Raw genomic sequence first — 57,671 nt, 5'->3', positions numbered from 1 at the left:
GAGAGGGCGCGCAAGCTGAGGAACTTGTCCGCGAAATTGCCTCCGAGGGAGGCATCGAGCACTGCCGAGGGGATGACCGAGAACCCGAGTCGGCTCTTGAAGTTGAACAATCCCGGCTGCACGACGTGCCCGAAGAGCGAAGGATCATTGCCCAGCGACACGTACGACAGCCCGCTCTCGCGCGCGAAACGAAACGCCTCGACGTAGGCGGCGCGCATGACCCGGCTCGACCGGGCACTGGGAGATGCTGCGGAGAAGCGCATCTGCAGCAGGGATTCCGACGGGCGGATCCACCAGATCGAACCGACTACCATGACGCGGCCGGCGTAGACGCAGACACTCACGAACTCCGAGCGGTCCTCCAGCAGCCGGTCCCGCGACCTCCGCGCGTAGTTCTTGCCGCGAGCCATGCCTGAGATCTGTTCGTCGTACACGACCAGGAATTCGTCGAGAACGTCCTCCTCCAACCCGGGTACGACACTCAGGCGCAACTCCTCCGCCTGAATCGCCTGACGGCCGAGACGGATGTTGCGACGCTCGGTGCCAGAGACCCGGGCGGTGAACTCTTCATCCGAAGCACCCACGGGAGCCCACCAGTTGACCCAGCGAGGGCGGGTCAGAAAGCCGAGACGAGCACGGTCGGCGGCATCCGTCCTCTCGTGGTCGAGCAGTCGCACGACATCAATGGGTGGCTGCTTCACCCGCTCCCAGGCACGGTGCTCGGCTTCGTCCGGCCCGATCGAGGCGATGACGATGCCGTCCTGTTCGGTGATCTCCATCTGGAGTTCCTGACTGTGTCGTGAGCCTGCCGCAGGGTCAGCTCGAGTTGGTGTTGACTGCCCCGCTCAGCCGACCGGGAGGGAAGCCGATTTCCGCGTGCGCGCGCCACGACGGGTGCAAACCGCCCAGACAGCTATCGCCAGCGCCCAGATGGCCAGCGAGGGCAGCCAGAATCGGTACCCGTCGAAGTGGGCCGCCCAGGCGAAGAGGAAGCCGGACAGGGGTACCGCGCCCGAGATGAACATGCGGATGGTCGCGTTGGCACGACCGGCGACCTCGACCGGTATGGCCTCCTGCCGATAGGTGATCGAGGCGACGTTGCTGGCCGCGACCGCGAAGCACTCCAGCATGAAACCGACGATCTTCAGAGCCGTCCAGGGCGTCGCGACGAGGATGAGCGACGCGAGCCCGAACACCTGCCACACCAGGATCCTCCGCTCGGGGCCCCATGCGGACAGAATCATCGGTGCCAGCCGGCTGGCTACCGCACCCATGAGCAGGCCTATAGCCAGCAGCACCGAGATGAGGTTGACATTCACGTCCTGCTTGCCGAAGGCCGTGACCAGGGCGGGCTCCAGCTGGCCGATGGCGATGTTCGTCATTGACATGGTCACTACGAGCCAGATGATCTCGGGCTTGGCGACCCAGCGGAACCCGACGGCCAGATCGCGACGCAGGTCGATCTTCTCCTCGTTGCCCGGCACCTGCGGGAACAGCAGCGCCACGAGGCCGGCGCCCAGGTAGAGGACGGCGATGGAGAGACAGGCGAACGCCGGTCCCAGCGCGGAAAAGGCCGCACCGCCCAGCAACAGCCCGATGACCTTCGAGAACTCGATCGCGGAGTTCAGTTTCGCCACGGCGAGGGCGCGGGCCGGAGCGCTCACCAATGTGGGGATCAGGACGAACTGCCCGGTGATGGAACTCGCGACGCCACCGAAACCCGAGAACAACACCAGCACGGCGACGGCGTACGGGCTGGAGATGAACGCCGCGAGCAACATCAGGCACAGCACCTGCTGCAGCTGCGCCAGAACGAAGATCCGCCGCTTGTCGAAGCGGTCGATGAGCGCACCGAGGACAGGCGACGCGACGTAGGTGACACCGCGCATCGCGAACGAAATCAGTGACAGCGACACGGAGTTCGTCTTCGCCAGGACAGCCAGCGGGATCACGATGCCGAGCTGCCAGTCGGCCACCTTCGAGAGCACGGTCGACCCGAGGAGGATGCGGATCACCCGTTTGTCTGCCGGGGTTTGCGGGGTCATGCCGGGCTCCTGTTGTTCGCGTGCGGCAGCGGTCGATCACCGCGTTTGCGTTCGGCCGATGGCGCGGCCCGGTCAGCAGCCCGGGCTGCTCGGCGGCCCGAGGGCCTACCGGGAATCGGGCTGAGGGTGTTCTGGGGATTGCACCGCAGGTCAGCGCACCGCTCACCCACTTGCTGTTCGCCGGCAAACCCCTCAGGCCAGCGACCACGACATCAAGCTGGCGGGTTGGCCCAACGGGTACTGATCGCGCCCGACCACTGAGTTGAGGATCCGTGCGCTGCGCCACGAAGCCAGGCTGAGATTGGGATCGGCGATACCGTGCGACCCCTCGGCGAAGTTCTGCACGTATATCCGGAGGTCCTTTGGTCCGTCCCACTCCAGGGAGTAGTCCTCGCGCACTTCGAAGCTTGTGCCGTCGGTCGTGATGCGCTCACGCAGCGGCTCCAGGTAGGCGGGGAAATCGCTGTGGTAGCCGGTGCAGAATATGACGAGGTCCGCGGCGCACTGTTCCTCGCGGTCCTGGTCGCCGTCGTGCAGGCGGACGGTCAGTTCCTCGCCGTCACGAGCCATGTCGAGCACCCGGTGGTTGGCCACCAATCGGTGGCGCAGCCGCCCGGCGCCGACCGTCTCTTCCTGATAGAGGCGCCGGTAGATTTTCCACAGCAGGGACTCGGAGATGCCGTCGCTGGACAGGCGCTGTTGCTGCAGCAGCTGAGCCCGCCGTTCCGGGCTCAGAGACCGGAAGTGGTCGACGTACGCAGGCGCGAACCACTCGTTCGTGAACGGCGAGTCATCGATGGGCAGGAAGCCCGCCCGGCTGGAAACCCAGGTCAGTGACTCCGGCAGGCTCGCACCCTCGCGAAGAAGGTAGTTGATCACCTCGGCCCCGCTCTGGCCGGCGCCGACCACCATGACCCGTCGGCCGGCCGTCTCGGGCCCGATCTGCAGAAGATCACTGGCGTGAAGTACCTGAGGACCCCTCAGGACGGCCGCGAAATCCGGCAGGTACGGCGTGCGACCGGACCCCAGGGCCAGAGTGGTCGCGCGCGCGACCTCCCCGCTCTCGCAGGCGACCTCGAAGCAGTCGCCGTTCAGCGAGACCGACTTCACCTGCTGCCCCCAGCTGATGGAAGGCAACTGCCCGGCGACCCACTGGTAGTACTGCTCGAACTCCTGTCGCGAGCTGCTCATGCCGTTCGCGACCATGGCCTGGAAGATCCGGCCTTTGGCCACCAGGAAGTTGAGGTAGGAGAAGGGGCTGGTCGGGTCGACCAGAGTGACCAGGTCCTTGAGGAAGGAGACCTGAATCTCCGCCTCCGGGACCATGAGGCCCGGGTGCCACTGGAAGTGCGGCTTGGCCTCGAAGAACCTCGAGTTGAGACCCCCGACCGGGTGCGCGAGCGCCGCCAGACTCAGATTGAAGGGGCCCACTCCAATCCCGATCACGTCGAACTTCTCCATAGAGGGCTCTGCTTTCCGTGAGTTCACGCTCGTCCACCGCCTCGCGCGGTCCCTGCTGACCGTCGATCCGCACCGCGTCGGAGGGTCATCGGTTGCCGAGCCGTCGCGCCAGCTCCGGGTGGGAGCACAGCGCCTCGAGACCGCGGGCCGTATTGGCCTCCACCCCGGCGTCGTCGACCTGGTGGACGAGCCAGCCCCATGCCTTCGCGTACTCGCGGAAGAGTTCGGCGGTCTCGTCCTGCATCCGGCTGAAGGACTCTTCGCTCCGCTCGCCGGCCGGCCCGTAGTCCTCCAGCGCGCCGACGGCACCGTTCTGCGCGGTGCGCCAACGGTAGGCGTAGGCGGAGGGACCATCGACGAGAATGCCGATATCCGGGCGCAGCAGTGGCGAGCCGAAGACGGCGTCGAGCATGCCGCGGACGATGCCGACCAGAGAGCCCACGGCCGCTGCCGCCGGGTCGCCCTCGTCGCCATTCTGGGCGGCCAGCCGCTCAGCGACCGCAAGTTCCTTGAGGACGTGCTTCACCGGGTAGGACTCCTGGACCACGATCGCGCCCCGGGCCAGGGCCTGGTGGGTCACCTCGGAGGCGAGGATGATGTTGCCCGCTATTTCCACGAAGGCGGCGGCAAGAGCGCCGGACGCCTTGTTCCGCATCACGGGGGCGGCGGCCAGGTGAGGCTCCCACTCCTCGGCTGCCCATGTGTCGTACCCGCGTGGGATGTCCAGCGGCTCCCCCTCGCGCAGGCCGGCACCGTAGAGGGTACGGAAGGACTCCAGCCACAGTTGCTGGAGCGGGACGGCCGGCCACGGCGCGCTGCTCTTCTCCAGCGCGGAGCGCCAGGTGACCGTGACCACCTCCGCACCAGCGGCTCGCGCGCGCTCCTCGAACGCCCGGCAGAGGGTGCTCTTGCCGATCCCGTCGATGCCCAGGAAGGCAACGGTCATACCTTGCTGCATGCTTCTCTCACTCCAGATATCTCGGGCATGTGGTCCACGGGCCGGTGGGACACCACGGTGGTCGCGTCGCGTGCTCCTCAGCCCAGTTCGTCCAGGCGCCGGCTGAGCTCCTCGACATAGCAGCGCAGCCCCTCGACCCGTGAGGCTTCAAGGCCCTTGCGTACGAGGCCGGCGGCTGCGGGCCGGCTGTCCGCGGTCGACAGTGCCTGGGCAAGGATCAGCTCATAGGTCATGGGCCGGGCCGGATCAACCGACCGGGCCCAAGTGATGCCACCGACCTCCGCAAGGTCGAACCGGGTGAGTGAGCGCAGGTCCGGGAAGTCCTCCAGCTCTTGCGGGTGGACGAACAGGCGCGCCTCCAGACAGTGCCGGGAGCGGTCGACAGGAAGAGAGTCCGGATCGATCGCCTCCCCGCCGGCAATGCGGAACTGGAGGTCGATGAGGTCGACACCGGTCTGCTGCTCGGACATCCGATAGGCCAGCGGGAGCCTGCCGTTGACCTCCAAAAAGTAGTAGCGCTCCGGCCCTGCGATGAACTCCACGGTCATGACATTGCGCAGGCCGAACTCCACCGCTACGCGCGCCGCATCCGAGCGCATCGCCGCGAGCGTCACGGCGTCGACGGCCTCGACCGGCGATGCCTCCAGCAGCTTGAGCCCGTCGACGGTCAGCAAGCTCTCGCGCTCCCCCAGCGGGAGGATCGTGCCATGGTGGTCCACACCGAGCGTGACGCCTATGACCCGGTTGCCGGGCACGTACTTCTCGATGTACCAGAAGGTGTCGGCGCCGCCGGCCGCCAGCGCGTCCGCTACGTCGGGCGCGGAGTGGACGATGCGCACACCCTGGCCGCCTTCGCCGAAGTCCGGTTTGAGGACAGCCGGCAGGCCGATCTCCGCCAGCCGCTCGTCAACCTCTGCGCGCCCGCGAGCGGTGGCATGCGGCAGCACAGCGACTCCGATGTTCCTGGCAGCCTGAACCGCGGCGGCCTTGCTGCCGGCAAGGCGCAGCGCGGTCGAGGACGGGCCGACGAAGGAGACGCCCCCGGCCTCGAGGCCGGCAACGAAGTCAGCGTTCTCCGCGAGCGCGCCGTACCCCGGGTATACGCAGTCGACGCCGCTGTGCCCAACGGCCTCCAGGACCTTCTCGGCCGAGTCGTAGGTCTGTTCCTGTCCTCGACCGGTCACCAGGACCGCATGGTCGGCCCGGGCGAGGTGCGTGTTCTGGGTGTCAGCTGTGGCGGCCAGCGCGGTCGTCTCGTAGCCGCGCCGGCGGGAGACCTGGGCCGCGTGGACGGCCACGGTCGCGCGGTTGGCGATGAGGATGTGACGCATGCGCGCTCTGCCTTTCGGGTCGGGTGATGGGGGTCTGCGCGGCGGGGCCGCTCGGGCCGTCGGTTGCCGGTTCAGCGGGACAGCCGCGCCAGCCAGTGCTCGAATGCCGCCGCGATGCGCCGCACGCCCGCCTCCTGATGGACGTCCGCGCTGTACTGCCAGCGCAGGTGAAGGGCACCGGCTTCGGTCTTCGCGTAGACCTTGATCCGGTACGGCTGCGTGCGGTCCGGCGTCATCTCGGTGCCGACCCCTCCCTCTCTCACCCGGAAGGGACTCGCGAGTTCCAGGTTGCTCATCCGCGAGCCGAGGTAGTTCAGGTAGATCTCCGGCCCCGGCAGCGCGGCGAGCCGAACGCGGACGTCCTCCCGTTCGTGCAGATGGAGCAGGGCGCCCCAGGTCTGCTCCATGTCGCGGATGTCCGCGATCTGGTCCCGCAGTGACGCCGCGATCTGCGCGTCCGTCCGGTGCTCCGGCACACTCAAGACGTAGGGAGCGATGCTGTTGAGCCAGCCCACCGCATCCAGGAAGCCCGCTCCGCCGGTCGGGTCGGTTCGGCCGTGACGGCATACCTCGACGGCACCCGTCCGGCTCCCGGTCTCCTCAGCCGCGGCCGTCGCCAGCGCGGAGATCAGCAGTTCCTCCACGCGCGCGTCCCCGATGCCCACCGGCAGGTCGGTCACCGTGACGACGGTGCGAATGTGGCTGAGGTGCATGCTGCCCGCCGGGTTGTCCACGGACAGCGGCCGGAGGGACTCCCAAGGCAGGGCCTGCCAGCGACGCAGAAACAGCTCCCCCAGCGGGCCGTTGGCGAAGCGACCCAGGGTGGTGGCGTGGTCGGCCCAGGAGCAGGTCGCCACGTCAGGCAGCGGGCGGCCTTCGACGATTCCCGCGTACGCCGAGCTCAGCTCTCGGGCGATGATCTTCAAGGACATGCCGTCGGCCACGAAGTGATGGAAGATCAGCAGGAGTTGACCCCCGCTGGGCCCCGAGTGGAACGCAGCCCGCCACACAGGGCCCTGGCGCAGACTCAGCGAGCGTTGCAGGAGGTCCGCCTCTTTCAGGAAGGCCTGCTCCGGGTCCTCCACGCCGGGATCGGGCAGCTCGTGCCAGGACAGCGGTACGTCCTCGGCCCGGAGGTACGGATCCGCTACGGCACGCGTCCCGGTCAGCCTGAGCCGGAGTGCGGGATGGCGCTCGGCCAGTCTCGCCAGCGCCTCGGCCAGCGCCTCACGGTCGACCGGTCCAGTGACATCGAGGAGCAGTGAGACGTTGTAGTGGTCCCGGTCCCGGTAGTTCCAGTCCAGGAAGCGGTGCTGTGCCGGGGACAGTTCCAGCGACGGAGCGGATGCGGTCGGGTCGACGGGCTCCGCGGCAGGTACGGCCGGTTCGGCGGAACGCGCCGAGGCCCGGTCGGCCAGATCATCGAGGGTGCGGGTGGCATAGACGTCGGCGGGTCGGATCCGCAGACCGAGATCGCCCGCCCGGATCGCCACCTCCATCGCGCTGAGGCTGTCGCCTCCGAGCTCGAAGAAGTTGTCCGCGCCGGAGACATGGTGCACGCCGAGGACATCGCGCCAGATCTTGGCCAGCCCGGCCCCGTCGGACGCGCCCGGTGCCGCGAGTTCCCGCAGTGCCCGTCGGTCGGTCTTGCCGTTGGGGCTCAGCGGAATGCCGTGGACGCGGACAAGGCGCTGCGGTACGGCGAAGGCCGGCAGAATCCGGGCCAGCCGGCGCCGCAGCTCGCCTGTGTCGGCGTCCGCGCCGTCGGCCGTTACGACATACCCGACGAGTCGCAGCGAGTGGTGCCCCTGCTCAGCCACGACGGCCGCGGCGCGCACGCCGGGGAGACCGAGCAGTTGCTCCTCCACCTCCCCCGGCTCGACGCGGTGCCCTCGGATCTTGACCTGGTGGTCGGCGCGGCCCTCGTAGACGATCCGTCCGTCCGGGCGGCGCCGGCCCAGGTCTCCGGAACGGTAGAGCCGCTCGCCGGGCCGGAAGGGGTCGGAGATGAACCGCTCCGCGGTCAGTTCCGGCCGTCCGAGGTAGCCGGTCGCCAGGCCGCAGCCACCGATGTGGATTTCACCGGTCTCGTCGACGGCGCAGCGCCGGCCGTCCTTGAGAATCTCGATGACGGTGTGGGCAGCGGGGCGGCCGAGCGTGACGGTGTCGGGGTGGACTCGCTCGGACAATGAGTAGATGGACGTCTCGGTCGGGCCATAGATGTTCCACAGCTCGCCGGCCGAGCCGAGCGCGGTGGCGAGCGCCGGGCTCAGGGCCTCGCCACCGGAAACGATCCGCAGGTGGCGCGGGGGCCGCCAGCCGTACGCGGTGAGAGCGGCGAACATGGACGGGGTGCCCATGACGAAGGTGGCTTCGCGCTCCACGAGGGCGTCATCGAGTAGCTTCGGGTCGCGCACCACGGAGCGGTCGACCAGGTGCGTGGTTCCCCCGCAGATCAGCGGCAGAAGGATCTCCAGCTGGGCGAAGTCGAACGAGAACGGGGCCAGCGCGAGTACTGAGTCCTGCTCGGTGAAGCCGAAGTCGTCACGGCTGTACCGCAGGATCTCGGCGATGCCCCGGTGGGTCAGCACCACGCCCTTGGGGGTTCCGGTGGATCCGGAGGTGTAGACGATCACCGCGGCGTCCCCGGGAACACCGGAGTACTCGTCCGCGAAGTGCGCCGGAGGGATGGGCGTACCGCCGTCGTACGCGTCGACGTGCACGACATGGTGGTCCCCGGGAGGGGGGACGGAGCCGCGCCGGGTCAGCAGGGCCGCCGGCCGGGCGTCCTCGACCATGAAGCGCAGCCTGTCCGCCGGGTAGTCCGGGTCGAGCGGCAGGTAGGCGCAGCCGATCGTCAGGACGGCGAGCATGCCGGCCACGAGATCACGCGAGCGATCCAGGTGGATCGCGATCCGGTCTCCGGGCCGAACCCCGCGGGAGCGCAGTACCGCCGCCAACTCCGTTGTTCTGGACAGGAGTTCGCGGTACGTCCAGGAACCAGTGTCATCCCTGACCGCGATCCGGTCGGGCGTACGGAACGCCTGCTCCCGCACGGGCGCATGGATGGAATCGGCGTGCTTCCGATCCGCGTCCGTCTCACACGCCGTCGCGTCAGTGACACCTGTCACGAAGGAGTTCCGGTACAGGGCGAATTCCGCCTCGACGCACTCGATGATCGTCTCGCTGCGTTTGAAACCGTGCCGTTCACCGTCAAAGACCCGGTGGAGGTACGGCGCGGCATCGGCTCGTACGCCGGACAGGAAGAGTTCCGCCTGCCCGGGCGGGCAGATCGGGTCGGCGCTGCCCTGCAGCAGGAGGAACGGCACCTTCACGCGCGCTGCCGCATGGGCGGGCGAACGTTCCAGGTATCTCTGGTCGGCCTTCGGCCACGGGCCGATGAGCGTGTCGAGATAGAACGCCTCGAACCCGCCCTTCTGCGACGCCCTCCAGGCCACCGGATCCAGAACGGGGTAGAGCAACGCGGCGCAGCAGTAGACGTCCTGCGAGGTCAGGGAAACGGCGGCGGTCCAGCCTCCCGCGCTCGCGCCACGGATGGCCAGCCGGCGCGGATCGGCACTGCCCTCCGCGGCCAGGGCCCGGGCGACGGCGGCACAGTCAGCGGCATCGGCGATGCCCCAGGAGTTCCGCAGCCGGTTGCGGTACTCGCGCCCGTATCCGGTCGAGCCGCTGTAGTTGACCCCGACGACTCCGATGCCCCGGCTGGTGAGGTAGGCGATCTGCAGGTCGTAGGCCATCGAGAAGCGGGCGGTGGGGCCGCTGTGCGCGAACACCACGAACGGCGGCCGCTCGCCGGGCATTCCGGTGTGGCCGGGGTTGCGCGGGGGGAAAACGACCGCGTGCACCTGCGAGTCGTCGGGCCCCTCGAAGGTCCGGCCCTCGGGCCGGGGCAGATAGGCGGGGTCGACCGATGCGCGCGGGAATGACAGTTCTGTGGACGTTTCCTCGGCCGTGTCGAAATGTATGGCTGCGAAGTCGCTCTCCGCGCCGGCGCCGATGGCGACCAGCCGGTCGCCCCGGCTCGCCAACAGCGGTGCCCACTCCGTGCGCGGGGAGGGCAGGCCGCGCAGCTCGCCGGACGCCGGGTGCAGGACCGACAACTGCATGGAGTGCGTACCGTGCACGACCGCCAGCCGCCCGCCGGACAGCGGCGCGCACCAGCTGAGACCCAGCTTGGTCAGCGCTCCGGCGAACTCCTCCTCCCGCGGGCAGACGTTGACGGCCTCTCCTCCCTCCAGGGAGGCTCGGTGCACGTTCCACCAGCCCGATCGGTCGGTGATCACGTACAGTCGGCCGTCGTCCGTCCAGACGACCTGCGCGACCGACTCCTCGGGCCCACCCGCCACCACACGGGGAACACCGAGGGCTCCGCCCGGCCGGACGTCCGCGACGAACGCCTGACTCGCGTCCCACGGCATGTTCGGGTTGTCCCAGCCGATCCAGGCGACGCTCCGGCCGTCCGGCGACAGGCGTGGCCCGGACAGGAAGTCGCTCCCGTCCGCCAGCGAGCGCAGCGCCGCGCTGTCCCGGGAAGCGCTTCCGTCGAGGGGCACTGCGACGAGGTCCCGCACGGGCACCCCGTCGGCCCCGGTGCTCTCCCGCACGCACCAGACCTCGGCGGGGGTACTCGTCTCTCCGGTGGGCGGCGCGAAGACGGGATCGGCGAAGCAGAACCTGAGGGCGGAGGTCGGAGCCGGCGTGATCGGCTGCGGCCGCGCGCCGGGCGACTGCGTCTCGAACGCGTATACGCGCTGGTCCTCGGCGTGGACGAAGACCACCAGGTGACCGTCCGCCGTGGGCGTCCCCGCCCAGGCCCTGCCGCCGTACTCCATGAGCCGGCTGCGCACATTCCAGGGCGCCGGCAGTGCGCTACGGGGACTGCCGCCGTCCTGGTCCCGGCGCATCAACGTCGTACGACCGCCCTCGTGCGGCAGGCGCTCCGACCACCAGATCTCCTCACCAACGAACCCGGGCCAGTTGGGGTGGCTGTCCGTGGCGGCGACGTCGGCAGCCGCGATGGGAGAAGCCCACGCCCCGTAGGGAGTCGCCTGCTTCATGACCAGCTCTCTCCTGCCTCAGTAGATTTCGTGGAGAGCCTGGAGAACCAGTGGTCCGACCAGGCCTACGGGGTTGTTGACAGCCCGAGCGGTGGAACCCTTCCCCGCCTCGATGTAGGCCGCCAGATCGCTTTCACGAACTCCGTATGCGGACAGCCGCGGGGACCAGCCCATGTCGGAGAGCAGACCGGCGAAGTGGGCGGGCATCCCAGCGACCGTCAGGCCCCACGCCACCGCCACGGACTCAAGTTGCGCACGGACGTGGGCGCGTCCGCGGACGTCCTCGCAATGGGCTTCCAGATGCTCGGCGTTGTAGGCGTACAGCCACTGGAGGTTGAGCAGGCAGGCCACACCGTGCGGTACCCCGTACTGGCGGGTCAGCTGGTACGCGAACGCGTGCGCGGCAGTCGTCCGGGTCATGTTGATGGCCGCCCCCGCGTCAAGCGCCGCCCGCGCCAACCGTTCGCGGACCTGCGGCGAGGTGTCCTTCAGGCCGTTGCCGAGCGGGCCGACGAGCCCGTCCAGCGCGCGCAGCGCGTCCGCCCGCGAGCCATCCGTCGATCGGCGGGCCCAGAGCGACTCGACCGAGTGGCAGAGTGCGTCCATCGCGCAGCTGGTCGCCACGGCAGGCGGACAGCCGGCGGTGAGATCCGGGTCGACGACGGAGCGGGTGGCAGCGGCCAGCGGATGGTCGAGAGAGTACTTGCGGTCGCCGTCGAAGACCGTCGCGAACTGTGTCACCTCGCTGCCGGTGCCGCTCGTCGTGGGTACCAGGACAAGGGTGTCGACTGCCGTGGACAGGCCGTCCGGCGTCCCGGTCAGGCAGCGCAGCGCGGCCGCTCGGTCGGTCGGCAGCGCACGGACGAGTTTGGCAGTGTCCATGGCGCTTCCCCCGCCGACGCCGACGACCACCGTCGGCCGCCAACTGTCCCTCAGCACACAGCCGGCCAGGGCGTCGTCGAGGTCGGGGTTCGGCCGGAAGCCGGAGAACAGCCGGTGACGGGGGCTGCCCAGCCAGTGTCCCAACCCGGCCCTCGTCAGACCGCTCTCGGTGGCGACGACCAGCACGCGCTCCGGCCCGTACCCGTCCACCAGGGCGTCCAGCCCGTTCACCGCGCCGGCACCGAATTGCACCTGGCGCCGGTCAACTGTCACGGAGGCGCTCCTCGGCACGCAGCCGCTCCGCGAAGCCCTCGCGGATGTCGCTGGTGCTCATGGCGGCTGTCGCTCGGGAGAAGGCGGATACGCCGCCGTTCTCCACGCGCGCGACGACGAGGTGCGGGCCGCGGCCCCGGAGCGCGGCCCCGAGGGCTTCCATGACCTCTTCGACGGTGGAGCACAGGCGCGCGGACGTGTAGCCGGCCGCCCGGGCCACTCCGGCGAAGTCCGTGGAGCGGGAGGTGGTGGCCTGTCCGCCGGTGGACTCGTAAGCCCCGTTGTCGAACACGAGATGGACGAAGTTCGCCGGTGCCGCGGCGCCGACCGAGGACATCGTTCCCAGGTGCATGATGGCCGCGCCGTCCCCGTCGAGGACGACTACGGGTACACGCGGGGACCGCAGGGCGACGCCGAGCCCGAAAGCGGCCGCGTGCCCCATCGAGCCTTGCATGTAGAAGTGGTTCTTGGAGCCGGTGACGCCGAACAGCTCACGCGACGTGTAGCCCGTGGTCGAGACGACGGCGGCTCCCTCCAGCAGCGGATCGATGGCACGTAGCACGTCCACCCGTCGGAGGCCCGCCGCCTGCGGGGCGGCGCCTGAAGCCCGGTACTGCTCGACAGCGCCTTTCTGGGTGAGAACGAACACGCTCCTACGCGCAGCCAGGAAGCCCTCGGCCTCGTCAAGGACCGAACCGAGATCCGTGGCGGTGGCGGGCACGGTCACATGCGGAACGCCGACGGCGTCGAGGATCCGGTGCGTGGACGTGCCCATCACCGCGTGCTGTGGTTCGTCCTGCTTGGGGTCGGGCCAGCCGCGCAGGCTCATGAACACCACTACGGGGATTCCGTAGGTCTCGGTGAGTGAGGTGAGCGGGTTCACGAGATTACCGAGGCCCGAGTTCTGGGCGATGACGGCCGAACGCCGCCCCTCCACGGCCGCGCCGGCCGCCGCCGCGAGCGCGGCTCCCTCGTTCGACGCCGCGAGATAGCGTCCCTCTCGGGTCAGGCGCTCAATCGGTCCGGAGAAGTACGAGCAGGGGACGCCGGCGACGAAGTCGATGCCGCGTTCCGCCAGCGTCGTGCAGAAGTTTTCATTGGATATCACGCTTCGAGTGCCAGCCAATCATCGAGTTTCTGCAGGCCGAAGACGTCGGAGACCGGTGCGATCTCGTCCTCGACGCCGAGCGAGGTGCCGTCGGCGAAGATGGTGCCGAAGGTGCTGCGCAGCGCCTGGACAGTGGCGCGTAGTCCCTGGTTTGCGTAGATCACCACTGATACGCCGTGCTTCTCGGCCTCGGCGGCCGACCACTGCGGGTACGTGGTGGGCACGATCACGACCGGTCGACGACCGTCCCAGCCATCGAGGAACGCGACGATCTCGCTCTGGTCACGCTGCTTGGAGTGGATGAGGATGGCGTCGGCGCCGCCATCGGCGTAGGCGTAACAGCGTTCCAGGGCCTCGGCGACGCCCAGCCGACTGATGAGTGCCTCGCACCGGGCGATGACGTAGAAGTCCTCACCGCGCTGAGCGGCTTTGGCCGTCCCGATCTTGCGGACGAAGTCGGCGGTGGGCAGCAGGTCCTGCGCGGCCGCGGCGAAACTGTTCACCTTCGGGTAGAGCTTGTCCTCGATGCAGACGGCGGTGATGCCGGCCGCCTCGTACTCGTGCACCATGTGCGCGACGTTCAGGTTGTTTCCGTAGCCGGTGTCCACGTCGGCGACGACCGGGATGTTGATCGCCTTCTGCATGCTGGCGGCGGCCGCGAGGTACTCGGTCATCGTCAGGACACTGGCGTCGGGCAAGCAGCGGGAGGCGGAGACTTCGAGGCTCGAGGCCCAGACCGCCTGAAAGCCGGCTTGCTGAGCCAGCGTGGAGCCGAGGGCATCGTGGGCACCGGCGACGCGCACCAGTTCGCCGGACGCCATCAGCTTGCGGAACGAGATTTGTCTGGCCGTCAACGTTGCTCCTTGTGGTCGTGGCAGAGCGAGCCGGCACGCTTCCGATGTGCCTGCGCGGCTCCTGATGTACCGGCAGCGCGGCTTGGCCGAGGTGCGGCCGCTTTCGGACGAGAACAGCCAGTTCTCAGGACGTGAGAGAGCCGGCGAGCTGAGGATGAACCGCCCCGATCCAGGTGCGCAGCATCAGGCGCTGGTGATCGCCCTGCAGGTCCTGGAACTCGACACGGCCGTGCAGAGTCCATCGGTTGTCGATGAAGATCATCTCGCCCTCCCGGAGCCGGCCCCGGGACCAGAGCTCCGGGGAGTCGAGAAGGCCGTCCAGCAGGTCGAACGCCCGGACCTGCGCATCTGTCAGCGGGGCGATTCCCGGCCGACGGTGCCCGATCTCGATGTACTCCCGCAGGTAGTGGACGTGGTCCTTGCCGTGCCTGGCCTCAAGGACGGGGCGGAGTGTCGTGCGTGGTGCGCCGGGAGTGTCATCCCTCGTGTCGAAGTGCACCGGACGCCGGAGGGTTTCGAGCACACCGGCGTGCTCACCCAGCCGTTCCAGCAGGCCGGGGAGTCGAACGAGCACGAGGTCACCGCCCACGGCGGCCTGGTGGATGCAGGTCAGGGTGAAGTAGTCCGGCACCGAGCCCGGGCGGTGAGGTGAATCAGTGTGCAGGTTGCCGCCGGTGCGGGAGTCCGAATATCGCCCGGTAGCCCCTTCGCCGAGCTTCATCCCGCGGTCGCGGACCTCCCGGAGCAGGGTGCCCGCGCTGTCCTGCGGCAACAGGTCTCCGAGCGCCGACGATGCCGCGAGTGCAAAGGCCTGGGACTGCGCCAGGTCCAGATGTTGCAGGCCGGTAAGAACGAAGCAGCCGGGCTCGCCGTCAAGATAGCGCCGCGCATATGGCTGCAGTTCCGCGCGCAACTGGTCGAGGGTGAAATCCTTTGTCAGCTCTTTGGAAACTTCGAATCGTACGCTGTCGAAGCTGTCCTGCGTAGTCATGCTGAATCCTTTGGCGGAAAATCGCCCTGGCACAGCCTCAGGCCGCCGTGAGGCGCGGGCAGGTGCGGACGCGAGGTCGCCCGTAGTCGGCTCGCCTGAGTACAGGCTTGGGTTTACGGGGCCTCTGAGTCGGGAGAGGACATTGCCGGCGGGTCTCAGTCACCGCGTGCGGCAACTGGTGCATAACCGGCACACGTCGGTCGTAGGACCTGACGGCGCAAAGCACCACGTTCCCAGCCAAGCTTCATAGCTCCCCCGTACTTCGAGCTCACAGAAACGTTCTTGGAATGATCATGAGCCTTGTCGAGTGAAGGGCACATGTCAAGGAAGTTAAGTCAAGGAAAAGCAAACAGTGACCCATGTCAAAATTCAGGTAATTTTCCCGAGGCCGGTACGTGCGAATTGATCCCGCATGGTATGTGCCACGAAAAAATGTGAGGACGTTGACGCGCCGCTCCAGTGCTGCTTAAATCCTCACTTGATCTTCGCGGCCAACGCTTCGGACCCGTTTAACCGGTTACGCTCCGCCGTTGCTCCGCTGCATCGCCGAAGACCGAGCGGTCTGTGGCATCAGGCCGTCGGCGCGAATCTCTCGAATACCTTCCATCGAGCAATTCTCCGCTGACGCATCAGCCTGATTTCCAATCGATTCTGGGGGTTCAAATTGGCAGCTCAGCCAACCGCGCGCAGCGACGGGGAGAACGGTGTCGTCCTGCGACACCTTGTTTTCGGAGATGTCGCCCACCAGTACTCCGTCGAGCCGCATCCGGGAATTCCGATGCTGGTGGTCGGGCTGGCTGGGGAGCCTGGCGAGGAGGCCCGGGCGATGGAGTTCGTGCGGGCGGCGCAGACCGCGGCCCACCGGGTGACGGTGATCGGTGGCGATGGCTCGGAGCGGTCTGCGGCGCAGCCCGTCGAGCCCCTGCCGAGCTGGGCATCCACCGGCTTCGCACCCGCGTTCGAGCACTATCTGCGCGCCTCCTTCGGGGCAGGGGCCGACGGGCTCGACGAGCTGCGGGATCTCACCCCACTCGGCCCCCTGATGCTCCTGCGGACGCATCAGGGTGCGCATCCGTACACCGAGGTCCTCATGTGTGCCCGAGTGAGGGCCGTCGGCACGCTCTTCGCCCGAGTCGGCCGATTCGACCACGCGAGCGAGAGCGGAATCGCAGAACTGGTCTCCCAGGCGCTTTCCTTCACCGACTCGCTGCGGGACCGCGTCCGAATCGAGGGGAATGCCTATGTCACCTACGAGCAGGGCATCGAGATCGAGCAGAAGATCAATCTGTTCAAAGCCCCCTCGATCTGGTCAGTGACCAGAGGGCTGTGGGCTGCCGTAGAGAACGGCGAATTTCCCGGATTCATCACGGATCCTGGCTACGAGCTCACCCGATGGCATTTCGTGCAGCACAATTTCGAGATCCTCGGCCCGGCCGGCGAAGTGGGTCACATGGCCTTCCAGGAGCTTCCGGACGAAAAATATCAGCTGAAACGGAAGCGCTTCCCCAAGGATTCATTGCGGCGCGAAGAGACATTCCGCAAGGGAATCGAGGTGCCCGCCAAGGACTTCGAAGGATTCCTGTCAGCGGAATACCCCGAGCTGAATTTCCGTCGCCTTCCGAGCTTCCTGCGGACCCGTTTCGACATCAATGTCCAGTCCGTCATCACCGGCCATTACTTCGGCATCGAGACGGATGAGGTCAATGTGGTGACGGATTCCCGGCCGGCGAGGCTGCGCCAAGTCGAGATGGAGTACCTGGAGACGCGCTGGCACGAGGGGATGGACGGCGCGTCGATCGATGCCGATCTGGACCGTCTGACCGGTCTGGTGGAGAAGCACCTGGCGAAGGCCGGTGTCGCCGCCGAGCGCAGCTTCTACTCCAAACTGTCGTTCCTGCGGGACTACATGGACGGGACAGGCGCCGAGCAGGCCTTCTCCTGAATTCGACGCCGGTAGCTGCGGGTGTCGCCGCCACCGCGGGATGGGCAGCGGCTCCCACGGACGTGCCCTAACGCAAGGATGTGCGGTATGAGAAGCAGTCGAAGGACCATTCGTTCCTTCCGGGACATCACCGAAGGTGAAATCGACCTGAGACGTCCCATCGTGACCCTGTTCAGCGGTGGACTGGACAGTTCCTATCTGCTGTACAGGCTCGTGCAGGCCGGTGCCACCCATGTGCATGCCATCAGCGTCGGCCTGGACGGAGACGAGGAGACCTCCCAGCTTCAGCGAATTGCGGACACGCTGGGGGTCCATCTCCAGATATCGGACGCCCGGGTGTCCTTCGTGGAGGAATTCGTCCGCCCAGCGATCGCCGCGGGGTCGGTGTATCTGGACACCCATCCGATCAGTTCGTCACTGAGCCGCCCACTGATCGCACGCATGGCGCTGACCGCGGCGCGGGAGATCGACGCCTCGGTCATCCTGCACACCGCGAATCGCTCGCAGAACACCCTGCGCCGACTCAACGGAGCCTTCAAACTCCTCGGATTCGAGGGGCACTACGGAAGCCCCTATGAACTCGATCCGGTTGCTCGCGAGGTGAAGATCAAGGAACTGGGTTTCGCCGGCCTCGACGAGATGGCTGAGCGCTCCGCCAGCGGCGACTCCAACCTCTGGTGCCGGGAGTTCGAGTCCGGCGTTCTGGACGACCCCGAGGAACACTCCGTACCCGAGTCCTACTACCGGTGGAGCGCCCTTCCTGACGCCCAGGTCGTCCCCGAGGACGTCGAGGTGACCTTTCGGGCCGGCGTCCCTGTCGCTCTGAACGGCCGTGAACTTCCGCTTCTGGAGATCATCCAGCAGCTGAACCCCGCCGTCGGCGCCCATGGCCTCGGCCGCTATACGGGCCTGGAGCACCTTCCCGGCGGAGTGAAGGTCCTGGAGGTCCGCGAGATGCCGGCGGCCTGGCTTCTCCTGGCTTCCCGTCGCCACCTGGAGACCGCGGTCCTCGACGCCGAGACGATCCGCGAGAAAATGCACATCGAGCAGGTATGGGTGCGCGAGGCACTGGAAGGGCGCTGGTTCGGCGAACTGCGGTCAGCCTGCGAGGCGTTCGTCCTGGAACTGGCGGCGCCGCTCAACGGAACGGTGCGGTGGCGGCTGTCCGGTGGCAGGACTTCCACCATCGCCATCGTCGCGGATGCCCCACTCTACGTACGCAATCGAGAGGACTGGGAAGAGTCCTCGATCAGGCAGGAACTCGCCCACTCAGACGGAGGGAACGGACAGTGGTAGAGAAGGGCCGCTCGCAGCAGTGCCTGGTCCTGATCGACGCGACCGTCAACACAGCAAAGGCGGCCCACGCCCTCGGCTGCCACACGGTCTTCGTCCGGCAGCCCGGCTCATGCGCCCAGGACCTGGTGGACGACCAATCAGGTTACTACTCCGTGGACTTCACCGGGGACGCGTACGAAAGCTTCGTCGACGAGGTACTCCGCCCGCTCAACCCCATCGCGGTGGTTTCACTCAGCGCGGCAGGCATCGCGCCGGCCGCGGTGGCCACTGAGCTGCTGAGTACGCCCGGAACGCCCACGTCGGTCCTGACCGCACTGGCAGAGGGCGTCCGACCCGCGGTCGACGCCAACGGGCGCACGGTGCTGGTGCACTGCTTCGCGACCGACGGTGTTCACGAGCTGGTCTCGGTGGCGCCCCGGGAGTCGTTGCCCGACTGCCAGGAACAGGTCGGACCTGAAGCCATCCTGCGTTCGACGGAACGCGAAGCAGCCTTCCGTGCCCTGCGGGAGTTGCTCGACGGGGCCGGGCTGAAGAACGGCTTCGTACGCGCCGAGGTCGAGCTCTCCGGCGGAACACCACGGGTCGTCAGCATCCAGCACCACGTGGACGACGACGAGGCCGCGCTCCTGCGTCAACTGACCGGTACCGACCTGACACGCCGCGCCCTCGAGTGGCCCCTGCAGTCGCACGCAGCCCGGCCCACCGCACCGAGCGAAGGACTGGGTGGGAACACTCGATGAAGCCGATCGCCCTGTTTATCAACAACCACCCGTACTCACACTTCGACCGTGGCGGTCGCTACATCCTCCCGGTCTCCGAGATCGACATCCATATGGTGACCCGCAACCAGGCTCACGGCGGGCTCAGCGGATTGAACCAGCACCCCCTCGCACACGTCGCGGTCTGTGACGCCGAAGAGGAGGCCCGATGGCGTGCGATCTGTGAGTGGACTCTGCGCAACCACCCGATCAGTCGGGTCATCGCAGTCCATGAACGGGCGGTACTGCTGGCGGCTGAGATGCGTTCGAAGTTCGGACTGCCTGGCATGCCGTTCGAGACCGCTGAGCGCTTCCGCGACAAACTGAGGATGAAGGAGGCCGTGCGTGCTGCCGGCGCCGCGGCCGTACCGGAATTCATCGCACTCGACACCCCGGAAGACCTGACCGGGCTCGACTGGCGCCTCGGCCGCAAGGTCATCAAAAGCCGGCGCGGTCTGGCTGCCAAGGATCTCTACATGGTCGACACCCTGGAGGATGCCCGTCGCGTCGTCGCCGGCCTCGACCTCTCCGGCGGGCACTACGGGCTGGAGGACTTCGTAACCGGCCAGATCTACCACTGCGACTCAGTCGTGCGGGACGGGAAGATCAGGTTCACCAGCATCGGCAAGTACCTCGCCGACCCCGCCAGTTATGCGCCGGGCAGCATCTTCGGCACGGTCCTGGTCAGCGAGGGTGAGCTGTCGAAGAGGATCAACGAGTTGAACGAGTCAGTTCTCTCGGCGCTGGGCCTCCAGGACGGGACCACGCACCTGGAGCTGTTCCACACGCCCGAGGACCGGCTCGTCTTCTGCGAGGTCGCCGGGCGACCACCGGGCGGCATCATCCCGCCGGTGATCGAGTGGCAGTACGGCTTCAACATCATCGAAACACAGATCAGAATCGACGCCGGCCTCGACATCTCGTTGGGTTCTGCTCCGGCTGCCCGGGACGGCGGCACCTGCGGGTTCATCGCCTTCTACCCCGGCGGCGGGACAGACCGCACCATCGATCCCCAGCGATTCGCTGCGCTGGGCATCGTGGAACACCTCAGCCACGGCGGCGCCGGTAACGGCCGCGGCGGTGTGCGCCACTCCACGGACTTCCTCGACTCCTACGTGGTCAGGGCCCCGGATGACGCCACCCTCCTGCGCCGGATCGCCGACATCGAGGCTGAGTACCGCGGTTGAGCACGCCGCTCCCCAACATGCCGCGAGACTCCTCCGCCACCGACCCGTACTAGTCTCATGATCAGAATGACTTCCGGCAAAGGAAGTTCACCAACACACCACACCATCCTCGGAGGTGGGCCATGGCAGAGCAGGCACGCTCGCGCATTTCGGCGTACGGAATCGCCACGATGGAGAACCAACTGCTGCTGACCCGGCTCTCGGAGGCTTCACCAGTGTTCCTCCCCGGTCTGTGGCATCTCCCGGGCGGCGGGATCGACCCCGGCGAGCAGCCGCAGGAGACGCTGGTGCGCGAACTGTACGAGGAGACAGGACTCGAAGTCCTCGACTCCCACCTGGTCGATGCGCGCAGTTACGCGGCCCATCGGCTCGGTGTGCACTGGCACCTCGTGGGGCTCTTCTATCGCATCGACCTCAAGCCCGGCACGGTGCGGGTCACCGAGAGCGACGGGTCCACGGCCGAGGTCCGCTGGATGCCGCTGGCCGACCTCACGGACTCGGTACTGTCCCCCGCGGCCATCGACAGCCTCGGCATGATCGGTCGACCGTAGACGGCAAGTCCAAGCATGCCTGCGACCTGAGTGCAGGACAGCCCGTCACGCTCAGGCTTCGCGGGTAGTCGTCTGCCGTGCGTGACGCTGCTTGCCCGGTGGCAGGGCCTGTCCGCGGAGGTAACGAGAGAGCGGGCTTGCTCCACGCCGACCCGCAGTGCGCCGGGCAGCAGTGAACGCAGAGGTGGCAGACCGCGTCGGCCCGGGACCGGAAGGCAGGGTCGGCGGCGCAGCCGGGCCGGACGGGGACTCCCTTCATCGTCGGCGCGATGAGTCGGGGTCAGACGGATGACACGGGGAGGACGTCCGGGGACAGCGCGCCCACGCGAGCGGACGCGGCAGTCATCCGGCGCCGGTGGTGGCGACGGCAGAGAACCTCGTAACCGACCTCGCCCGCCGCACGGTTCACGTCGCCGACCACGACCTGCGCCCCCTCGACGATCATCTCACCCTCTATGGTCCGCGCGTTGTGCGTGGCACGGGCTCCACACCAGCAGAGAGCCTCGACCTGCAGCTGCTCGATCCGGTCCGCCAACTCGATCAGTCGCTGCGAACCAGGGAACAACCGGGTACGGAAGTCCGTCGTGATGCCGAAAGCGAAGACGTCCATCTCCAAGTCGTCCACGACGCGGGCCAGCTGGTCGATCTGTTCCGGGGCGAGGAACTGCGCCTCGTCCACGATCACGTAGTCCACCCTGCCGCCCTGGGAGAGCTGATCGACGAGGTGCGCGTACAGGTCCATCCCCTCGGAGGCCTCGACCGCCTCCGTCACCAGCCCCAGCCGGGAGGACAGCTTCCCCTCCCCCGCCCGGTCGTCACGGGTGAAGATCACGCCCTGAAGCCCTCGCGCCGAACGGTTGTGTCCGATCTGCAGGGCCAGCGTGCTCTTTCCGCAGTCCATCGTTCCGGAGAAGAACACAAGCTCGGGCATGGCGGGGTGAGCACCTTTCGGGAGGGGCGGGGGGGGGTGGGCCGGGCTGGGGACGGGCTCTATGTGCGTACTTCGAGGAGGGGGACGAGCTGCTCGACGGGGGTCATCGAGCCGTGCATGCCGACCATCGCGGACTCGTGCGGCTCGTTGCGGGAGGCGGTGATCACCACGTCGTCGTGGGCCGCCGCGACGACGTCGCCGATCCTGCCGCGCACCCGCTCGTCGATCCGTGGGCCGAACCAGCCCGCCTCGACGGCCTCGTCACGGCTCGCCACCCAGAACTGTTCACCGAGCACCTCGCGCCAGACCGTCAGCACATCGGCTTCGGCGCCCGGGACGGCGTAGACATGGCGCGCACGGCCCTCGCCGCCGAGCAGGGCGACGCCCGCGCCCAACTCCCAGTCCTCGTCGAAGTCGATCCTGGACTGCTCGTCGAACGGGATGTCGATCATGCCGTGGTCCGCGGTGATGTACAGCGCCGAGCGCGGCGGGAGCTGCTCGGCCAGGCGCCGGGCCAGCCCGTCGACGTACATCAGCTGACCGCGCCAGGCGTCGGAGTCGATGCCGAAGCGGTGCCCCTTGCCGTCGACCTCGCTGTAGTACGTGTAGACGAGGGACCGGTCGCCGGCGGCCAGCCGCTCGGCGGCGACGTCCATCCGTTCCTCACCCGTGAGCCGGCCGAGGAACGAGCCGCCGCTGAGCGCGACCTTGGTCAGGGGGGTCTGCTCGAACGTGGGGGCCGAGACCTGGGCGGTACGCACTCCGGCGGCGTCGGCCAGCTGGAAGACGGTGGGGTACGGCTGCCAGACCTTCGGCGGTGTCCACGGCTTCCAGCGGAGCTGGTTCATCAGCTCGCCGGTCTCCGGGTTGCGGACCGTGTAGCCGGGCAGGCCGTGCTCACCCGGCGCGAGGCCGGTGCCGACCGAGGCCAGCGAGGTCGCGGTGGTGGCCGGGAAACCTGCCGTGATCGGACGGCCCGTGCCGCCGCGCGAGGTGGGCAGGAGGGAGTGCAGGAACGGCGCCTCGTCCGGGTGCGCCTTGATCTGCTCCCAGCCGAGGCCGTCGATCAGGAAGACGCAGTTCCGGTCCGCGGGAGTGAGCTCGGGCATCGCCGCCGTGAAGCCGGGGACGCCCTGGCCCGCGACCAGGGTGGGGAGCAGGTCGGCGAGCGAGCCGCTGCCGTACTCCGGGACGGGGGCGGTGTCGACGGGCAGCGGTACGGGGTCGTCCTGCCAGGCCGGCTGGGCCATCAGCGGTCGGCCGCCGTCGCGGCCGTGGCCTCGGAGAGCGCCTGGGCGAACGCCAGCGTCTGCCGCACGGTGTCGGGGCCGTCACCGGCCTCGCTGACCCGCAGGCTCAGATCGTCGGCGGTGGAGCTGCCGGTGTAGCCGTGGTCGGCCTCGCAGTTGGGGTCGCCGCAGGCGGCGGGCTCCAGATCAATCCGGGAGACGGCGCCCCAGCCGATCGTCAGGACGACCTCGCGGGGCAGCGTGCCCGGGACGTACTTCTCCGGGTTGGCCACGACCCGGCTGACCACGACCGAGGAGATCCGGTCGAGCTTGACCGACTCGGTGGAGGTGGTGGCGTACGGCGTCGGGGAGCTGGTGTCGGCGTTCTGCTCGTCGGTGTGACTGACGATGAAGCGGGTGTCCGTGAGCACCAGCACCGTGACGTGCCTGCGCACCTCGTTGGAGTCGAAGGTCGTCTCCTGGTGGACCAGGTACGAAGCGACCGGCTCACCGCCCACGGCGGCCTCCACCGCCTCGGCCACGAGGGCCGGGTAGTAGCCGCTGCGCTCGATCGCCGCGCGCAGCCCCTGGGTCGTCGTACCGGTCTTAGCCATGGGCACCATCCTACGGGGGGCTGATGACTGCCGGGGACGTGCTGCCGCCCCCCGGCGGGACGGTGCGGCGGGCGGTGCGGGTCAGTAGTTCGACAGCCTGCGCGGGCCGAGGTCCGTCCGGGCCGGGGGCGGCGAGAGCCGGACGCTCGCTCCGAGGACGGTCAGCCCGTGGGTGGCGACCACCACCGGTTCCAGGGCGAGGGAGACCACCTCGGGGTGGTCGTCGACCAGCCGGGAGACCCGCAGCAGCAACTCCTCCAGGGCGGGGGTGTCCACGGGCGCCGAGCCGCGCCAGCCGAAGAGGACCGGGGCCGCCCGGATGGACCGGATCAGTTCGGCGGCGTCGCGGTCGGTGGCGGGGACCAGCCGGTGCGCGGTGTCGCCGAGGAGTTCCGAGGGCGCGCCGGCGAGGCCGAAGGAGAGGACGGCGCCGGCCGCCGGGTCGATGGTGGCCCGCACGACGGTGTCGACTCCGCGCGGGGCCATCGACTGCACGACGGGCCGGAGCTCGGCGGGCTTGCCGAGCAGGTCGGTCAGTTCGCCGTACGCCCGGCGCAGCGCGGCCTCCGAGTCGAGGTCCAGGCGGACTCCGCCGAGGTCGGCCCGGTGGCGGAGGTGGGGTGCGGTCGTCTTCAGCGCCACCGGGTAGCCGAGCCGTGTCGCCGCTGCCACGGCCTCCTCGGGGCCGGGGGCCGGGAGGGTGGGCCGGACGGTGATGCCGTAGCAGGCCAGGAGTGCGCTCGCCTCGTCGTGTTCCAGAGGCCTGCCGCGCGGATCGGGGTCCTGGCCGAGCAGGGTGTCGATGAGGGCTGCCGCTCCCTGTTCGTCGATGGTGTCGTCGAGGAACTCGGGCACCTTTCCGGGTACGGCGGCCTGGCGTCGCCACTGGGCGTAGCGCACGGCTTCGGCGAGCGCGCGGACGGCGCGTTCGGCGGCGGGGTAGGCGGGGATCCGTCCGACGGCGCGGGGGGCGTCGGGGGCGGCGTCGTCGGCAGCCTTGCCGGGGGCCGGGGTTGCCGGGGTTGCTGCCGGAGTGGTGGGCGGTTGGCCTGCGGGGCGCCCCGGTACCCCGAGGGCGGGCGACGCCGTGGCCGGACGTTGTTGTGCCACCGTGCTGGTCGCGGCGGCCAGGGCTTCGGCGAGGCCGCCGATCTCCACATGGACCACGGCCACCGGCTTGGCCGGACCGGTCGCGGCCGCCGCGTGCAGGGCCGTGGCCAGGACCTCGCCGTCGCCCGACTCCGCCTCTCCGTTCTCGCCCACCCACGGGATCGCCGTCACGACGACCGCGTCGCAGCCTTCGTCGGCCAGCGCCTCGGCCAGGGCGTCCCGGAAGTCCTGCGGGGTGGCGGCGGTGGTGAGGTCGATGGGCGGGCGCGGGCGCAGCCCCTCCGCCAGGCAGGCGTCGTACGTGAGCAGCCCCAGGGACTCCGAGTTGCCGAGGATGGCGACCCGTCCGCCCGCCGGAAGCGGCTGGTCGGCGAGGAGCAGGCCCGCGTCGACCATCTCCGTCACCGTGTCGACGCGGATCACGCCCGCCTGCCGCATCAGCGCGGAGACCGTGGCATCCGGGATCCGGCTGATGGGCACCGCGTGGCCGGGCGGCGTGGAACCACTGTGCCGGGCGCCCTTCACCACGACGACCGGCTTCACGGCAGCGGTCCGCCGGGCGAGGCGGGTGAACTTGCGGGGGTTGCCGAGCGACTCCAGGTACAGCAGGGCGACGTCGGTGTCCGGGTCCTCGTACCAGTACTGGAGGAAGTCGTTGCCGGAGATGTCGGCGCGGTTGCCGGCCGAGATGAAGGTGGAGAGCCCGGCGCCGCGCCGGTAGAGCCCGGAGAGCAGGGCGATGCCGATCGCGCCGGACTGGGTGAACAGCCCGATGCGTCCGGAGGCGGGGCGCTCGGGTGCGAGGGAGGCGTTGAGGCGGACGGCCTCGGAGTTGTTGATGATGCCGAAGGCGTTCGGGCCGATGATGCGCATGCCGTACGAGCGGGCCTGGCGCACCAGTTCGCGCTGGCGTTCGCGGCCCTCGGCCCCCCACTCGGCGTATCCGGCGGACAGGACGACGAGCCCCTGGACGCCGTGTTCCCCGCAGTCCGCCACGGCCTCGGGAACCCGGTCGGCCGGTACGGCGACGACGGCGAGGTCGACCGGTTCGCCGATCTCGCCGAGGGAGCGGTGGGCGGGCACACCGTCGATCGTGGCCTGGTCGGCGGCGAACGCGCTGTTCACGGCGTAGGTGCGGCCGGTGAAGCCGGCGCCCAGGAGGTTGCGCAGGACCGTGCGGCCGACGCCACCGGGGGTGCGGCCGGCGCCGATGACGGCGACGGAGCCGGGAGCGAGCAGCCGCTGCACGGAGCGGGCCTCGGCCCGCTGTTCCCGGGCGCGTTGGACGGCGAGGGACTCGGCGGTCGGTTCGAGGTCGAGGGTGAGGTGGACGGAGCCGTCCTCGAAGCTGCGCTGCTGGGTGTATCCGGCGTCCCGGAACACCTTGATCATCTTGTTGTTGGCGGGCAGCACCTCGGCGGCGAAGCGACGGATGCCGCGTTCGCGGGCGACGGCCGCGATGTGTTCGAGGAGGGTCGAGGCGACGCCGCGGCCCTGATGGGCGTCCTGGACGAGGAAGGCCACCTCGGCCTCGTCCGCCGGGGTCGACGCGGGCCTGCCCCGCGCGTCGATCCGGTCGAAGCGGACGGTGGCGATGAACTCGCCGCCCACCGTGACGGCCAGGCCCACCCGGTCGACGTAGTCGTGATGGGTGAAGCGGTGGACGTCCTTGGCGGAGAGCCGGGGGTAGGGCGCGAAGAAGCGGTAGTACTTCGACTCGTCGGAGACCTGCTCGTAGAAGCTGACCAGCCGGTCGGCATCGTCCGTGGTGATGGGCCTGATGCGCGCGGTGCCGCCGTCGCGGAGCACCACGTCCGCCTCCCAGTGATCGGGGTAGGCGTGATGCGGACTCTGCTCCGGAGAGGGCTGCATGGGCAAAGCGTACGACTCCGGCAGCGGTCGCGTGGGGCCCGGGGCCGGGGCAGTCTGAGGGTGGCCGGGCGACGGTGCGGCGCGGGTGGTAAGCGGTCCGCGGGTCGGCCGGGAGCATCGCGCACTGCATGAGAGACTGGTCTAGACAACCATTGATTCGTGAAGGGCAGAACCATGGCTGAGCGCCGCGTCAACGTCGGTTGGGCCGAGGGCCTGCACGCCCGCCCCGCTTCCATCTTCGTCCGTGCCGCCACGGCTTCCGGCATCCCGGTGACCATCGCCAAGGCCGACGGCAACCCGGTGAACGCGGCCTCCATGCTCGCGGTGCTCGGTCTCGGCGCGCAGGGCGGCGAGGAGATCGTGCTCGCCTCCGAGGCCGACAACGCCGAAGCCGCTCTGGACCGTCTGTCCAAGCTCGTCGCCGAGGGGCTCGACGAGCTTCCGGAGACCGTCTGACCCGGACAGGTCACACACGCGGGAATTCCTGCGAAAGAGCCGCGGCACCCCCGACCGGGAGCCGCGGCTCTTTTGTTCAGATTTGTTCAGCAAAGAGGCGTGGACCGCCGAAGAGCCTCACCGGGCGAATTCGGGCAGCGGAAACAAAGGCCGCAGGGAATGCCTGTTCTTTGTATACGGCACAATTGTTAATGTCGGCCGCTCGGGGTGTTTACGGCATGTTGCGAAGTCCTCACCCGGTCGGGGCGGGCCGCTGCGGTGTCCGGCCGGCCGGGGCGGCGCGGACGGTACGCGGCAGTGGCCCGCTCCGCGTGCTGGGCGGTCAGGGCCCTCGCCCTCTCCGCGTCACCGCGCGCCACGGCGTCGACGATGGCTCCGTGCTCGGCCCAGGAGTCGGCCGGACGGGCCGGGTGCTCGATCGCGAACATCCAGGCGGTCTTGTGCCGTAGTTGGGTGAGCAGCGCGATCAGGCCGGGGCTGCCGGAGGACTGGGCCAGCGTCTCGTGGAACCAGACGCCCAGGGAGCGCAGGTCCTCGCCCTCTCCCCGGCGGGCACGCTCCTGGCCGAGCCTGACCAGGCCGCGGAGCACCTTCAGGTGCGCGTCCGTACGGCGATGGGCCGCGCGCGCCGCGCCCAGCGGCTCCAGCAGCATCCGGACCTCCAGGAGGTCGGCGGCCTCCTGCTCGGTGGGCTCGGCGACGCAGGCTCCGGCGTGTCTGCGGGTGACCACGAAGCCCTCGGACTCCAGGGTGCGCAATGCTTCCCGTACCGGCACGCGGGACACCCCGTAACGGCGTGCGAGCACCTCCTCGGTGAGTCGGCTGCCACGCTCGAAGACACCCGAGACGATGTCTTCACGGATTGCCGTGCATACCGAATGCGCCGGAATGCGCATGTCCGAACCTCCGCCTTAATCCCCGCGAAACACGGCCGATCGACGCCTGTCCTGCGACTCTATTGCAATGCGGTCGCATTTCCGACGGCGGGTGGAAATTCATGAATATCTTTTGGCATCCGGCCGTTCGGGCACGGCCCGTGCGGACCGTCCCGGAACGCGGACACGACGAAGGCCCCGGCGTGAGCCGGGGCCTTCACCGAGAAGTCTTCGTCCCGGTCAGACCGAGACGCCATGGGCGCGCAGGTAGGCGACCGGGTCCATGTCGGAGCCGTACGAGGGGGTGGTGCGGGCCTCGAAGTGGAGGTGCGGGCCGGTCGAGTTGCCGGTCGAGCCGGAGAGACCAATCTGCTCGCCGCCGCCGACGCTCTGGCCGACGGTCACACCGATCGAGGAGAGGTGGCCGTACTGGGTGTACGTGCCGTCCGTCATCCGCAGCACGATGTTGTTGCCGTACGCCCCGCCCCAGCCGGCTTCGACGACCGTACCGGCGCCCACGGCGACGACGGAACTGCCGGACGCGGCGTGGAAGTCGATGCCGGAGTGGCTGCCGGAGGACCACATGGAGCCGCTGGACTGGTAGCCCGTGCTCACGTAGGAACCGGCGACGGGGAGCTGGAAGGAGCCGAGCCGGGTGCGCTCGGCGGAGCGGGCGGCGCGGGTGGCGCTCTCGCGGGCCTCCTCGGCGCGGGCGGCGGCCTTCGCCTTCGCGGCGGCCTTGGCCTTGGCGGCCGCCTTCGCCTTGGCCTCCGCCTTCTTCGCCTCGGCCTTCTTCTTGGCTTCGGCCTTCTTCTCCGCAACGTCGGCCTGGTGCTGCTGGGCGTCCGCCTGTGCGTCGATCCGCTCGGCCAGGGTGCCTTCGATGGCGATGATCTGAGTGAGGCCGGTGTCGCTGACGGCGGGGGTCTCGGTGTCCGCGGCGAGGGCCGGGGAAGCCAGTCCTCCGATGACGCCGGTGGTGGCCAGAGTCGCGATGCCGACGGCCTTCGCGCCGGTGCGCGTCAGACGGCTCGGGGCACGGTGCTTCCCGGTGGCACGGGTGAACGCCATGAAGTGGCTGGTCCTTTCCTTCCTTCTCGCCTACCGGGTTAGCTGACGGGTTCGGAGCAGGAAGGTCTCCTACGGATCCCCCGGCCTCGCACGAGGCTCAGGCATCCGATTCACCCCAGGGACTACGTGGGTCCCCGGCTCCCCTGGCTCGCGCCTGACGGGGACTCGGCGATGACTGCCCGGTACGTCACGGATGCGGCATACGAGTGACGGACAGCCGAGCCGACGCTAGACGGGGGCACTTCCCGCCACCAAACGGACAGGCCGTTTTGTAGCGCATCCCACAGGGCAGACGGGCAACCTCTCCCACAAAGCAGACAAACCGGAAGGTCCTGACGGAGACCGCTCCGCCAGGACCTTCCGGTGACCCATCCGTTTGCCCGGGTATCGGGTGAAGTGACCGCTCGGCTCAGCCGGTCACGACCGACACCTCACCGATACCGAGCGCCCGGACGGGGTCGGCGATCCGCGCGGCGTCCCCGACCAGGACCGTGACCAGCCGGTCCTCCGGGAAGGCGTTGACGACGGCCGCCGTCGCCTCCACCGTGCCGGTGTCGGCGAGGCGGGCGTAGAGATGCGCCTGGTAGTCGTCCGGGAGGTGCTGCTCGACCTGGTCGGCGAGGGTGCCCGCGACGGAGGCCGCCGTCTCGAACTTCAGCGGGGCCACACCCACGAGGTTCTGCACGGCCGTCTCGCGCTCGGCGTCCGTCAGCCCTTCGGCCGCGAGCGTCCGCAGGACCTTCCACAGGTCCTCCAGCGCCGGGCCGGTGGACTCCGTGTCCACGGAACCGCTGATGGCGAGCATCGCGGCGCCCGTCGCCCCGGAGGCGGAGTCCGGGGCCGAGGAGCGCAGCACCTGGGCGAAGGCCCGCACGCCGTACGTGTAGCCCTTCTCCTCGCGCAGTACCCGGTCGAGCCGGGAGGTGAGCGTGCCGCCCAGGCAGTAGGTGCCGAGCACCTGGGCCGGCCAGACGCTGTCGTGCCGGTCGGCGCCGATGCGTCCGATCAGCAGCTGCGTCTGCACCGCGCCGGGACGGTCCACGATGACCACCCGGCCCGTGTCGTCGGCGGTGATCGGCGGGACGGGGCGGGGCTCGGCGGTGTTGCCCGACCAGTCACCGAGGGTGTCGGCGAGCAGCGCGTCCAGGTCGATGCCGGTGAGGTCCCCGACGACCACGGCGGTCGCGGTGGACGGGCGGACGTGGGCGTCGTAGAAGGCGCGCACGGCCGCGGAGTCGATCCGGGCCACGGTCTCCTCGGTGCCCTGCCGGGGGCGCGACATGCGGGCCGTGGCCGGGAAGAGCTCCTTGGAGAGCTGCTTGGCGGCACGGCGGGCCGGGTTGGCCTGCTCGTGCGGGATCTCGTCCAGCCGGTTGCCCACCAGCCGCTCGATCTCGCTGTCGCTGAAGGCCGGGGCCCGCAGCGCCTCGGCGACCAGGCCGAGCGCCTTGGCCAGCCGGGAGACGGGGACCTCCAGGGAGACCCGGACACCGGGATGGTCGGCATGGGCGTCCAGGGTGGCGCCGCAGCGCTCCAGTTCGGCCGCGAACTCCTCGGCGCTCCGCTTGTCGGTGCCCTCGGACAGGGCACGCGACATGATCGTGGCGACCCCGTCCAGGCCCTCGGGCTCGGCGTCCAGCGGCGCGGCGAGGAAGATCTCGACGGCGACGACCTGCTGGCCCGGGCGGTGGCAGCGCAGCACCGTGAGGCCGTTGGGCAGGGAGCCGCGCTCGGGTGCGGGGAAGGCCCAGGGCCTGGCCGTGCCAGGGGCGGGCTGCGGGTGGTACTCCATGGAAACTCCAGTCGCGGCAGCGTCGGTCACTTGTCCGCTCCTTCGGGCGCGTCGGTGTCGGTGGAGGCGTCCGCTTCCGCCTCTTCGGCGGACTCCGCCGGTTCGACGGGCTCGTAGACCAGCACCGCCCGGTTGTCGGGCCGCAGCTGGGCCCGGGCGGCCGCCTTGACCTCCTCCGCGGTCACGTCGAGCACGCGGTGCACGGCGGTCAGGGCGAGCTGCGGGTCACCGAACAGCACGGCGAACCGGCACAGTTCGTCGGCGCGGCCCGAGACGGTGCCGAGACGGTCCAGCCACTCGCGCTCCAACTGGGCCTGGGCGCGCTCCATTTCCTCGGGCGTGGGGCCCTCCTCGGCGAACCGGGACAGCTCCTCGTCGACCGCGGTCTCGATCTGCGCCACCTCGACACCACCGGACGTCTTGACGTCCAGCCAGCCGAGCGAGGGCGCGCCCGCGAGCCGCAGCAGCCCGAATCCGGCCGCGACGGCCGTCCGGTCGCGGCGGACCAGGCGGTTGTGCAGCCGGGACGACTCGCCGCCGCCCAGAACGGTCAGCGCGAGATCCGCGGCGTCGCACTCGCGGGTACCGTCGTGCGGCAGCCGGTAGGCGGCCATCAGCGCGCGCGCCGGCACCTCCTCACGGACCTCCTCGCGCAACTGGCCGCCGATGACCTCGGGCAGCGCGCCGTCGCGCGGCGGCTGCTTGCCGTCGTGCGAGGGGATGGTGCCGAAGTACTTCTCGATCCAGGCGAGCGTCTGGTCGGGATCGATGTCGCCGACGACGGAGAGCACCGCGTTGTTGGGCGCGTAGTACGTCCGGAAGAACGTCCGCGCGTCCTCGAGTGTCGCGGCGTCCAGGTCGGCCATCGAGCCGATCGGGGTGTGGTGGTACGGGTGGCCCTCCGGGTAGGCGAGAGCCGTCAGCTTCTCGAAGGCGGTGCCGTACGGGACGTTGTCGTAGCGCTGGCGGCGTTCGTTCTTGACGACGTCGCGCTGGTTCTCCATGGACTCCTCGTCGAGCGCGGCGAGCAGCGAGCCCATCCGGTCCGCCTCGAGCCACAGCGCGAGCTCCAGCTGGTGCGTCGGCATCGTCTCGAAGTAGTTGGTCCGCTCGAAGCTGGTGGTCCCGTTGAGGGAGCCGCCGGCGCCCTGCACCAGCTCGAAGTGTCCGTTCCCCTTGACCTGGCCGGAGCCCTGGAACATCAGGTGCTCGAAGAGGTGAGCCAGGCCGGTGCGTCCCTTGACCTCGTGGCGCGAACCGACGTCGTACCAGAGGCACACCGCGGCGACCGGGGTCAGATGGTCCTCGGAGAGCACCACGCGCAGGCCGTTGGCCAGACGGTGCTCGGTCGCTGTCAAGCCGCCGGAGCCGGCCTGGGCTGTGGCCGTGTGACCCATGGGCATGTACGTCCCTTCGATCGCGATACTGGTTTTACTGCGAGACCTGCCACTGTAAGCAAGCGCACCGACACCTGGCGAAGTTCCCGTGCCGCGAAAGTTCGCGGGAAAGAGGGTTCCGACCCCTTCGGGACGGGTGGAGAACGCCCTTTGGGACGGGTCGAGGTCCGCGTTGTCAGTGGGGCGGTCCACAATGGTGCGCGTCAGAACCTGAGGTTGCCCGAACAGAATCCGTGAAGGAGTCGCAGCAGCGATGGCCCGCCGCAGCACGAAGACCCCGCCGCCGGTCGACTTCGAGGAGAAGATCCTCGACATCGACGTCGTCGACGAAATGCAGGGCTCCTTCCTCGAGTACGCGTACTCGGTGATCTACTCACGGGCCCTTCCGGACGCCCGTGACGGCATGAAGCCGGTGCACCGCCGCATCGTGTACCAGATGAACGAGATGGGCCTGCGCCCGGACCGCGGCTTCGTGAAGTGCGCCCGCGTGGTCGGCGAGGTCATGGGCAAGCTGCACCCGCACGGCGACGCGTCGATCTACGACGCGCTGGTGCGGATGGCGCAGCCGTTTTCCATGCGGCTCCCCCTCGTCGACGGGCACGGGAACTTCGGCTCGCTCGGCAACGACGACCCGCCCGCCGCCATGCGGTACACCGAGTGCCGGATGGCCGACGCGACGTCGCTGATGACGGAGTCGATCGACGAGGAAACCGTCGCCTTCCAGTCGAACTACGACGGCCAGGAGCAGGAGCCGGTCGTTCTCCCGGCTGCCTATCCGAACCTCCTGGTCAACGGCACGACCGGGATCGCGGTCGGCATGGCGACCAACATGCCGCCGCACAACCTGGGCGAGGTCATCGCCGCCGCCCGGCATCTGATCAAGCATCCGGGCGCGGACCTGGAGACCCTGATGCGGTTCGTCCCCGGTCCCGACCTGCCGACCGGCGGGCGGATCGTGGGCCTGGGCGGCATCAAGGACGCCTACACGGGCGGCCGCGGCTCGTTCAAGATCCGCGCCACCGTGGCCGTGGAGAACGTCACTCCGCGCCGCAAGGGCCTGGTCGTCACAGAACTGCCCTTCACCGTCGGCCCGGAGAAGGTGATCGCCAAGATCAAGGACCTGGTCTCGGCGAAGAAGCTCCAGGGCATCGCCGACGTCAAGGACCTCACCGACCGCTCGCACGGGCTGCGTCTGGTCATCGAGATCAAGAACGGCTTCGTCCCCGAGGCCGTGCTGGAGCAGCTCTACAAGCTGACGCCGATGGAGGAGTCCTTCGGCATCAACAACGTGGCCCTGGTCGACGGACAGCCGCTCACGCTGGGCCTCAAGGAACTCCTGGAGGTCTACCTCGACCACCGCTTCGACGTGGTGCGCCGGCGCAGCGAGTTCCGCCGGACCAAGCGCCGCAACCGGCTGCACCTGGTCGAGGGCCTCCTGGTCGCCCTGATCGACATCGACGAGGTCATCCGCCTCATCCGCTCCAGCGACAACTCGGCCCAGGCCAAGGAGCGGCTCATCGAGCACTTCTCGCTGAGCGAGATCCAGACCCAGTACATCCTGGACACCCCGCTGCGCCGGCTGACCCGGTTCGACCGGATCGAGCTGGAGAGCGAGCGCGACCGGCTCGCCGCCGAGATCGCCGAGCTGACCGCGATCCTCGACTCCGACACCGAGCTGCGCAAGCTCGTCTCCACGGAACTCGCCGTGGTGGCGAAGAAGTTCGGCACCGACCGGCGCACGGTGCTGCTGGAGTCGGCCGGTTCGCAGGTCGCCTCGGTGCCGTTGGAGGTGGCGGACGACCCGTGCCGGGTTCTGCTGTCCTCGACCGGGCTGCTGGCGCGTACGGCCAACGACGATCCCATCGTCTTCGCCGAGGACGCCAAGCGTGCCAAGCACGACGTGATCGTGTCGGCGGTCCCGGCCACGGCCCGCGGCGACATCGGTGTGGTGACGTCCACCGGGCGGCTGCTGCGGCTCGCGGTGATCGACCTGCCCCAGCTGCCGGACACCCATGCGGCACCCAACCTGTCGGGCGGGGCCATGGTCGGGGAGTTCCTGACGTTGGAGGCGGACGAGGAGGTCATCTGCCTCACCACGCTCGACGAGTCCTCGCCCGGGCTGGCGATCGGCACCGCGCAGGGCACGGTGAAGCGCGTGGTGCCCGACTACCCCGCCAACAAGGACGAGCTGGAGGTCATCACCCTCAAGGACGGTGACCGGATCGTCGGTGCGGCGGAGCTGCGCACCGGTGAGGAGGACCTGGTCTTCATCACCTCGGACGCGCAGCTGCTGCGGTATCCGGCGGCGCAGGTGCGTCCGCAGGGGCGTCCGGCCGGCGGTATGGCGGGCGTCAAGCTCACGGACGGTACGGAGGTGCTGTCGTTCGCCGCGGTGGATCCGGCGGTGGACGCGGTGGTGTTCACGGTCGCGGGTTCGCACGGCACGCTGGACGATTCGGTGCTGACGTGCAAGCTGACCCCGTTCGACCAGTACCCGCGCAAGGGCCGGGCCACCGGCGGGGTGCGCTGCCAGCGGTTCCTGAAGGGCGAGGACGTGCTGGTGTTCGCCTGGGCGGGTGCGACGCCGGCCCGGGCCGCGCAGAAGAACGGTGCGCCGGCCTCGCTGCCCGAGCCCGATCCGCGGCGCGACGGGTCGGGCACGCCGCTGGAGAGCCCGGTCGCGGTGATCGCCGGCCCCGTGTAGCCCTCAGGGCGTGTTTCGGAAGTAGCGCCGTCCGCCCGGAGGGCGGGTCCGGCGGCGTCCGGTGCGTGCGATCGCAAGGCGGAGGGTCGCCCCGATACTGGGTGTATCGGGGTGATCCCGACAACGCGGCGAGCAATGGGGTCTCCCCTGCTCGAGCGAAGCCGAGAGCTCGGGGAAGTGCCAGACGCCGCCGGACAGGCGGGACTTTCGAAACACGCCCTAGGCCTGGGCGTCGTCGCCGGGCTGTTGCACGTACCGCAGGACGCCCCACATGGATCGCTCATGTGCGGCGTCCTGCGCCGTTTCCGGCCCGGGCTCCCCCGGTGCGCGACAGCCTTCCAGTTCCTTGCGCAGGGCCTGCGCGTCGATGGCGGAGCCGATCAGGACGAGCCTGGTCAGCCGCGGCTCGCCGCGCGTCCAGGCCCTGGGGGTGAACCGCAGGAACCGGCCGACGGCGTGTACGGCGTAGGCGTGGTCCGTATCGCCGGTGCCGAAGTCGACGTAGCCCTTGATCCGGTAGAGGCCGCCGGGCCGGGAGTCGAGGAACTCCATGAGCCGGCGGGGGTCCATCGGGACGTCCGACGTGAAGTCGACACTCTCGTACGCCGCATGCAGATGGCCCTCGTGCTCCTCACCCGTCTCCCGCGCCCGTTCCTCCAGGTACAGGTCCTCGAAGGTGAGCTGCCGCGCCTTCTCCTCGCCGTCGGGCCGCAGCGCCGGATCGAAGAGCAGCTCCGGGTCGATCCGTCCGTACGTCGCCGGGATGACGGCTGCCACGCTGCCGGTCGCCGCGACGGCCTCCCGGATGCGCTCTCGCTCCGCCTCACCGGCCCGGTCCGTCTTGTTCAGCACGACGAGGTCGGCGACGGCGAGATGCCGGTCGATCTCCGGGTGGCGCTCCCGGGTGGCCCCGAACTCGGCGGCGTCGACCACCTCGACCAGCCCTCCGTACAGGATGTGCGGGTTGTCGCTGGCCAGGATCATCCGCACGAGTTCCTGCGGTTCGGCGAGTCCGCTCGCCTCGATGACGATCACGTCGAGGCGGGCGGCGGGGCGGGTCAGGGTCTCCAGGTAGGTGTCCAGTTCGCTCACGTCGACCGCGCAGCACAGACAGCCGCCGCCAAGCGAGACGGTCGAGCCGACCTGTCCGGCCACGGTCATGGCGTCGATCTCGATGGACCCGAAGTCGTTGACGATCACACCGATGCGGTTGCCCGCGCGGTGGCGCAGGAGGTGGTTGAGCAGCGTCGTCTTGCCGGATCCGAGGAATCCCGCGAGGACGATGACGGGGATCTTCCGGGTGCGGGGTGGGGGCGACGCGCTCAACGGGAACCTTCCTGCGGTGTCAGACGGCCGGGACCGGCTGCGGCGGGGGCGGGCCGATGTAGCGGGCCGCCGGGCGGATGATCTTCGAGTCCTCCGCCTGCTCCAGGATATTGGCGCTCCAGCCGACGACCCGCGCCGCGCAGAAGGTCGGGGTGAACATCTCGCGCGGCAGCCCGCACAGCTCCATGACGACCCCGGCGTAGAACTCCACGTTGGTGTGCAGTTCCCGCCCCGGCTTGAGCTCGGCGAGGATCGCCTCGACCTGCCGTTCCACCTCGACGGCGAAGTCGACGAGCGGGCCTCCGAAGCCCTGGGCGATGGACCGCAGCATCCGGGAACGCGGGTCCTCGGTGCGGTAGACGGGGTGCCCGAAGCCCATGATCCGGTCACCGGCGAGCACCCGCTCGCGGATCCAGCCGTCGATGCGGTCGGGGGTGCCGATGGCGTCCAGGGTGTCGAGGGCCCGGCTGGGCGCGCCGCCGTGCAGGGGCCCGGAGAGTGCGCCGACGGCCGCCACCAGGCAGGCGGCGACGTCCGCGCCGGTGGAGGCCACGACGCGGCCGGTGAAGGTGGAGGCGTTGAAACCGTGGTCGACGGTGGAGATCAGATATTGCTCGACGGCCCTGACCCGGTCGGCGTCCGGTACGGAACCGGTCAGCATGTAGAGGTAGTTGGCCGCGTACGGCAGGTCGTCGCGCGGCTCCACCGGTTCGAGGCCCCGGCCGAGGCGGTGCAGTGCGGTCAGCACGGTGGGCACGGCCGCGCATGCGGTCAGGGCGTCACCGCGGCGCCGGTCCGCGTCGATGTCGTACACCGGCTGGAATCCGGCCGAGGCGCCGAGCAGGGAGAGCGCCGTGCGCAGCCCCGCGAGCGGACCGGACGCGGCGCCCGCGCGGGCTATGGCGGGCAGGGCGTCGCGGACCTCGGCGGGCAGACGGCGCAGCCCGGCTGTCCGGGCGGCGAAGGCGGCGCGTGCGGCCGGGCCGGGCAGTTCGCCCTCGGTCATGAGGTACCAGACGTCCTCGAAGCTGCGGGTCCGCGCGAGTTCGATCGCCGAGTACTGCCGGTAGTGGTAGAAGCCCTCGCGGCCCCGCACGTCACCGAGCGCGGTATCGGTGACGACGACACCCGCGAGGCCGCGGGGGACGTCGAGCGGTGCTGTGGCGGTGGTGGTGGTCGTCATTGCTTCCTCCGTGGACATTCCGGTGTCCGGCATGCGGTGACGCATCTTCCGTGGACATCCCGATGACTGCTGACATTGACTCCTACTGACATTGATTCGACTGTCCATGCTTGACTTGAGTTCTGTCAATGTTGATTGAATCAATATGGATACGGTGGACGGCATGACGGATCAAGCAGACGCGGGCTTCAGCGAGCCCCCGGCGCAGCGGCTCACCACGCGGGAGACGGCGGAACGACTGGGCGTGAAGCCCGAGACGGTGTACGCGTACGTGAGCCGGGGCCAGCTCAGCAGCAGCCGCGCCCCGGGCGGGCGTGGAAGCACGTTCGACGCGGCGGAGGTCGACGCCCTGGCGCGGCGTACAGGGCGCAGGGATCCCGCCGCCCCGGCCGGCGCTCTGTCGTTCCCCACCGGCATCACGCTCATCGGGAGCGACCGGTACTTCTTCCGGGGCGTGGACGCGGCGGAGCTGGCCCGGCACTACGCGTACGAAGAGGTGGCGGAGTGGCTCTGGACCGGGGTGCTGCGGCCCGGCATCCGGTTCACGGCACCGGCCGAGGCGCTCGCCGCGGCCCGGCGGGCGGTCGGCGCACTGCCGTCGCACTGCGGCTCGACGGACCGGCTGCGGGTGGCGGTCGTCGCGGCGGCGGCGGCCGACCCGCTCCGTTTCGACCTGTCGCGCGAGGCGGTGCTCGGTGGCGCCCGGAGCCTGATCCCGACGCTGGCAGCCGCGCTGCCGACGGTCGCGGAAGGGGGCGAGGAGACGGCGGAAGGGAGCGCCTCACCCGGCCTCGCGCGTCAACTCTGGCCGAAACTCACCGGGCGCCCGGCCGACGAGGCGTCACTGGCCGTACTGGACACCGCGCTGGGCCTGCTGATCGACCACGATCTGGCCGCGTCCACCCTGGCGGCGCGGGTCGCCGCCTCCGCCCGCGCCCATCCGTACGCCGTGGTCTCGGCGGGGCTCGGGGTGCTGGAGGGGCCCCTGCACGGCGCCGCCAGCGGGCTGGCACACCGCATGCTGGCCGAGGTGCTGGAGCGGGGCAGCGCGGCTCCGGTGGTCGCGGACCATCTGCGTTCGGGACGCCGGGTTCCGGGGCTCGGCCACCGGCTCTACCCCGGCGAGGACCCCCGGGCCCGCGCCCTCTTCGCGCTGCTGGCCGAGGTACCGCGGGCCGCACCCGCCCTGGCCGCTGCTCGCGACGTCGTCGCCACGACCGCCCGGCACACCCCTCTGCACGCCAATGTCGATCTGGCGCTGGCCGTGCTGTCCGTCTCGTCGGGCATGGCCGTGGAGGCGGGCGAGACGGTGTTCGCGATCTCCCGCACGGCGGGCTGGATCGCGCATGCGCTGGAGGAGTACGGGGAGCGTCCGCTGCGGATGCGCCCCAGCGGTCAGTACACCGGCCCGCAGCCGCCCCAGCCGCTGCCCACCGACCCCACCTCTGGATCGCAATTGGCGAAGCCTGCTTTGTAAATTCTCGACGGTCAGCGGGAAGCGCCGCGCGGGGGCTGGGCCGTCGACCCCCGCACCACCAGCTCCGGCTCGAAGAGCAGCTCGTCGGACGGCACCGTACGGCCCCCGATCTGCACGGAGAGCAGTTCGACGGCGGCCCGCCCCATGGCCTCGATCGGCTGGCGGACCGTGGTGAGCGGCGGCTCGGTGCAGTTCATGAACGCCGAGTCGTCGTAGCCCACGACGGAGACGTCCTCGGGCACCGAGAGGCCCCGGCGGCGTGCCGCCCGGACCGCTCCCAGGGCGAGCGGGTCGCTGGCGCAGATGAATCCGGTGACGCCCTGGTCCAGAAGCCGCATGGCGGCCGCCTGCCCGCCCTCCAGCGAGAACATCGCCCTGGCCACCCACTCGTCCGGGATGCTCGCGCCCGATCCCTCGGCAAGCGCGCGGGCGGCAGCCAGCTTGCGTTGCGAGGGCATGTGGTCCGATGGGCCGAGCACCAGGCCGATGCGCTCGTGTCCCAGCGAGACGAGGTGGCGCCAGGCCTGTTCGACGGCCACCGAGTCGTCGCAGGAGACGCACGGGAAGCCGAGATGGGCGATGGCCGCGTTGATCAGCACGACGGGGATCTTGCGGTCGGCCAGCACCTTGTAGTGATCGTGCGGGGCGTCGGCCTGGGCGTAGAGGCCGCCGGCGAAGACCACACCCGAGACCTGCTGCTGCAGGAGCAGCTCGACGTAGTCCGCCTCGGAGACCCCGCCCTTGGTCTGGGTGCACAGGACAGGGGTGAGGCCCTGCTGCGCGAGCGCGCCGCCGACCACCTCGGCGAAGGCGGGGAAGATCGGGTTCTGCAACTCGGGCAGGACCAGCCCGACCAGGCGGGCCCGTTCGCCGCGCAGCTGGGTCGGGCGCTCGTAGCCGAGGACGTCCAGCGCGGACAGGACGGCCTGCCGCGTGGCGTCGGAGACCCCCGGCTTGCCGTTGAGCACCCGGCTGACCGTGGCCTCGCTGACTCCAACCTTCTGTGCCACCTGAGCAAGTCGTCGCGTCATGTGCGCAAGATTAGCGCAAGAAACGCAAGCGGATTGCGTGGGTGAGGAAACGAGACGAATTTCGGAAAGCACCGGAATGCCCTCTACCGTCTCTACGATGAGCGCCCCACCGCCCACGACCAGGAGACCGCGCCGACTCGGCTGGCCCCGGCGGGTCTTCTCGCAGGTGTTGCTGATGCAGCTGGCCATCGCCACCGGCGTCACCGTACTCGCCACCGGCCTCTTCCTGGCACCCCTCAGCGCACAACTCGACGACCAGGCGATGCGCCGGGCTCTGTCCATCGCGCAGAGCACGGCCGCCCAGCCACGGATCGCCGAGGCACTGCTCACCACGGACCCGGCGCCCCGGGGCCCCGTCCAGAGCGCCGCTGAGCGGATCAGACGGGCCACGGGCGCCGAGTACGTCGTCGTGATGGACCGCCGCGGGGTGCGCTGGTCCCATCCCGACCGCGCCCGGATCGGGAGGGTCGTCTCCACCGACCCCGGCCAGGCGCTCGCGGGCCGGGACGTGATGGAGATCGACAGCGGCACGCTCGGACGCTCGGCCCGGGGCAAGGTGCCGCTGCGCGACGGATCCGGACACATCGCCGGGGCGGTCTCCGTCGGCATCGCGTACGACAGTGTCCGCGCCCGCCTCCTCGCGGCGATTCCCGGCCTGTTCGCTTACGCGGGCGGGGCGCTCGCGGTGGGGGCGCTGGCCGCCTATCTGATCTCCCGGCGCCTGCAACGGCAGACCCACGACCTCGCCTTCTCCGACATCTCCGCCCTGCTGACGGAGCGGGAAGCGATGCTGCACAGCATCCGGGAGGGGGTCGTCGCACTCGACCGCGGCGGCCGCATCCGCCTTCTGAACGACGAGGCGCAACGGTTGCTCGGCGTGGGACCCGAGGCCTCCGGTCACCCGCTGACCGACGTGTTCGGCACCGGGCGAACCACCGATGTGCTGGCCGGCGACGTCGCCGGCGAGGACCTGCTGACCGTACGCGGCAGCCGGGTGCTGCTCGCCAACCGCATGCCGACGGCCGACGGAGGAGCCGTCGTCACCCTCCGCGACCGCACCGAGCTCGAACACCTCGGCCGCGAGCTCGACTCGACCCGCGGGCTGATCGACGCCCTGCGCGCGCAGGACCACGAGCACGCCAACCGGCTGCACACGCTCCTCGGCCTGCTCGAGCTGGAGCTGCACGAGGACGCGAGAGAGTTCGTGACCGAGGTCGTCGGCGTCCACCGGGCCACCGCCGAACAGATCACCGAGAAGGTCCGTGACCCGCTGCTCGCCGCGCTGCTGGTCGGCAAGGCGACGGTCGCGGCGGAGCGCGGTGTGTCGCTGCGCATGGCGCCCGGCAGCCTGCTTCCGGACCGGCTGGTCGACCCGCGCGGGCTGGTGACGATCGTCGGCAACCTGGTGGACAACGCATCGGACGCGGCCGCCGGATCGGAGGGCGCCCTGATCGAGGTGGGTCTGCGCGCCGAGGGCCGTACGGTGGTGCTGCGGGTCCGCGACAGCGGTCCGGGTGTCCCGTCCTCGGAGCGTGACTCGATCTTCACGGAGGGCTGGTCGACCAAGGAACTCCCGGCGCACGGCAAGCGCGGCCTCGGGCTCGCGCTGGTGCGGCGGCTGGCCGAGCGGCAGGGCGGCAGCGTGGCGGTGGACACGGCGGACGAGGGCGGGGCCGCGTTCACCGTCGTACTCCCCGAGGCCATGACCGAAGCGGAATCCGACAAGGCGGGAGCGGAGCAGTGATCGAGGTCCTGGTCGTCGACGACGACGTCCGCGTCGCGCGGATCAACGCGGCTTACGTCTCGAAGGTGCCCGGCTTCCGGGTGGCCGCTCAGGCGCACTGCGCCGCCGACGCGCTCGCCGCGGTGGAAAGTCACCAGGTGGACCTGATCCTGCTGGACCACTACATGCCCGACCGCAGCGGACTGGACGTGGTGCGGGAGCTGCGCGGTCTCGGCCACCGCACCGACGTGATCATGGTGACGGCGGCGCGCGACGTCGCCACGGTCCAGGAGGCCATGCGTCAGGGCGCCCTCCAGTACCTGGTGAAGCCGTTCACGTACGCGGGGCTGCGGACCAAACTGGAGGCGTACGCCGCGCTGCGCCGCACCCTGGAGAGCGGCGGCGAGGCCGAGCAGGGCGAGGTGGACCGGCTCTTCGGCGCCCTGTGGGCGGCGGGCGAGCCCGATCTGCCCAAGGGGCACTCGACGACGACGGCCGAACTCGTCCGCAACGCGCTCCGGAGCGCGGGCGGCCCGCTCTCCGCCCAGGAGATCGCGGAGAGCGCCGGGATGAGCCGGCAGACGGCCCAGCGCTATCTGAAGCTGCTGGAACGTTCCGGACGGGTCCGGCTGACCCTGCGGTACGGGGAGACGGGGCGCCCCGAACACCGCTACGCGTGGGTCACCGGGAGCCGCTGACCGCGGCGGCCGGGCCCTACGCCTTCGGATGCGCCGAGTCGTAGTCGGTCTGGCTCAGTTCGATGCCGGGGTTGTGGTCGACGGCCCACTCAGCCAGCTTCACAGCGGGCTCGATCAGGGTGCGTCCCCTCGCGGTGAGTTCGTACTCGACCCGCGGAGGAACCTCGGGAAACACCGTCCGGGACACCAGGCCGTCGCGCTCCAGGTGCCGGACCGTGCGGGTGAGCATGCGCTGCGAGATGCCGGGGATGCGCTGCTGGAGTTCGGTGAAGCGCATGCGTTCGCCGTCCAGGGTGGCGACGACCAGCAGGGTCCACTTGTCCCCGATCCGGTCCAGGATGCCGCGGATCGCCCGGCCTCCGTCGCCGCGGATGAGGCAGCTGTGACGGTACTTCGACATCGGCGTCCCCTGTTCGCCAGGCACACCCGTGTGCCTTTTGTAAGCGTTCCGATAGTCACCGATCATGTGCTTGCTCACAAGTCGTCACCATGACGGAGGACGAAGATGGAGATCGCCTACTGGATCGTCGCCGGGCTTCTTGCGGCTTTCTACCTGTACGCCGGTGGCAAGAAGGCCGCCCAGAGCCGGGAACGACTGGCACCCATGATGGGCTGGGTGGATACGGTTCCGATGTGGCTGGTCCGGGTCATCGGCGTCGTCGAGATCCTCGGCGCGGCGGGGCTGCTGCTGCCACCGCTCACGGGAATCGCGCCCGCCCTCGCGATGGTGGCAGCACTCGGCCTGCTCGTGCTCCAGGTGCTGGCCACCGCCCTGCACCTCTCCCGGAACGAGGTCAGGGAGACCGGTCTCAACGCCGCCCTGATCGCGCTCGCCGCAGTGGCGGCCTGGCTGGCCACGACCTGGTGACGGCCGGCGCGGGCCACGAGCCCCCGTCACACCGCGCCGGCTCCGGTCAGCGCACGTACCTCGGTCTCGGCGTGTTTGGCTTCGTCGGGCGGCTCGGTCGAGGTGACCGTGCCGATCCAGCCGGCCAGGAAGCCCAGCGGGATGGAGACGAGACCGGGGTTCTCCAGCGGGAAGAGCTGGAAGTCCACCCCCGGGAACAGCGACGTGGGGCTGCCGGAGACGACCGGGGAGAGCACGACGAGCAGCACGGCGGGAAGCAGACCGCCGTAGACGGACCAGACCGCCCCGCGCGTGGTGAACTTCCGCCAGAACAGCGAGAAGAGCAGCACCGGCAGGTTCGCCGACGCGGCGACCGCGAAGGCGAGGCCCACCAGGAACGCCACGTTCAGGTCTTGGGCGAGCAGCCCCAGCCCGATGGCGGCCACCCCGATCCCGGCTGCGGCGATCCGTGCCACGGCCACCTCGCTGTACTGCCGGGAGCCCGGTCGTCGGAGCGAGGCGTAGAGGTCGTGGGCGACGGAGGCGGACGAGGCGAGGGTGATCCCGGCGACCACGGCAAGGATGGTCGCGAAGGCCACCGCGGCGACCACGGCGAACAGGATCGTTCCCCCCGTCGAACCCTCACCGCCACCGAGCGACAGGGCGAGCAGCGGAACGGCTGTGTTTCCGGCGGGGTTCGACTCCCGCACGTCGGCCGAGCCGACCAGTGCCGCGGCCCCGAACCCGAGCACGATCGTCATGAGGTAGAAGCTGCCGATGAGACCGATGGACCAGACGACGGACCTGCGGGCGGCACGGGCCGTGGGCACGGTGTAGAAGCGGGACAGGATGTGCGGAAGGCCCGCCGTGCCGAGCACGAGGGCCAGCCCGAGGCTGATGAAGTCGATGCGTGCCGTCCAGCTCCCGCCGTAGCGCAGCCCGGGCGAGAGGAACTCCTTGCCGTGCCCGCTGCGGTCGGCGGCGGAGTTGAGCAACTCGTTGAAGTTGCCGTGGAAGTGGACCAGGACCAGCACGGTGAGCACGACGGTGCCCGCCATCAGCAGTACGGCCTTGACGATCTGGATCCAGGTGGTGGCGCGCATTCCGCCGAGCGACACGTAGACCACCATGAGAGCCCCGACACCGATGACCGTCCATGACCGCGCGGCACCGCTCGTCCCGCCGAGGAGCAGGGCGACGAGACTGCCCGCTCCCACCATCTGTGCCACCAGGTAGAGGACGGAGACGGTGACGGAAGAGGTCCCCGCGGCGATCCGGACCGGGCGCTCCGCCATGCGGGCCGCCACCACGTCGGCGAGGGTGAACCTGCCGCAGTTGCGGACGAGTTCCGCCACGAGGAGCAGGACGACGAGCCAGGCGACCAGGAAGCCGACGGAGTAAAGCATGCCGTCGTAGCCGTAGAGGGCGATCACCCCGGAGATACCGAGGAACGACGCGGCCGACATGTAGTCGCCGGCGATGGCGAAGCCGTTCTCCATGGGGGAGAACAGCCGGCCGCCCGCGTAGAACTCCTCGGCCGACCCCTGCCGGTTGCGGCTCACCCAGGTCGTGATGCCGAGCGTGACGGCGATGAAGGCGCTGAACAGCAGGAGCGCCAGGGTCTGGTGGTTCCCGCTCAACGTCCGATCCCCCGCGTCATCTCCTGGGTGTCCCAGCGCAGGTCGAGTGCGGCCCGGTCTCTGCGCAGCCGCGCATGCCGTGCGTACGCCCCGGTGAGCAGGAACGTGGTGAGGAACTGCCCGAGTCCCGCGACCATGGCGACGTTGACCGCCCCGGCCACCGGACGGGCCATCAGGCCGGGCGCGGTGACCGCGGTGACGACATAGGCGAGGTACCAGACGAGGAAGGCGAGGGTGGCGGGGACGACGAACCGCCGGTACCGGCGGCGCACTTCCTGGAAGGCTTCGCTGCGCTGCACCTCCAGATAGACCTCCGCCGCGCTGTGGCCGCGCCCGGGTGCGGCGGCGCCCGGCACCGCGACGGGCGCGAAGCTTCCCGTACCGTCCAGTTCCCCCCATCCGGAGGCCAGTGCGTCGTACCACGGGTCGTCGAGCCGCGTTCCTGCGGCCTCGCGCCCTGCTTCCTTCTCCACCGAACAACTCCCCTTGTCCACGGACCACTTCGGCCGCGTACCCAAGAATGGGCAGATCGGGAAGATCCCGGGCACTTCATTCCCCGGACTTCACCTCTTCAGGTGAAGGATGTCCCGGATGACCGTGCGAGCCCTCGAACGTACGCGTAACGCACCGCCTGGGCCCGGTCGCGAAGCCCCGCTTTGGCGAACAGGTTGTTGATGTGGCTCTTCACGGTGGCCTGCGAGATGTGGAGACTGCGGGCGATCTCCGCGTTGGACATCCCCTCGGCGATCAGGACGAGCACCTCGGCCTCACGCGGTGTCATCCCGTCGGGCAGCTCCGGCTCCCCGCTTGCCACGCGTGGCGGGGGCCCCGCGGTCACCTGCTCCAGCAGGCGGCGCTGAATGGTGGGCGAGAGCCCCGCCTCGCCCGAGAGCACGGCCTGGACGGCCCTCACGATCTCGTCACCCCCCGCGTCCTTGGTCAGGTAGCCACGAGCCCCCGCCCGGAGCGCCGGGAAGAGCGAATCGTCGTCGTCGAACGTCGTCAGCACCACAACCTGGGTGCCGGGGAAATCCGTGCGGATGCGGCGCGTCGCCTCCACCCCGTCGCAACGGGGCATCCTCAGGTCCATCAGGACGACGTCGGGGGCGTGTTCGGCCACGAGCGCGACAGCTTCCTCGCCGTCCTTCGCCGACGCGACCACCTCGATGCCGGGCAGCAGCCCCAGCAGCATCACGATCCCCTCACGCACCACCGACTGGTCGTCGGCGACCACCACCCGCGCGGTCACGCCGGCACTCGCAGACTCACCACGAACCCCTCCTCGCCGGGACCGGCCTCCAGACTGCCGCCCAGCAGTTCGGCGCGCTCCCTCATCCCCAGCAGACCGTAACCGGAGCCACTGACAGCGAGCTCTCCCCCGGCAGCGTCCCCACCCGAATCGCGGATCTCCAGGGCGACCGTCCCGGGTTGGTACTCCAGCCTGATCAGCACCCTGGCCTCCGGTGCGTGCTTGCGCACATTGGTCAGTGCCTCCTGCGCCACGCGCCGGACCGTCTGCGAGGCCTCTGCGGTCAGCGAGCGCCGTTCACCCTCCACCCTGACCTCGACCGGCTCGGCCGCCACCAGTTGCCGCAGGAACTCCTCCACCGGCGGCACCTCCCCGCGCAGGGCGGAAAGCGCCTGGCGCGTCTCCGCCAGCCCTTCACGGGCCATGGAGCGGGCTGCAACCACCCGCTGCAGTACCTGGTCCCGGAACTCCCCCGCCGGCTCCCTCTCGATCAGCAGCCGCGCCGCCTCCAGGTGCACCAACTGGGCGGAAAGGCTGTGCGCGAGCACGTCATGGATCTCCCGGGCGATTCTGGACCGCTCGTCCAGCGCCGCCGTCTCGGCCTCCGCCACCCGGGCCGCCCGCTCCTGCGACAGGAGCCGCTGCGCGCTGCCACGCGCCTCCGCGTCCAGACGCAGCACGTAACCCGCGAGGCAGAGACCCGCCGTGGTCACGGCCGTGGTCAGCCAGTCGTCGGTGTTCACCACCGCGTACGCGGTGAGCGCCACAGCCGTGGCCGGAACACCCGCACGGAGAGGAAGTCGCTCCAGCGCGGTGACGGCGCAGCCGCACCAGAGCACCGTCGCCGGTACGTCCGCCCCCGCCTGCCGCGCCCCGAACGCCGCGAGCATCAGCAGGAACAACAGGCCTAGCGAGGGCCACAGACGGTTCTCCAGGCTGGCCCGGAAGAAGGCGACGGCGACGGCGACGCACCCCGCCACCCCGACGAGGCCGGCCACGACCTCCCAGGGGCCGAACGGCCCGTTCGTGAACGTCCCCCAGAGCATCAGGGTGATCAGCCCGACCGCCCGTACCGATCGGCTGACTACGGTCCGCCAGCGGGTGCGGGTCTCCCGCGCGAGCGCCTCCTTCGACGGCCACCTCGTCCAGACATCGGCTGTCACACACGGTCCTTCCAGATCGGCCGGGAGGGCATGTCTTCGCCGGAACCACTGCCGGGCTTCGGTATCTCCGCGCCCCGCCGGGCCAGGACACCGCTGCGCGCCAGCAGGGTGACCGCGAGAGCCATCATCAGGGCGGGGCCGCCCTGGTGTATGCCCATGGCCGTGGCAAGCCCGTACAAGCCCGCTCGCAGCGCCAGGGCTGCGCACCAGACGTAGGCGGTCGCCCTGGTGCCCGTGCCCCAGAGGGTGCCGTCCCGCGCATGCCGGAGACGGGTGGTCCACGCCCAGCCCGCACCGGTGACCAGGCCCACCGCCAGTTCGGCGCTCAGGACGACCATGGACAGCGCCTCGTGACGCGGGTCCACGAGTCCGGGCTCACGCAGAGCCACGACGAGCAGCACGACCGGCAGGACCCACCAGCGGCGGTCGCCCGAGATCTGCTGCGCCGAGCACTGGCGGATCAGGACGAGAGCGATGACCGCGACGGTCACCAGGACGTTGACGAGCCCCTGCATGGGCGCCTCCGAGGTGCGGAATGTTCTGTCACTCCGACGCTACGGATGCGGTCTGCTCAGAGGATCGGCTCAGGGGTGGATCACGGGTGGAGCCGTTGTCTCCACCCGTGGGTGGAGACAACGGCCCGGTCCGGCGGTGGGCCGGGAGAGCGCCGGCTCAGACGTCGATGCGTGAGCGGTCCAGTGTGGCCGCGGAGCTGGTGATGAACTCCTTGCGGGGAGCTACTTCGTTGCCCATCAGCAGGTCGAATACCTTCTCCGACGATTCCAGGTCGCCGATGTTGATCCGCCGCAGCGTGCGGTGGCGCGGATCCATCGTCGTCTCCGCCAACTGGTCGGCGTCCATCTCCCCCAGGCCCTTGTAGCGCTGGATCGAGTCCTTGTACCGGACGTTCTTCCGCTGGAGCTCCAGCAGCCGCTGGCGCAGTTCGTTGTCCGAGTACGTGTAGATGTACTTGTCCTGCCCCTTCTTCGGCTGGACCAGCTCGATCCGGTGCAGCGGGGGTACGGCGGCGAAGACCCGCCCCGCCTCGACCATGGGCCGCATGTACCGCTGGAAGAGCGTCAGCAGCAGGATGCGGATGTGGGCGCCGTCCACGTCGGCGTCGACCAGCAGCACGATCTTGCCGTAACGAGCGGCGTCGATGTCGAAGGTCCGGCCGGACCCGGCTCCTATGACCTGGATGATCGCCCCGCACTCGGCGTTCTTCAGCATGTCGGAGACAGATGCCTTCTGAACGTTGAGGATCTTGCCGCGGATCGGCAGCAGCGCCTGGAACTCGCTGTTCCGTGCCAGCTTGGCGGTGCCGAGCGCGGAGTCGCCCTCCACGATGAACAGCTCGCTGCGCTCCACGTCGTCACTGCGGCAGTCGGCGAGCTTCGCAGGCAGCGAGGAGGACTCGAGAGCGGTCTTGCGGCGCTGCGCGTCCTTGTGCTGCCGCGCGGCGATCCGGGTCCTGGCAGCCGCCACCGCCTTCTCCAGGACGGCCCTGGCCTGGGCTTTCGCGTCACGCTTGGTGGACGTCAGGAATGCCTTGAGCTCCTTGGCAACGACGCCGGCGACGATCCGGTTGGCCGCCGAGGTGCCCAGGACCTCCTTGGTCTGGCCCTCGAACTGCGGCTCGGCCAGCCGTACGGTCACGACCGCCGTGAGGCCCTCCAGTGCGTCGTCCTTGACGATGTCGTCCTCGGCGACGCGCAACATCTTCGCGGAACGAAGGACCTCGTTGACCGTCTTGGTCACAGAGCGTTCGAAACCGGAGACATGGGTGCCGCCCTTGGGGGTGGCGATGATGTTGACGAAGGACTTCAGATTGGTGTCGTAGCCCGTGCCCCAGCGCATGGCGATGTCGACGGACAGCTCCCGGGTGACCTCGGTCGCCGTCATGTGGCCGCGCTCGTCGAGTACGGGCACCGTCTCCTTGAACGTTCCCTGCCCGGTCAGACGCAGCACGTCGCAGACGGCCTTGTCCTGGGCGAGGTACTCGCAGAACTCGCTGATCCCGCCGTCGTAGCGGAACGTCTCCTCCGTCTTGCCCTCTCCGTCCAGGCCGCGCTCGTCGCGTACGACGATGGTGAGGCCGGGGACGAGGAAGGCCGTCTGGCGTGCCCGCTGGTGGAGCGTGTCCAGATTGAGCTTGGCGTCCTTGAGGAAGATCTGCCGGTCGGCCCAGTACCGCACCCTCGTGCCGGTACGTGCCTTCGGTACACGCTTGCCCTTGAGCAGCCCGTTGGCCGGGTCGAAGGGGCTGTCCGGCCCCTGCTCGGTGAAGATGCCGGGGACACCGCGGCGGAAGCTGATCGAGTGGGTCGCGCCGTGGAGGTCGACCTCCACGTCGAGCCGGGCGGAGAGGGCGTTCACGACGGAGGCTCCCACGCCGTGGAGACCGCCGGAGGCGGCGTACGCGCCACCGCCGAACTTGCCTCCGGCGTGCAGCTTGGTCATCACGACCTCGACGCCGGACAGGCCGGTCTTCGGCTCCGCGTCGACGGGGATGCCGCGGCCGTTGTCGCGGACCTCGACGGAGGTGTCGTCGTGAAGGATGACCTCGATGTGGTCGCAGTGTCCGCCGAGGGCCTCATCGACGGAGTTGTCGATGATCTCCCAGAGGCAGTGCATGAGGCCGCGGCTGTCGGTGGACCCGATGTACATGCCGGGGCGCTTGCGAACCGCTTCGAGCCCCTCGAGTACGAGCAGGTGCCGCGCGGTGTAGTTGGAACCGTCTCGGTCTGCTCCGGTCAGCAGCGCAGTGGACGGCACGGACGTATCGGCGGTCACGCGGTTCGCTCCTCGCTGAATTTCATTTGGGGCCCAGTGGGTAACGGGCTCGGCTTCGGTGCCGCTGAGAGGGTACCGAGGCCTGGTAGAGCGGGTGTAACGCCACCCTCGGAGAACCCTCACACTAGTCCAGCCTCGCATGCACGTTCGATCCCTCCTTTGAGTGACGTGCACATCACGTTCCCTTCCAGGCATGAACCATTTAGGCTCCGGGCACGTCCTCATGAACAACCGGCAAGCCAGCCGGCGGGACCGACCCAGACAAGCAACGCGAAACCGTAGCGCCACGCAATACGGCACATTCGCCGCGAACCGGCAACAGACAGCCATCCTGAGAAGAAGTTTCGAAGAAATGCCACGAGCGGGAACGTTTTCGGCCTGGTTGGATGTTGACCCTGGTACGACAGCTCGTCGAGCTAGAGAAGAGGCGACGTGACTACTGTTCTGACCCCCGCGAGCCCGCTGACCGCAGCAGACCGCTGTGACCGTTGCGGCGCCCAGGCCTACCTGCGCGTCGTGCTGATCAGCGGCGGTGAACTGCTCTTCTGCGCCCACCACGGTCGCAAGTTCGAGCCGGAACTCAAGAAGATCGCCGCGGAAATACAGGATGAGACGGACCGACTGACGGCCGTGCAGGCCCAAGCCGCCGAAGAGGAACAACACTGACACCTCGCATCCACGACGAGCCAGGGGCGGGTCCCGCACCGGCCGACGGGCGGCTTCCCCCAGGGGAAGCCGCCCGTTCTCGTACGCCCTCCGCCCGCGCCGGTCAGGCGGCGCCCTCCATCCACTCGATGGCGGCGGAGATCCGCGTGTAGACGCCCGGGCTGCCCGCCTGACCGCACCCGTTCCCCCAGGAGACGAGGCCGACGAGCTTCCCCTGGGCCACCAGAGGCCCTCCGCTGTCCCCCTGGCAGGCGTCGAACCCGCCCTGGGGTTCGCCTGCGCAGAGCATGGCGGAGGCGTCGTACGTGCCGCTCACGCCGCCCGGATAGGCCTGCTCGCACGAATCGTCCGGGAGCACGGTCACCCCGGCGGAGCGCAGCGACGACGCGTAGTCACCGTTACCGGTCGTATCGCCCCATCCGTAGACCACCGCGGCGGTACCCGCGTCGTACGCCGGGTCACCCGCCCCGGCCAGGGGAATCACACTCTGTTCGGGCAGCGCCTCGGCAAGGGTGAGCACCGCGACGTCACCGCTGTTGGTACTGGCGTCGAAGCCGGGGTTGACCCAGGTCCCGCTCACCGCGATCTCCTTGCCGTCGGTGCCGTTCAGCTCGTCCCGGCCCGAGATGATCCGCAGATCACGCACCTGGCCGACATCGACGCCCAGCGCCTCCCGGCTGAGGCAGTGCGCGGCCGTCAGCGCCTTCTTCGGCCCGACCACCACGGCTCCGCAGAATTGGCCGGCGCGGGTACCACCGAACCGGTCACGGCTGGAGAGCGCCACCACCCACGGGCTGTCCTTGACATGAGCGGGCTGGCCACCGATGACGATGCTGTCCGCGACTGCCGAGGCAGGCGACGCGAGCGGTATCAGAGCCGCTGCGGCAGTGAGGGCGAGCGTCCGGGTCACGGTGCGGACGAAGGTACGGGACATACGTACTCCTGACTCTGTGAGGGACCTTGCCTACCCAGAGTCATTCCGCCGAGCCCGGCCCGCACCTGCACCCGCACAGCACGAGGGCCCGGATCCCACCGGGATCCGGGCCCTCGTGCTACGTGGCTGAGCGACCTAGTCGAGATAGTCGCGCAGGACCTGCGAACGCGACGGGTGGCGCAGCTTGGACATCGTCTTGGACTCGATCTGACGGATGCGCTCACGCGTCACGCCATAGACCTTGCCGATCTCGTCCAGCGTCTTCGGCTGCCCGTCGGTGAGACCGAAGCGCATCGAGACGACGCCCGCCTCACGCTCGGACAGGGTGTCGAGCACCGAGTGCAGCTGCTCCTGGAGGAGCGTGAAGCTGACCGCGTCGGCCGGAACGACCGCTTCGGAGTCCTCGATCAGGTCACCGAACTCGCTGTCCCCGTCCTCACCCAGCGGGGTGTGGAGGGAGATCGGCTCACGGCCGTACTTCTGGACCTCGATGACCTTCTCGGGGGTCATGTCGAGTTCCTTGGCCAGCTCCTCCGGGGTGGGCTCACGGCCCAGGTCCTGGAGCATCTGACGCTGCACGCGCGCGAGCTTGTTGATGACCTCGACCATGTGCACCGGGATACGGATGGTGCGGGCCTGGTCGGCCATGGCGCGGGTGATCGCCTGACGGATCCACCAGGTGGCGTACGTGGAGAACTTGTAGCCCTTGGTGTAGTCGAACTTCTCGACGGCGCGGATCAGACCGAGGTTGCCCTCCTGGATCAGGTCCAGGAAAAGCATGCCGCGGCCGGTGTAACGCTTGGCCAGCGAGACCACGAGACGGAGGTTGGCCTCCAGCAGGTGGTTCTTGGCGCGGCGGCCGTCCTCGGCGATGATCTCCAGCTCGCGCTTGAGCTTGGGAGCGAGCTTGTCGGCGTTCGCCAGCTTGTCCTCGGCGAACAGCCCCGCCTCGATGCGCTTGGCGAGCTCGACTTCCTGCTCGGCGTTGAGGAGCGGGACCTTGCCGATCTGCTTCAGGTAGTCCTTGACCGGGTCGGCCGTGGCGCCGGCGACGGCGACCTGCTGCGCAGGCGCGTCGTCCTCGTCGTCGTCGGAGAGGACGAAGCCCTTGTTCTCGCCCTCGCCCTCCTCTTCCTCACCCTTGCCGGCCTTGACTTCCTCGGCTGCGTCGTCGCCGTCGAGGATCTCGTCGTCCTGCTTGCCGGCCTTCTTGGACGCGGTCTTCTTCGCCGCCGTCTTCTTCACGGCGGTCTTCTTGGCAGCGGTCTTCTTGGCTGCGGCCTTCTTCGCGGGCGCGGCCGCGGCGGCGTCATCGGCCACCGCGTCCACGGCCTCGGCCGACGGGGCGGCAGGGGCCGCGACGGTCCGCGTCACGGTCGTCTTGGCCGCGACAGTCTTGGTGGCGGTGCGCTTGACCGGGCTCTTCGCTGCGACGCTGCTCTTGCGGGCGCGCTTCGACGGCTCCGCGGCACTGACCATCAGCGTCACACCCTCTTCCTCGAGGATCTGGTTGAGGCTGCGCAGAACGTTCTTCCACTGGGTTGGCGGAATCTGGTCAGCCTCGAAGGCCCGACGCACGTCGTCGCCGGCGATCTGCCCATCAGCCTTTCCCCGCTCGATGAGCGCCATGACAGATTCGGACTCGGCGATCTCCGGCGGGAGCGTACGGGATGTGCTGGCCGACACGAACAACCTCTCGGAACGATGGAAACGGCTTCCGGCCCGGCCCTGAGAGGGCTGGAACCGACGACCGTCGGGCTGGGTATGTACCGACGGCGCGGGCTAGGCCTCAGAACTGCACAGCGCACTGAACGGCTGCTGTATTCCTTCCGCGGCGGTCACCTCTTAAGTCATCGCGCTGTTTCGAGGAGTGTTACGCCCAATCCGCGTGGCCCGAGTCACACCCCATGTGCGACGAATGAGATCAAGGGTGACATCCCGCCGCAATTGTGCCGCCGGACCTTGGGGGCCCGACGACACATGGCCCGTACACCCTGAGCGCGCCGCAGTCAGTGCTCGCGCGGCGCCGGCACCACTCGCTCGACCGGAACCGCGAGCAGCTGGCGCATGGCCGTCTCGGCGCCCGCGGAGTCGCCGGTCGCCACGGCGTCGACGATACGGGCGTGATGGCCGAGCGATGCGTCGTTGGGCCGGTCACAACCGGTGACCGGACCGCCCGAGACCTGAAGAGCGGCGGAGACGATGCCGGAGAGGTGTTCCAGCATGCGGTTGCCCGCGGCCTGGATGAGGAGGGAGTGGAACTCCGCGTCGGCGCGGGCGCAGGTGATCACGTCGCCCTGTCCGAGTGCATGCCCCATGATCTCGACCATGTCCCCGAGCCGCTGCTGAAGATCGTCACGCTTGTGACCGGCGGCCAGGCGGGCGGCAAGGGGTTCGATCGTCCATCGGAGCTCAGCCAGCTCGCGGCGCTGGTCGTCGCGCTGAGGGCCGAACGCGCGCCATTCGATGATGTCGGGGTCGAGCAGATTCCAGTCACTGACCGGCCGGACCCGGGTGCCCACATTGGGCCGGGCACTGACCAGGCCCTTGGCCTCCAGCACGCGCAGGGACTCCCGGACAACGGTGCGGGAGACCTCGAATCGCTGACCGATCTCCTCCGGGACCAGGGGTCGGTCCGCACCGAGGTCGCCGGAAACGATCATCTGGCCCAGCTGCTGAACAAGTTGGCCGTGCAAGCCGCGGCCCCGGCTGGCCGATCCCCGTCGGCTCACACGGCCGAGCTCTGTATCGGGGCCACCCCAGGGCCGCCCGGCGGCACGCTCGCCGGCCGGAACCTCCCCATGGGTGAAACGGTCGAGTTCGCCCCCGCCGGCGAGGCCGGTGTCGGCGGTGCGGGCGGCGGTCATCATGGTGTGCGCAAGGGTACTCACGCATCCTTTGTCGGCGCGGCTCAGCCACCCCTTGAGGTCTTTGGTGAAAAGCACACGAAAGGGTGATCGGCACCCGTCTCCCAATTGACGCCTTATAGGTATAAAACGGTCAATCTCAATGGAGTTGTGGGTTCTGGCAGGTTCATAACTCCTTCGGCGATCACCAACGCACTCTGCCGCGAAGGCTCGTGAACAGATACGCGCAGACAAGGACCGACAACGACAGGGTCATCGCGGTTCCCACCGGGTGCGCCACGACCCGCACCAAGGCCAGGGCCCACCGGTCCACCTCGTGCGGCCACTGGAGCCAGGCCAGCTCCCTGAGGCGGCCCGGAAGGCCGCCCATCGATCGGGCGGTCGGCGCCTTGGGCATCGCCTGGATGAGCGGAACCATCAGCACGGGGACGGCGAGTACGGCGGCGACGCCCGCCGCGGTGACCCGGAAGATCCCGGCGGCCAGCAGCCCCGCCCAGGCACATCCGACCGTCAGGCCGGACCAACTCAGCGCCAGCGAGACCGCGTTCGAGGGGACTCGGACCGATTCCCCGCCGTACACGAGGCGGAGTGATGCCGCCGAGGCCAGCACGACAAGAAGTGCCAGCAACAGCGCGACGCCCGCCGACACGGCCAGCTTGGCGAGGAGCATCCCGAGCCGACGCGGGACGGTCCCGCGGCCGGCGGCGAGGGCTGGGTAGCGGAATTCGTCACCGAAGGACAGGGCGCCGAGCAGCCCGGCGCCGAGGGCGGCCGGCGGCAGGGGCAGCAGCGAGGGCCAGGCGACCAGGACGTTCGGCAACGGGGTACGACCGTTGCGGGCGAGCACGACGGACAACACGGCCGAACCGACGAGGGCGACGGCGACGATCAGGGTCGTGGTCCGGACGCCGAAGAGGCGGCGCAGTTCGTAACGCACCGGACGCAGCGGGCCGCGGGCCGGACGCCGCCTGATCCGCGGCGGCAGCGGAGCGCGGTCGGCGTTCGCAGCCGGACGCGGCGAGGGCTCGCGACTGTCCGCGGAGGCGTCGGGTCGGTCGCCGGTCGCGCCGATGCCCGCGTCTGCGCCGCGGGCATCGCCGCGAGGACCGGAGGCGGAACCGCTGTCTCCGACCTCGTCGGCGAGTTGATGGACGGGAAGCCCGTGGCGGAACGCCGTGTCCCCGATCTCCGCACAGCTGCTGCCGTACACGGAGAGCCTGCTGCTGCTCGCCTCGGTGACGACTTCGACGGAGCGCCGCGCAGCCCGCGCCTCGCGGCTGACGATCGCGGCGAGGCGGGCGGCGTGCGGGGAACGGACGGCGACACGAGGACGCAGGCGGGTGCGGGAGAAGTCCGTGACGCTCTGATCGGCGACGAGGTGTCCGGCCTCGATGGTCACCACATGCCCGGCCGACCTGACGGCCTCCTTGGGATCCTGCGTGGTGTAGAGGACCGTGCCGCCCTGATCGGCATGGGACCTGAGCATCCCGTGCAGCCAGGCGGCCTCCTGTGCGCCGAGGCCTTCCGCCGGTTCGTCGAGGATCAGTGTGTGCGGGTCGGCGAGCAGCGCGGAGGCGAGGGCCAGTCTGCGGTCCATGCCCCGGGAGAGCGTGCCGATGCGCTGGTCCCCCAGCTCGAGGAGGCCGACCGCGTCGAGCAGAACGTCGGCCCTGGACGCCGCCACTCCCGCAGCGGCGCAGAGCATGCGGAGCTGCCCACGTGCGGTACGGGCGGGGTGCCCCGGCACGTCCCCGAGCAGAACGCCCACTTCCCGGGCCGGATGGGCCACGCGATGCAGCGGCCTGCCCCGGAAGTAGGTGATGCCGCGCCCTGGTTCGAGTTCGAGCATCAACCGCAGAGCGGAGGTCTTGCCGGAACCGGGCGGGCCCAGCAACGCGGTCACACAGCCGGGTCCTGCTTCGAACGTGAGGTCGTCCACCGCGGGCCGAAGTCCGCGGTGGCGGGCGCTGGTGAGTCCGATGGCCTGGAGCATCGCTTCTCTCGCAGGAGGTGAGACCGCTCGACGGCAGTGGGTACCGCAGCAAGATAACCCGACATATCAGACTTTTCACGTAAGGCCGGTCCACGGCGTTCCGGCCCACCCGCAGCGACAGCCCTGCTGGGAACCGCACCCCCGTCAGGCCTTCGGGGCGGCACCGAGGGCCGGCCCCGGGGCCTGGCACCAGGTGCCGGACCCCAGCGTGGGCCCCTCGGCGAGAGAACCTCAGACGCCAACTTTCGGGGTCGATTTTCTGGGAGGCAGACCTCGGAGGTCAGCCCTCAGGGGCAGCCCTCAGGGGCAGGCCTCAAGGGGCAGGCCTCAGAAAACGGAGCGGATCAGACCTCAGGCCGCAGCATCGGCGGATTCAGCACCGTGGCCGACCCCGAGCGGAACAACTGCGCGGGGCGGCCCCCCTGCCTGGTGGTCGTGCCTCCTGCGGGCACCAGGAAGCCGGGCGTGCCCGTCACCTTGCGGTGGAAGTTCCTCGGATCGAGGACCACGCCCCACACCGCCTCGTACACCCGGCGCAGCTCGCCGACGGTGAACGCGGGCGGGCAGAACGCGGTGGCCAGGGAGGAGTACTCGATCTTGGAGCGCGCCCGCTCCACGCCGTCGGCCAGGATCCGGGCGTGATCGAAGGCCAACGGCGCCTGGCGTTCGCCGTCCCGCCCGTAGCCCCCCTCCGGGCCGAGGAGGTCCTCGACGGGTGCCCAGCGCGCGCTGTTGGCGTCACCGCCCGCCCGCGGGGCGGGCAGATCAGGGGCCAGCGCGAGATGGGCGACGCTCACCACCCTCATGCGCGGATCGCGCGCGGGATCCCCGTACGTGGCGAGCTGTTCGAGATGCGCTCCGTTACCGACCGCCGGGGCCGCCGGATCGTGCGCGCACAGCCCGGTCTCCTCGACGAGTTCGCGCGCCGCCGCGGCGCCGAGGTCCTCGTCCGCCCTGACGAAACCGCCGGGCAGCGCCCACCTGCCCTGGAACGGCGTCTCACCTCGGCGCACCACGAGGGCGCAGAGCGCGTGGCGGCGCACCGTGAGCACGACCAGGTCGACGGTGACAGCGAAGGGCGGGAAGGTCGACGGGTCGTAGGGCGGCATGCCGTGATCATAGTCGTCTGCCTGACGATAAACACTCCCTTCGTGACGGTCTTCGTCGATCACGGCCTCCGGTGAACCGGCGGTGGGGGGGGGGGGGGGGGGGCCCCCCCCCCCCCCACCCCCCCGGCCCCGGGGCCCCCCCCCCCCGGGGGGCGGGGGGGGGGGGGGGCGGCGGCCCCCCGCCCCCCCCCCCGCCCGCGCGGGGG

The 57,671-nt window shown here is 69.7% G+C and carries 45 protein-coding genes and 1 riboswitch (1 of these 46 running past the window's edge); of the genes, 12 read left to right on the top strand and 33 right to left on the bottom strand.

Annotated features, from left to right (window positions below; genetic code table 11):
- The 10 genes from ACFYPA_RS32665 to ACFYPA_RS32620 form a co-directional block, all read right to left on the bottom strand.
- On the bottom strand, positions 1-779 hold the 5' portion of the coding sequence (locus ACFYPA_RS32665; protein ID WP_389135987.1) for a hypothetical protein. The gene continues 175 nt to the left of window position 1, outside the view; only the first 779 of its 954 coding nucleotides appear in the window; its start codon is at positions 777-779; its stop codon lies beyond the left edge, outside the window.
- 66 nt (positions 780-845) lie between these two features.
- Entirely contained in the window at positions 846-2,045 is a 1,200-nt protein-coding gene (locus ACFYPA_RS32660) for an MFS transporter (protein WP_359084714.1), read from the bottom strand.
- A gap of 192 nt (positions 2,046-2,237) precedes the next feature.
- The gene (locus ACFYPA_RS32655) at positions 2,238-3,506 is read right to left on the bottom strand and encodes a SidA/IucD/PvdA family monooxygenase (protein WP_359084715.1); all 1,269 of its coding nucleotides are present in this window, start codon (positions 3,504-3,506) and stop codon (positions 2,238-2,240) included.
- An 85-nt stretch (positions 3,507-3,591) separates the two neighbouring features.
- Entirely contained in the window at positions 3,592-4,452 is an 861-nt protein-coding gene (locus ACFYPA_RS32650) for a hypothetical protein (protein ID WP_359084716.1), read from the bottom strand.
- 89 nt (positions 4,453-4,541) lie between these two features.
- Entirely contained in the window at positions 4,542-5,795 is a 1,254-nt protein-coding gene (locus tag ACFYPA_RS32645) for a biotin carboxylase N-terminal domain-containing protein (RefSeq protein WP_389135984.1), read from the bottom strand.
- Between the two features lie 71 nt (positions 5,796-5,866).
- Positions 5,867-10,873, bottom strand: a complete 5,007-nt coding sequence (locus ACFYPA_RS32640; protein ID WP_389135981.1) for an amino acid adenylation domain-containing protein — start codon at positions 10,871-10,873, stop codon at positions 5,867-5,869.
- A gap of 18 nt (positions 10,874-10,891) precedes the next feature.
- A complete protein-coding gene (locus ACFYPA_RS32635; protein ID WP_359317404.1) occupies positions 10,892-12,028 on the bottom strand; it encodes an iron-containing alcohol dehydrogenase in 1,137 nt (378 codons plus the stop codon).
- On the bottom strand, positions 12,018-13,136 hold the full coding sequence (gene aepY, locus ACFYPA_RS32630; RefSeq protein ID WP_359084721.1) for a phosphonopyruvate decarboxylase: 1,119 nt from the start codon (positions 13,134-13,136) through the stop codon (positions 12,018-12,020). The genes ACFYPA_RS32635 and aepY overlap by 11 nt, the downstream gene beginning before the upstream one ends.
- Positions 13,133-13,990 (bottom strand): isocitrate lyase/phosphoenolpyruvate mutase family protein, encoded by an 858-nt coding sequence (locus ACFYPA_RS32625; RefSeq protein WP_389135977.1) that lies wholly within the window; start codon positions 13,988-13,990, stop codon positions 13,133-13,135. The genes aepY and ACFYPA_RS32625 overlap by 4 nt, the downstream gene beginning before the upstream one ends.
- Before the next feature lie 124 nt (positions 13,991-14,114).
- Positions 14,115-14,981 (bottom strand): TauD/TfdA family dioxygenase, encoded by an 867-nt coding sequence (locus ACFYPA_RS32620; RefSeq protein ID WP_389135974.1) that lies wholly within the window; start codon positions 14,979-14,981, stop codon positions 14,115-14,117.
- A gap of 664 nt (positions 14,982-15,645) precedes the next feature.
- Here ACFYPA_RS32620 and ACFYPA_RS32615 point away from each other — a divergent pair.
- From ACFYPA_RS32615 to ACFYPA_RS32595, 5 genes are all read left to right on the top strand, one after another.
- Positions 15,646-16,923, top strand: coding sequence for a hypothetical protein (locus ACFYPA_RS32615; protein WP_389135972.1), 1,278 nt, complete (start codon positions 15,646-15,648; stop codon positions 16,921-16,923).
- An 87-nt stretch (positions 16,924-17,010) separates the two neighbouring features.
- Positions 17,011-18,219: an argininosuccinate synthase-related protein gene (locus tag ACFYPA_RS32610; protein WP_359084729.1), complete on the top strand. Its 1,209-nt coding sequence runs from the start codon at positions 17,011-17,013 to the stop codon at positions 18,217-18,219.
- Positions 18,213-18,959, top strand: a complete 747-nt coding sequence (locus ACFYPA_RS32605) for a hypothetical protein (protein ID WP_389135969.1) — start codon at positions 18,213-18,215, stop codon at positions 18,957-18,959. Before ACFYPA_RS32610 ends, ACFYPA_RS32605 begins: the two co-directional genes overlap by 7 nt.
- On the top strand, positions 18,956-20,164 hold the full coding sequence (locus ACFYPA_RS32600; RefSeq protein WP_359084732.1) for a hypothetical protein: 1,209 nt from the start codon (positions 18,956-18,958) through the stop codon (positions 20,162-20,164). Before ACFYPA_RS32605 ends, ACFYPA_RS32600 begins: the two co-directional genes overlap by 4 nt.
- Before the next feature lie 122 nt (positions 20,165-20,286).
- Complete coding sequence (locus ACFYPA_RS32595) at positions 20,287-20,715, top strand: NUDIX domain-containing protein (RefSeq protein ID WP_359084734.1); 429 nt, start codon at positions 20,287-20,289, stop codon at positions 20,713-20,715.
- A gap of 280 nt (positions 20,716-20,995) precedes the next feature.
- Here the strand turns inward: ACFYPA_RS32595 and ACFYPA_RS32590 are convergent, their stop codons facing one another.
- From ACFYPA_RS32590 to ACFYPA_RS32575, 4 genes are all read right to left on the bottom strand, one after another.
- Positions 20,996-21,646 (bottom strand): thymidine kinase, encoded by a 651-nt coding sequence (locus ACFYPA_RS32590; RefSeq protein ID WP_359084736.1) that lies wholly within the window; start codon positions 21,644-21,646, stop codon positions 20,996-20,998.
- A gap of 59 nt (positions 21,647-21,705) precedes the next feature.
- Complete coding sequence (locus ACFYPA_RS32585; protein ID WP_359084738.1) at positions 21,706-22,896, bottom strand: nucleotide pyrophosphatase/phosphodiesterase family protein; 1,191 nt, start codon at positions 22,894-22,896, stop codon at positions 21,706-21,708.
- Positions 22,896-23,489 carry a DUF5998 family protein gene (locus tag ACFYPA_RS32580; protein WP_359084740.1) on the bottom strand — a complete coding sequence of 198 codons (594 nt, stop codon included), beginning with the start codon at positions 23,487-23,489 and terminating at the stop codon, positions 22,896-22,898. The genes ACFYPA_RS32585 and ACFYPA_RS32580 overlap by 1 nt, the downstream gene beginning before the upstream one ends.
- Before the next feature lie 81 nt (positions 23,490-23,570).
- The gene (locus ACFYPA_RS32575) at positions 23,571-26,471 is read right to left on the bottom strand and encodes a GNAT family N-acetyltransferase (RefSeq protein ID WP_359317412.1); all 2,901 of its coding nucleotides are present in this window, start codon (positions 26,469-26,471) and stop codon (positions 23,571-23,573) included.
- Positions 26,472-26,645: 174 nt separating this feature from the next.
- Between ACFYPA_RS32575 and ACFYPA_RS32570 the strand changes: the two genes are divergently transcribed.
- Positions 26,646-26,927: an HPr family phosphocarrier protein gene (locus ACFYPA_RS32570; protein WP_123462851.1), complete on the top strand. Its 282-nt coding sequence runs from the start codon at positions 26,646-26,648 to the stop codon at positions 26,925-26,927.
- Between the two features lie 188 nt (positions 26,928-27,115).
- On the opposite strand, the gene ACFYPA_RS32565 is transcribed toward ACFYPA_RS32570, so the two are convergent.
- The 4 genes from ACFYPA_RS32565 to ACFYPA_RS32550 form a co-directional block, all read right to left on the bottom strand.
- Positions 27,116-27,823, bottom strand: a complete 708-nt coding sequence (locus ACFYPA_RS32565) for a GntR family transcriptional regulator (RefSeq protein ID WP_359317415.1) — start codon at positions 27,821-27,823, stop codon at positions 27,116-27,118.
- 219 nt (positions 27,824-28,042) lie between these two features.
- A complete protein-coding gene (locus tag ACFYPA_RS32560) occupies positions 28,043-28,873 on the bottom strand; it encodes a M23 family metallopeptidase (RefSeq protein WP_359084747.1) in 831 nt (276 codons plus the stop codon).
- A 12-nt stretch (positions 28,874-28,885) separates the two neighbouring features.
- Positions 28,886-29,054: riboswitch (cyclic di-AMP (ydaO/yuaA leader) on the bottom strand.
- 228 nt (positions 29,055-29,282) lie between these two features.
- Positions 29,283-30,665: a pitrilysin family protein gene (locus ACFYPA_RS32555; protein ID WP_359317470.1), complete on the bottom strand. Its 1,383-nt coding sequence runs from the start codon at positions 30,663-30,665 to the stop codon at positions 29,283-29,285.
- Between the two features lie 26 nt (positions 30,666-30,691).
- Positions 30,692-32,068: a pitrilysin family protein gene (locus ACFYPA_RS32550; RefSeq protein WP_359084749.1), complete on the bottom strand. Its 1,377-nt coding sequence runs from the start codon at positions 32,066-32,068 to the stop codon at positions 30,692-30,694.
- A gap of 247 nt (positions 32,069-32,315) precedes the next feature.
- Between ACFYPA_RS32550 and ACFYPA_RS32545 the strand changes: the two genes are divergently transcribed.
- On the top strand, positions 32,316-34,766 hold the full coding sequence (locus ACFYPA_RS32545; RefSeq protein ID WP_359317418.1) for a DNA topoisomerase IV subunit A: 2,451 nt from the start codon (positions 32,316-32,318) through the stop codon (positions 34,764-34,766).
- Positions 34,767-34,985: 219 nt separating this feature from the next.
- Here ACFYPA_RS32545 and ACFYPA_RS32540 read toward each other — a convergent pair whose 3' ends face one another.
- On the bottom strand, positions 34,986-36,092 hold the full coding sequence (locus ACFYPA_RS32540) for a GTP-binding protein (protein ID WP_359317420.1): 1,107 nt from the start codon (positions 36,090-36,092) through the stop codon (positions 34,986-34,988).
- A 19-nt stretch (positions 36,093-36,111) separates the two neighbouring features.
- Positions 36,112-37,275 carry a citrate synthase/methylcitrate synthase gene (locus ACFYPA_RS32535; RefSeq protein WP_359317422.1) on the bottom strand — a complete coding sequence of 388 codons (1,164 nt, stop codon included), beginning with the start codon at positions 37,273-37,275 and terminating at the stop codon, positions 36,112-36,114.
- A gap of 163 nt (positions 37,276-37,438) precedes the next feature.
- On the opposite strand from ACFYPA_RS32535, the gene ACFYPA_RS32530 reads away from it, so the two are divergent.
- Positions 37,439-38,752: a citrate synthase gene (locus tag ACFYPA_RS32530; RefSeq protein WP_359317425.1), complete on the top strand. Its 1,314-nt coding sequence runs from the start codon at positions 37,439-37,441 to the stop codon at positions 38,750-38,752.
- 11 nt (positions 38,753-38,763) lie between these two features.
- On the opposite strand, the gene ACFYPA_RS32525 is transcribed toward ACFYPA_RS32530, so the two are convergent.
- Entirely contained in the window at positions 38,764-39,783 is a 1,020-nt protein-coding gene (locus tag ACFYPA_RS32525; protein WP_359084756.1) for a LacI family DNA-binding transcriptional regulator, read from the bottom strand.
- A gap of 97 nt (positions 39,784-39,880) precedes the next feature.
- Between ACFYPA_RS32525 and ACFYPA_RS32520 the strand changes: the two genes are divergently transcribed.
- Together ACFYPA_RS32520 and ACFYPA_RS32515 are read left to right on the top strand one after the other, a co-directional pair.
- Positions 39,881-41,527 (top strand): sensor histidine kinase, encoded by a 1,647-nt coding sequence (locus ACFYPA_RS32520; protein WP_359354598.1) that lies wholly within the window; start codon positions 39,881-39,883, stop codon positions 41,525-41,527.
- Complete coding sequence (locus ACFYPA_RS32515; protein WP_389135962.1) at positions 41,524-42,204, top strand: response regulator; 681 nt, start codon at positions 41,524-41,526, stop codon at positions 42,202-42,204. Before ACFYPA_RS32520 ends, ACFYPA_RS32515 begins: the two co-directional genes overlap by 4 nt.
- A gap of 16 nt (positions 42,205-42,220) precedes the next feature.
- Here the strand turns inward: ACFYPA_RS32515 and ACFYPA_RS32510 are convergent, their stop codons facing one another.
- Complete coding sequence (locus ACFYPA_RS32510) at positions 42,221-42,604, bottom strand: helix-turn-helix domain-containing protein (RefSeq protein ID WP_359317433.1); 384 nt, start codon at positions 42,602-42,604, stop codon at positions 42,221-42,223.
- Positions 42,605-42,709: 105 nt separating this feature from the next.
- Between ACFYPA_RS32510 and ACFYPA_RS32505 the strand changes: the two genes are divergently transcribed.
- Complete coding sequence (locus tag ACFYPA_RS32505; protein WP_359354604.1) at positions 42,710-43,072, top strand: DoxX family protein; 363 nt, start codon at positions 42,710-42,712, stop codon at positions 43,070-43,072.
- Between the two features lie 26 nt (positions 43,073-43,098).
- Here ACFYPA_RS32505 and ACFYPA_RS32500 read toward each other — a convergent pair whose 3' ends face one another.
- The 6 genes from ACFYPA_RS32500 to ACFYPA_RS32475 form a co-directional block, all read right to left on the bottom strand.
- Complete coding sequence (locus tag ACFYPA_RS32500; RefSeq protein WP_359084761.1) at positions 43,099-44,691, bottom strand: cation acetate symporter; 1,593 nt, start codon at positions 44,689-44,691, stop codon at positions 43,099-43,101.
- A complete protein-coding gene (locus ACFYPA_RS32495; RefSeq protein WP_359084762.1) occupies positions 44,688-45,164 on the bottom strand; it encodes a DUF485 domain-containing protein in 477 nt (158 codons plus the stop codon). Before ACFYPA_RS32495 ends, ACFYPA_RS32500 begins: the two co-directional genes overlap by 4 nt.
- A 98-nt stretch (positions 45,165-45,262) precedes the next feature.
- Positions 45,263-45,940, bottom strand: coding sequence for a response regulator transcription factor (locus ACFYPA_RS32490; RefSeq protein WP_359317438.1), 678 nt, complete (start codon positions 45,938-45,940; stop codon positions 45,263-45,265).
- A complete protein-coding gene (locus ACFYPA_RS32485) occupies positions 45,937-47,103 on the bottom strand; it encodes a sensor histidine kinase (RefSeq protein ID WP_389135955.1) in 1,167 nt (388 codons plus the stop codon). Before ACFYPA_RS32485 ends, ACFYPA_RS32490 begins: the two co-directional genes overlap by 4 nt.
- On the bottom strand, positions 47,100-47,618 hold the full coding sequence (locus ACFYPA_RS32480) for a DUF1453 domain-containing protein (protein ID WP_389135952.1): 519 nt from the start codon (positions 47,616-47,618) through the stop codon (positions 47,100-47,102). The genes ACFYPA_RS32485 and ACFYPA_RS32480 overlap by 4 nt, the downstream gene beginning before the upstream one ends.
- A 157-nt stretch (positions 47,619-47,775) precedes the next feature.
- Positions 47,776-49,896 carry a DNA topoisomerase IV subunit B gene (locus ACFYPA_RS32475; protein ID WP_359084767.1) on the bottom strand — a complete coding sequence of 707 codons (2,121 nt, stop codon included), beginning with the start codon at positions 49,894-49,896 and terminating at the stop codon, positions 47,776-47,778.
- A 432-nt stretch (positions 49,897-50,328) separates the two neighbouring features.
- Between ACFYPA_RS32475 and ACFYPA_RS32470 the strand changes: the two genes are divergently transcribed.
- Complete coding sequence (locus ACFYPA_RS32470; protein ID WP_024489001.1) at positions 50,329-50,562, top strand: hypothetical protein; 234 nt, start codon at positions 50,329-50,331, stop codon at positions 50,560-50,562.
- 103 nt (positions 50,563-50,665) lie between these two features.
- On the opposite strand, the gene ACFYPA_RS32465 is transcribed toward ACFYPA_RS32470, so the two are convergent.
- The 5 genes from ACFYPA_RS32465 to ACFYPA_RS32445 all read right to left on the bottom strand — a co-directional run bounded on the left by ACFYPA_RS32465 (position 50,666) and on the right by ACFYPA_RS32445 (position 57,465).
- A complete protein-coding gene (locus tag ACFYPA_RS32465; RefSeq protein ID WP_359317445.1) occupies positions 50,666-51,496 on the bottom strand; it encodes a serine protease in 831 nt (276 codons plus the stop codon).
- Positions 51,497-51,631: 135 nt separating this feature from the next.
- Entirely contained in the window at positions 51,632-53,182 is a 1,551-nt protein-coding gene (locus ACFYPA_RS32460) for an RNA polymerase sigma factor (protein ID WP_359084771.1), read from the bottom strand.
- Between the two features lie 323 nt (positions 53,183-53,505).
- Entirely contained in the window at positions 53,506-54,366 is an 861-nt protein-coding gene (locus ACFYPA_RS32455; RefSeq protein ID WP_359084873.1) for a FadR/GntR family transcriptional regulator, read from the bottom strand.
- Between the two features lie 181 nt (positions 54,367-54,547).
- Positions 54,548-56,356 carry an ATP-binding cassette domain-containing protein gene (locus tag ACFYPA_RS32450; protein WP_359317447.1) on the bottom strand — a complete coding sequence of 603 codons (1,809 nt, stop codon included), beginning with the start codon at positions 56,354-56,356 and terminating at the stop codon, positions 54,548-54,550.
- A 344-nt stretch (positions 56,357-56,700) separates the two neighbouring features.
- Positions 56,701-57,465: an NUDIX domain-containing protein gene (locus ACFYPA_RS32445; protein ID WP_351003582.1), complete on the bottom strand. Its 765-nt coding sequence runs from the start codon at positions 57,463-57,465 to the stop codon at positions 56,701-56,703.
- Between the last annotated feature and the right edge of the window lie 206 nt (positions 57,466-57,671).

The sequence above is a fragment of the Streptomyces sp. NPDC005775 genome (assembly GCF_042871565.1).
Classification (GTDB): domain Bacteria; phylum Actinomycetota; class Actinomycetes; order Streptomycetales; family Streptomycetaceae; genus Streptomyces.
The sequence above is the reverse complement of the archived record's forward strand: the minus strand, read 5'-3'. Positions and strand labels throughout refer to the sequence as shown.

Coding starts and splice junctions, on each gene's coding strand:
- ACFYPA_RS32590 (WP_359084736.1), bottom strand. CDS start 21,646: ATGCCCGAGCTTGTGTTCTTCTCCGGAACGATGGACTGCGGAAAGAGC.
- ACFYPA_RS32645 (WP_389135984.1), bottom strand. CDS start 5,795: ATGCGTCACATCCTCATCGCCAACCGCGCGACCGTGGCCGTCCACGCG.
- ACFYPA_RS32505 (WP_359354604.1), top strand. CDS start 42,710: ATGGAGATCGCCTACTGGATCGTCGCCGGGCTTCTTGCGGCTTTCTAC.
- ACFYPA_RS32600 (WP_359084732.1), top strand. CDS start 18,956: ATGAAGCCGATCGCCCTGTTTATCAACAACCACCCGTACTCACACTTC.
- ACFYPA_RS32595 (WP_359084734.1), top strand. CDS start 20,287: ATGGCAGAGCAGGCACGCTCGCGCATTTCGGCGTACGGAATCGCCACG.
- ACFYPA_RS32620 (WP_389135974.1), bottom strand. CDS start 14,981: ATGACTACGCAGGACAGCTTCGACAGCGTACGATTCGAAGTTTCCAAA.
- ACFYPA_RS32640 (WP_389135981.1), bottom strand. CDS start 10,873: ATGAAGCAGGCGACTCCCTACGGGGCGTGGGCTTCTCCCATCGCGGCT.
- ACFYPA_RS32535 (WP_359317422.1), bottom strand. CDS start 37,275: ATGACGACCACCACCACCGCCACAGCACCGCTCGACGTCCCCCGCGGC.
- ACFYPA_RS32530 (WP_359317425.1), top strand. CDS start 37,439: ATGACGGATCAAGCAGACGCGGGCTTCAGCGAGCCCCCGGCGCAGCGG.
- ACFYPA_RS32520 (WP_359354598.1), top strand. CDS start 39,881: ATGAGCGCCCCACCGCCCACGACCAGGAGACCGCGCCGACTCGGCTGG.
- ACFYPA_RS32610 (WP_359084729.1), top strand. CDS start 17,011: ATGAGAAGCAGTCGAAGGACCATTCGTTCCTTCCGGGACATCACCGAA.
- ACFYPA_RS32560 (WP_359084747.1), bottom strand. CDS start 28,873: ATGGCGTTCACCCGTGCCACCGGGAAGCACCGTGCCCCGAGCCGTCTG.
- ACFYPA_RS32455 (WP_359084873.1), bottom strand. CDS start 54,366: ATGATGACCGCCGCCCGCACCGCCGACACCGGCCTCGCCGGCGGGGGC.
- ACFYPA_RS32510 (WP_359317433.1), bottom strand. CDS start 42,604: ATGTCGAAGTACCGTCACAGCTGCCTCATCCGCGGCGACGGAGGCCGG.
- ACFYPA_RS32570 (WP_123462851.1), top strand. CDS start 26,646: ATGGCTGAGCGCCGCGTCAACGTCGGTTGGGCCGAGGGCCTGCACGCC.
- ACFYPA_RS32445 (WP_351003582.1), bottom strand. CDS start 57,465: ATGCCGCCCTACGACCCGTCGACCTTCCCGCCCTTCGCTGTCACCGTC.
- ACFYPA_RS32585 (WP_359084738.1), bottom strand. CDS start 22,896: ATGGCCCAGCCGGCCTGGCAGGACGACCCCGTACCGCTGCCCGTCGAC.
- ACFYPA_RS32480 (WP_389135952.1), bottom strand. CDS start 47,618: ATGCAGGGGCTCGTCAACGTCCTGGTGACCGTCGCGGTCATCGCTCTC.
- ACFYPA_RS32660 (WP_359084714.1), bottom strand. CDS start 2,045: ATGACCCCGCAAACCCCGGCAGACAAACGGGTGATCCGCATCCTCCTC.
- ACFYPA_RS32555 (WP_359317470.1), bottom strand. CDS start 30,665: ATGGAGTACCACCCGCAGCCCGCCCCTGGCACGGCCAGGCCCTGGGCC.
- ACFYPA_RS32450 (WP_359317447.1), bottom strand. CDS start 56,356: ATGCTCCAGGCCATCGGACTCACCAGCGCCCGCCACCGCGGACTTCGG.
- ACFYPA_RS32565 (WP_359317415.1), bottom strand. CDS start 27,823: ATGCGCATTCCGGCGCATTCGGTATGCACGGCAATCCGTGAAGACATC.
- ACFYPA_RS32545 (WP_359317418.1), top strand. CDS start 32,316: ATGGCCCGCCGCAGCACGAAGACCCCGCCGCCGGTCGACTTCGAGGAG.
- ACFYPA_RS32465 (WP_359317445.1), bottom strand. CDS start 51,496: ATGTCCCGTACCTTCGTCCGCACCGTGACCCGGACGCTCGCCCTCACT.
- ACFYPA_RS32550 (WP_359084749.1), bottom strand. CDS start 32,068: ATGCCCATGGGTCACACGGCCACAGCCCAGGCCGGCTCCGGCGGCTTG.
- ACFYPA_RS32575 (WP_359317412.1), bottom strand. CDS start 26,471: ATGCAGCCCTCTCCGGAGCAGAGTCCGCATCACGCCTACCCCGATCAC.
- ACFYPA_RS32525 (WP_359084756.1), bottom strand. CDS start 39,783: ATGACGCGACGACTTGCTCAGGTGGCACAGAAGGTTGGAGTCAGCGAG.
- ACFYPA_RS32650 (WP_359084716.1), bottom strand. CDS start 4,452: ATGACCGTTGCCTTCCTGGGCATCGACGGGATCGGCAAGAGCACCCTC.
- ACFYPA_RS32655 (WP_359084715.1), bottom strand. CDS start 3,506: ATGGAGAAGTTCGACGTGATCGGGATTGGAGTGGGCCCCTTCAATCTG.
- ACFYPA_RS32580 (WP_359084740.1), bottom strand. CDS start 23,489: ATGGCTAAGACCGGTACGACGACCCAGGGGCTGCGCGCGGCGATCGAG.